The 56,853-nt window shown below is 52.7% G+C and carries 64 protein-coding genes and 1 pseudogene (2 of these 65 only partly in view); 22 read left to right on the top strand and 43 right to left on the bottom strand.

Annotated elements, in window-relative coordinates; genetic code table 11:
• The 15 genes from HV243_RS10600 to HV243_RS10530 form a co-directional block, all read right to left on the bottom strand.
• On the bottom strand, window positions 1–1,152 hold the 5' portion of the coding sequence (locus HV243_RS10600; protein ID WP_181604012.1) for a phage tail tape measure protein. Its footprint begins 1,815 nt before the window's first position; only the first 1,152 of its 2,967 coding nucleotides appear in the window; the start codon lies at window positions 1,150–1,152; its stop codon lies beyond the left edge, outside the window.
• A 229-nt stretch (window positions 1,153–1,381) separates the two neighbouring features.
• Window positions 1,382–1,729 carry a phage tail protein gene (locus HV243_RS10595; RefSeq protein ID WP_181604011.1) on the bottom strand — a complete coding sequence of 116 codons (348 nt, stop codon included), beginning with the start codon at window positions 1,727–1,729 and terminating at the stop codon, window positions 1,382–1,384.
• 66 nt (window positions 1,730–1,795) lie between these two features.
• On the bottom strand, window positions 1,796–2,257 hold the full coding sequence (locus HV243_RS10590; RefSeq protein WP_181604010.1) for a phage tail protein: 462 nt from the start codon (window positions 2,255–2,257) through the stop codon (window positions 1,796–1,798).
• A gap of 12 nt (window positions 2,258–2,269) precedes the next feature.
• Entirely contained in the window at window positions 2,270–2,680 is a 411-nt protein-coding gene (locus HV243_RS10585) for an HK97-gp10 family putative phage morphogenesis protein (RefSeq protein WP_181604009.1), read from the bottom strand.
• Complete coding sequence (locus HV243_RS10580; protein WP_181604008.1) at window positions 2,677–3,054, bottom strand: hypothetical protein; 378 nt, start codon at window positions 3,052–3,054, stop codon at window positions 2,677–2,679. The genes HV243_RS10585 and HV243_RS10580 overlap by 4 nt, the downstream gene beginning before the upstream one ends.
• Entirely contained in the window at window positions 3,044–3,385 is a 342-nt protein-coding gene (locus tag HV243_RS10575; RefSeq protein WP_181604007.1) for a phage head closure protein, read from the bottom strand. The genes HV243_RS10580 and HV243_RS10575 overlap by 11 nt, the downstream gene beginning before the upstream one ends.
• Window positions 3,385–3,711, bottom strand: coding sequence for a head-tail connector protein (locus HV243_RS10570; protein WP_181604072.1), 327 nt, complete (start codon window positions 3,709–3,711; stop codon window positions 3,385–3,387). Before HV243_RS10570 ends, HV243_RS10575 begins: the two co-directional genes overlap by 1 nt.
• Before the next feature lie 32 nt (window positions 3,712–3,743).
• Window positions 3,744–4,904, bottom strand: coding sequence for a phage major capsid protein (locus tag HV243_RS10565; RefSeq protein ID WP_181604006.1), 1,161 nt, complete (start codon window positions 4,902–4,904; stop codon window positions 3,744–3,746).
• Between the two features lie 2 nt (window positions 4,905–4,906).
• Window positions 4,907–5,587 carry an HK97 family phage prohead protease gene (locus HV243_RS10560; protein WP_181604005.1) on the bottom strand — a complete coding sequence of 227 codons (681 nt, stop codon included), beginning with the start codon at window positions 5,585–5,587 and terminating at the stop codon, window positions 4,907–4,909.
• A gap of 17 nt (window positions 5,588–5,604) precedes the next feature.
• Window positions 5,605–6,879 carry a phage portal protein gene (locus tag HV243_RS10555; protein ID WP_181604004.1) on the bottom strand — a complete coding sequence of 425 codons (1,275 nt, stop codon included), beginning with the start codon at window positions 6,877–6,879 and terminating at the stop codon, window positions 5,605–5,607.
• Window positions 6,879–8,615, bottom strand: coding sequence for a terminase TerL endonuclease subunit (locus HV243_RS10550; protein ID WP_181604003.1), 1,737 nt, complete (start codon window positions 8,613–8,615; stop codon window positions 6,879–6,881). Before HV243_RS10550 ends, HV243_RS10555 begins: the two co-directional genes overlap by 1 nt.
• Window positions 8,569–9,033, bottom strand: a complete 465-nt coding sequence (locus HV243_RS10545; RefSeq protein ID WP_181604002.1) for a phage terminase small subunit P27 family — start codon at window positions 9,031–9,033, stop codon at window positions 8,569–8,571. Before HV243_RS10545 ends, HV243_RS10550 begins: the two co-directional genes overlap by 47 nt.
• Window positions 9,034–9,163: 130 nt before the next feature.
• The gene (locus tag HV243_RS10540) at window positions 9,164–9,511 is read right to left on the bottom strand and encodes an HNH endonuclease signature motif containing protein (RefSeq protein WP_181604001.1); all 348 of its coding nucleotides are present in this window, start codon (window positions 9,509–9,511) and stop codon (window positions 9,164–9,166) included.
• Window positions 9,508–10,098 (bottom strand): hypothetical protein, encoded by a 591-nt coding sequence (locus HV243_RS10535; protein WP_181604000.1) that lies wholly within the window; start codon window positions 10,096–10,098, stop codon window positions 9,508–9,510. The genes HV243_RS10540 and HV243_RS10535 overlap by 4 nt, the downstream gene beginning before the upstream one ends.
• Entirely contained in the window at window positions 10,080–11,537 is a 1,458-nt protein-coding gene (locus HV243_RS10530) for a glycosyltransferase family 2 protein (protein ID WP_181603999.1), read from the bottom strand. Before HV243_RS10530 ends, HV243_RS10535 begins: the two co-directional genes overlap by 19 nt.
• Window positions 11,538–11,645: 108 nt before the next feature.
• Between HV243_RS10530 and HV243_RS10525 the strand changes: the two genes are divergently transcribed.
• Window positions 11,646–11,903 (top strand): hypothetical protein, encoded by a 258-nt coding sequence (locus tag HV243_RS10525; protein ID WP_181603998.1) that lies wholly within the window; start codon window positions 11,646–11,648, stop codon window positions 11,901–11,903.
• Window positions 11,904–11,939: 36 nt separating this feature from the next.
• Here the strand turns inward: HV243_RS10525 and HV243_RS10520 are convergent, their stop codons facing one another.
• From HV243_RS10520 to HV243_RS10475, 10 genes are all read right to left on the bottom strand, one after another.
• Window positions 11,940–12,437 carry a hypothetical protein gene (locus tag HV243_RS10520; RefSeq protein ID WP_181604071.1) on the bottom strand — a complete coding sequence of 166 codons (498 nt, stop codon included), beginning with the start codon at window positions 12,435–12,437 and terminating at the stop codon, window positions 11,940–11,942.
• Between the two features lie 23 nt (window positions 12,438–12,460).
• Window positions 12,461–13,009 carry a lysozyme gene (locus HV243_RS10515; RefSeq protein ID WP_181603997.1) on the bottom strand — a complete coding sequence of 183 codons (549 nt, stop codon included), beginning with the start codon at window positions 13,007–13,009 and terminating at the stop codon, window positions 12,461–12,463.
• Complete coding sequence (locus HV243_RS10510) at window positions 12,981–13,259, bottom strand: phage holin (protein ID WP_001568784.1); 279 nt, start codon at window positions 13,257–13,259, stop codon at window positions 12,981–12,983. The genes HV243_RS10515 and HV243_RS10510 overlap by 29 nt, the downstream gene beginning before the upstream one ends.
• Before the next feature lie 519 nt (window positions 13,260–13,778).
• On the bottom strand, window positions 13,779–14,594 hold the full coding sequence (locus tag HV243_RS10505) for an antitermination protein (protein WP_181603996.1): 816 nt from the start codon (window positions 14,592–14,594) through the stop codon (window positions 13,779–13,781).
• The gene (locus HV243_RS10500; protein WP_181603995.1) at window positions 14,591–14,902 is read right to left on the bottom strand and encodes a hypothetical protein; all 312 of its coding nucleotides are present in this window, start codon (window positions 14,900–14,902) and stop codon (window positions 14,591–14,593) included. Before HV243_RS10500 ends, HV243_RS10505 begins: the two co-directional genes overlap by 4 nt.
• Before the next feature lie 10 nt (window positions 14,903–14,912).
• Entirely contained in the window at window positions 14,913–16,271 is a 1,359-nt protein-coding gene (locus tag HV243_RS10495) for a replicative DNA helicase (RefSeq protein WP_181603994.1), read from the bottom strand.
• Complete coding sequence (locus HV243_RS10490) at window positions 16,268–17,149, bottom strand: ATP-binding protein (RefSeq protein ID WP_057064499.1); 882 nt, start codon at window positions 17,147–17,149, stop codon at window positions 16,268–16,270. Before HV243_RS10490 ends, HV243_RS10495 begins: the two co-directional genes overlap by 4 nt.
• 14 nt (window positions 17,150–17,163) lie before the next feature.
• Complete coding sequence (locus tag HV243_RS25525; RefSeq protein WP_233607129.1) at window positions 17,164–18,060, bottom strand: helix-turn-helix domain-containing protein; 897 nt, start codon at window positions 18,058–18,060, stop codon at window positions 17,164–17,166.
• Window positions 18,057–18,884: a BRO family protein gene (locus HV243_RS10480; RefSeq protein WP_181603993.1), complete on the bottom strand. Its 828-nt coding sequence runs from the start codon at window positions 18,882–18,884 to the stop codon at window positions 18,057–18,059. The genes HV243_RS25525 and HV243_RS10480 overlap by 4 nt, the downstream gene beginning before the upstream one ends.
• Window positions 18,885–18,914: 30 nt before the next feature.
• The gene (locus HV243_RS10475; RefSeq protein ID WP_181603992.1) at window positions 18,915–19,142 is read right to left on the bottom strand and encodes a transcriptional regulator; all 228 of its coding nucleotides are present in this window, start codon (window positions 19,140–19,142) and stop codon (window positions 18,915–18,917) included.
• Window positions 19,143–19,253: 111 nt separating this feature from the next.
• Between HV243_RS10475 and HV243_RS10470 the strand changes: the two genes are divergently transcribed.
• The 18 genes and pseudogenes from HV243_RS10470 (at window position 19,254) to cmoB (ending at window position 29,116) form a co-directional block, all read left to right on the top strand.
• Window positions 19,254–19,943 (top strand): S24 family peptidase, encoded by a 690-nt coding sequence (locus HV243_RS10470; protein ID WP_181603991.1) that lies wholly within the window; start codon window positions 19,254–19,256, stop codon window positions 19,941–19,943.
• A 197-nt stretch (window positions 19,944–20,140) separates the two neighbouring features.
• Window positions 20,141–20,353, top strand: coding sequence for a hypothetical protein (locus HV243_RS10465; RefSeq protein WP_109555137.1), 213 nt, complete (start codon window positions 20,141–20,143; stop codon window positions 20,351–20,353).
• Window positions 20,354–20,779, top strand: coding sequence for a hypothetical protein (locus HV243_RS10460; protein WP_181604086.1), 426 nt, complete (start codon window positions 20,354–20,356; stop codon window positions 20,777–20,779). It begins immediately after the preceding gene.
• 61 nt (window positions 20,780–20,840) lie between these two features.
• Entirely contained in the window at window positions 20,841–21,227 is a 387-nt protein-coding gene (locus HV243_RS10455) for a hypothetical protein (protein WP_181604085.1), read from the top strand.
• A gap of 5 nt (window positions 21,228–21,232) precedes the next feature.
• On the top strand, window positions 21,233–21,589 hold the full coding sequence (locus tag HV243_RS10450) for a hypothetical protein (RefSeq protein WP_142972744.1): 357 nt from the start codon (window positions 21,233–21,235) through the stop codon (window positions 21,587–21,589).
• Between the two features lie 69 nt (window positions 21,590–21,658).
• Window positions 21,659–21,820: a hypothetical protein gene (locus HV243_RS10445; protein ID WP_162648070.1), complete on the top strand. Its 162-nt coding sequence runs from the start codon at window positions 21,659–21,661 to the stop codon at window positions 21,818–21,820.
• Entirely contained in the window at window positions 21,813–22,235 is a 423-nt protein-coding gene (locus HV243_RS10440) for a hypothetical protein (protein WP_181603990.1), read from the top strand. Before HV243_RS10445 ends, HV243_RS10440 begins: the two co-directional genes overlap by 8 nt.
• A 56-nt stretch (window positions 22,236–22,291) precedes the next feature.
• Window positions 22,292–22,810 (top strand): hypothetical protein, encoded by a 519-nt coding sequence (locus HV243_RS10435; protein WP_249415233.1) that lies wholly within the window; start codon window positions 22,292–22,294, stop codon window positions 22,808–22,810.
• Window positions 22,811–22,820: 10 nt separating this feature from the next.
• Window positions 22,821–23,423, top strand: coding sequence for a hypothetical protein (locus HV243_RS10430; RefSeq protein WP_181603988.1), 603 nt, complete (start codon window positions 22,821–22,823; stop codon window positions 23,421–23,423).
• Window positions 23,413–23,637 carry a hypothetical protein gene (locus tag HV243_RS10425; RefSeq protein ID WP_121566988.1) on the top strand — a complete coding sequence of 75 codons (225 nt, stop codon included), beginning with the start codon at window positions 23,413–23,415 and terminating at the stop codon, window positions 23,635–23,637. The genes HV243_RS10430 and HV243_RS10425 overlap by 11 nt, the downstream gene beginning before the upstream one ends.
• A 287-nt stretch (window positions 23,638–23,924) precedes the next feature.
• A pseudogene (locus HV243_RS25520) lies at window positions 23,925–24,095 on the top strand (ATPase); the annotation flags it as partial.
• Window positions 24,095–24,406, top strand: a complete 312-nt coding sequence (locus HV243_RS10415; RefSeq protein WP_181604070.1) for a hypothetical protein — start codon at window positions 24,095–24,097, stop codon at window positions 24,404–24,406. The pseudogene HV243_RS25520 and the gene HV243_RS10415, both read left to right, overlap by 1 nt.
• A gap of 155 nt (window positions 24,407–24,561) precedes the next feature.
• A complete protein-coding gene (locus tag HV243_RS10410; RefSeq protein WP_047500088.1) occupies window positions 24,562–24,798 on the top strand; it encodes an excisionase family protein in 237 nt (78 codons plus the stop codon).
• Window positions 24,799–24,853: 55 nt separating this feature from the next.
• Window positions 24,854–26,167, top strand: coding sequence for a site-specific integrase (locus HV243_RS10405; RefSeq protein ID WP_181603987.1), 1,314 nt, complete (start codon window positions 24,854–24,856; stop codon window positions 26,165–26,167).
• Window positions 26,146–26,919, top strand: coding sequence for a DUF72 domain-containing protein (locus HV243_RS10400; RefSeq protein ID WP_181604069.1), 774 nt, complete (start codon window positions 26,146–26,148; stop codon window positions 26,917–26,919). The genes HV243_RS10405 and HV243_RS10400 overlap by 22 nt, the downstream gene beginning before the upstream one ends.
• Window positions 26,920–26,971: 52 nt before the next feature.
• Complete coding sequence (locus HV243_RS10395) at window positions 26,972–27,367, top strand: MAPEG family protein (protein ID WP_016153418.1); 396 nt, start codon at window positions 26,972–26,974, stop codon at window positions 27,365–27,367.
• Window positions 27,368–27,407: 40 nt separating this feature from the next.
• Window positions 27,408–28,151 (top strand): carboxy-S-adenosyl-L-methionine synthase CmoA, encoded by a 744-nt coding sequence (gene cmoA / locus HV243_RS10390; protein ID WP_016153419.1) that lies wholly within the window; start codon window positions 27,408–27,410, stop codon window positions 28,149–28,151.
• Entirely contained in the window at window positions 28,148–29,116 is a 969-nt protein-coding gene (gene cmoB, locus HV243_RS10385) for a tRNA 5-methoxyuridine(34)/uridine 5-oxyacetic acid(34) synthase CmoB (RefSeq protein ID WP_016153420.1), read from the top strand. Before cmoA ends, cmoB begins: the two co-directional genes overlap by 4 nt.
• A 167-nt stretch (window positions 29,117–29,283) precedes the next feature.
• Here cmoB and cutC read toward each other — a convergent pair whose 3' ends face one another.
• Together cutC and HV243_RS10375 are read right to left on the bottom strand one after the other, a co-directional pair.
• Window positions 29,284–30,030: a copper homeostasis protein CutC gene (gene cutC / locus HV243_RS10380; protein WP_053389058.1), complete on the bottom strand. Its 747-nt coding sequence runs from the start codon at window positions 30,028–30,030 to the stop codon at window positions 29,284–29,286.
• Window positions 30,031–30,032: 2 nt separating this feature from the next.
• A complete protein-coding gene (locus HV243_RS10375) occupies window positions 30,033–30,599 on the bottom strand; it encodes a VOC family protein (protein WP_053389057.1) in 567 nt (188 codons plus the stop codon).
• A gap of 238 nt (window positions 30,600–30,837) precedes the next feature.
• Between HV243_RS10375 and argS the strand changes: the two genes are divergently transcribed.
• Together argS and mrdA are read left to right on the top strand one after the other, a co-directional pair.
• Entirely contained in the window at window positions 30,838–32,571 is a 1,734-nt protein-coding gene (gene argS / locus HV243_RS10370) for an arginine--tRNA ligase (protein ID WP_016153423.1), read from the top strand.
• A 183-nt stretch (window positions 32,572–32,754) separates the two neighbouring features.
• The gene (mrdA, locus tag HV243_RS10365; protein WP_016156805.1) at window positions 32,755–34,674 is read left to right on the top strand and encodes a penicillin-binding protein 2; all 1,920 of its coding nucleotides are present in this window, start codon (window positions 32,755–32,757) and stop codon (window positions 34,672–34,674) included.
• Here the strand turns inward: mrdA and HV243_RS10360 are convergent.
• From HV243_RS10360 to tar, 14 genes are all read right to left on the bottom strand, one after another.
• Window positions 34,646–35,785, bottom strand: coding sequence for a glycoside hydrolase family 105 protein (locus HV243_RS10360; RefSeq protein WP_047358304.1), 1,140 nt, complete (start codon window positions 35,783–35,785; stop codon window positions 34,646–34,648). The genes mrdA and HV243_RS10360 overlap by 29 nt on opposite strands.
• Window positions 35,786–37,372, bottom strand: a complete 1,587-nt coding sequence (locus HV243_RS10355) for an MFS transporter (RefSeq protein ID WP_016156807.1) — start codon at window positions 37,370–37,372, stop codon at window positions 35,786–35,788.
• Window positions 37,373–37,634: 262 nt separating this feature from the next.
• Window positions 37,635–38,027, bottom strand: a complete 393-nt coding sequence (gene flhe, locus HV243_RS10350; protein WP_016153427.1) for a flagellar protein FlhE — start codon at window positions 38,025–38,027, stop codon at window positions 37,635–37,637.
• Entirely contained in the window at window positions 38,027–40,105 is a 2,079-nt protein-coding gene (gene flhA / locus HV243_RS10345; RefSeq protein WP_053389056.1) for a flagellar biosynthesis protein FlhA, read from the bottom strand. The genes flhe and flhA overlap by 1 nt, the downstream gene beginning before the upstream one ends.
• Entirely contained in the window at window positions 40,098–41,249 is a 1,152-nt protein-coding gene (gene flhB, locus HV243_RS10340; protein ID WP_016153429.1) for a flagellar biosynthesis protein FlhB, read from the bottom strand. Before flhB ends, flhA begins: the two co-directional genes overlap by 8 nt.
• 140 nt (window positions 41,250–41,389) lie before the next feature.
• On the bottom strand, window positions 41,390–44,056 hold the full coding sequence (locus HV243_RS10335) for an alpha-L-rhamnosidase (protein WP_181603986.1): 2,667 nt from the start codon (window positions 44,054–44,056) through the stop codon (window positions 41,390–41,392).
• A gap of 24 nt (window positions 44,057–44,080) precedes the next feature.
• Entirely contained in the window at window positions 44,081–45,382 is a 1,302-nt protein-coding gene (locus tag HV243_RS10330) for an MFS transporter (protein WP_016156809.1), read from the bottom strand.
• A 106-nt stretch (window positions 45,383–45,488) separates the two neighbouring features.
• Complete coding sequence (locus HV243_RS10325) at window positions 45,489–46,340, bottom strand: helix-turn-helix domain-containing protein (protein ID WP_016153432.1); 852 nt, start codon at window positions 46,338–46,340, stop codon at window positions 45,489–45,491.
• Between the two features lie 487 nt (window positions 46,341–46,827).
• Window positions 46,828–47,472 (bottom strand): protein phosphatase CheZ, encoded by a 645-nt coding sequence (cheZ, locus tag HV243_RS10320; protein WP_029139578.1) that lies wholly within the window; start codon window positions 47,470–47,472, stop codon window positions 46,828–46,830.
• Window positions 47,473–47,485: 13 nt separating this feature from the next.
• Window positions 47,486–47,875 (bottom strand): chemotaxis response regulator CheY, encoded by a 390-nt coding sequence (cheY, locus tag HV243_RS10315; RefSeq protein ID WP_016153434.1) that lies wholly within the window; start codon window positions 47,873–47,875, stop codon window positions 47,486–47,488.
• 18 nt (window positions 47,876–47,893) lie between these two features.
• Window positions 47,894–48,943 carry a chemotaxis response regulator protein-glutamate methylesterase gene (locus HV243_RS10310; protein ID WP_016153435.1) on the bottom strand — a complete coding sequence of 350 codons (1,050 nt, stop codon included), beginning with the start codon at window positions 48,941–48,943 and terminating at the stop codon, window positions 47,894–47,896.
• Window positions 48,940–49,812 carry a protein-glutamate O-methyltransferase CheR gene (cheR, locus tag HV243_RS10305; protein WP_053390056.1) on the bottom strand — a complete coding sequence of 291 codons (873 nt, stop codon included), beginning with the start codon at window positions 49,810–49,812 and terminating at the stop codon, window positions 48,940–48,942. Before cheR ends, HV243_RS10310 begins: the two co-directional genes overlap by 4 nt.
• 19 nt (window positions 49,813–49,831) lie before the next feature.
• Window positions 49,832–51,433 (bottom strand): methyl-accepting chemotaxis protein IV, encoded by a 1,602-nt coding sequence (gene tap / locus HV243_RS10300; RefSeq protein ID WP_053390057.1) that lies wholly within the window; start codon window positions 51,431–51,433, stop codon window positions 49,832–49,834.
• A 43-nt stretch (window positions 51,434–51,476) separates the two neighbouring features.
• Complete coding sequence (gene tar, locus HV243_RS10295; protein ID WP_181603985.1) at window positions 51,477–53,132, bottom strand: methyl-accepting chemotaxis protein II; 1,656 nt, start codon at window positions 53,130–53,132, stop codon at window positions 51,477–51,479.
• A 406-nt stretch (window positions 53,133–53,538) separates the two neighbouring features.
• Between tar and HV243_RS10290 the strand changes: the two genes are divergently transcribed.
• Window positions 53,539–54,798, top strand: coding sequence for a dicarboxylate/amino acid:cation symporter (locus HV243_RS10290; protein ID WP_016153439.1), 1,260 nt, complete (start codon window positions 53,539–53,541; stop codon window positions 54,796–54,798).
• A gap of 121 nt (window positions 54,799–54,919) precedes the next feature.
• Here the strand turns inward: HV243_RS10290 and cheW are convergent, their stop codons facing one another.
• Together cheW and cheA are read right to left on the bottom strand one after the other, a co-directional pair.
• Complete coding sequence (gene cheW / locus HV243_RS10285) at window positions 54,920–55,423, bottom strand: chemotaxis protein CheW (RefSeq protein WP_003034638.1); 504 nt, start codon at window positions 55,421–55,423, stop codon at window positions 54,920–54,922.
• 20 nt (window positions 55,424–55,443) lie between these two features.
• Window positions 55,444–56,853, bottom strand: the 3' portion of a protein-coding gene (gene cheA / locus HV243_RS10280; RefSeq protein WP_053390058.1) for a chemotaxis protein CheA. 645 nt of this gene lie beyond the right edge of the window; the window shows 1,410 of its 2,055 coding nt (coding positions 646–2,055); its start codon lies off the right edge, out of view — the gene reads right to left on this strand; its stop codon occupies window positions 55,444–55,446.

Genomic DNA, 56,853 nt, shown 5'->3' with positions numbered 1-56,853 from the left:
TGCCGTCAGACTATTCACCAGATCCTGAGCACTTCCGCCTGCTTCGGCGTAAGCATTTGCCAGAGTAGCAACATCCGTCAGCATTTGACCGCTGAATCCGCCCTTCGCTGCAGCCGTTACAGCATCAACCGAATTTTCAGTATCCCCAAGTTGCCCATTGAGCCGTTTCAAATCATCTGCAGAAACAAGAGAGGATGTATTCAGATCCAAAACAGCAGCATTAAGTTTTTTAGTCTGCTCTTCAGCCTTTTTGAACTCGCTGTAAAGGTACGTTCCACCAGCAGCAAGTACAGTCAGGCCAATGCCAACCGGCCCACCCAGCAGGCTCATAGCCGCACCCAGCGCCCGACTACTCGTCGCGGCAATGCGCTGTGACACTGTCAACTGGGTATTTGCTGCTGCGGCGGCTTCAGTCGCTGCTGTCAGTGCCGCTTTACCGCCTGTTTCCGCCAACTCAGCAGCGGCCACTCCAGCTTTTGCAGCCTTCAGTTTCTCCAGGCCGCTGGCTTCGAGCTTGTTGGCTTCGAGGATCGCCCGCTCATTCTTCAGGTGCTCATCCTGATAACTGACATTCAGACCGAACTGCTTATTCACTGCGGCCTGTTTGGCATAATACTCGTCAAGGGCGATCGCCTGGTCACGCTGTGCCTTTGCGGCTGCAATCGTTTTTTCGGCAATAGCCACTTTGTTGATGGCCGCCTGCCGTTCGGCCTGGGCGACGGCTATCTGACTTTGTGCCGCCGACGCCAGCTCTGCCGCAGCATTTTTGGCTGCTTCCAGCTGGGTTTTCCAGCCGCCGGCGCTGCCGTCCAGTTGCCCTTTCAGGGAGTGAACCGCGGGGATCAGCGCATTGATGATGCTGCTGCTGGCAACATTACTCCCGGCTGCCACCTCATGCAGCACGAAGTTCAGCTGCCCGGCACCGCGGGTGGCGCCAGAGAACTGATCGGCATTCGCCGCCGGGAAGCCAATAGACCGCGCTGCGCTGACCGTTTTTGAGATGGCATCCGCCAGCTCGTTTGCCTGCGCGGTCGCCTGCCCGTTGAATTTTTTGCTGGCCTGCCCAGCTTTCTGGTATGCGTCGGTGATCTGCGATTTAAACGCCGCAGAGTTCAGGTGCAGGGCAACCGACAGGCTTGCAACATCACTCATCGTCCGAGGATCCTCATTACGTCAGCGCACTGGCCTGCCATATCAGTAACAGGCGGGAGGGTTTCTGTTGGTGGTGGTGCTGGGTTGTTTTCGACGGCGTTCCCCGTCAGGGAAAGCCAGGCCTGCCAGTGAAGAAGAATTTCAGCTGGTAAGCTGGCAATTTTTCGTGGGTCCGGCTCCCCGAGGCGATCGGCAAGGCTGAAAATTGCCATCAACCAGGGGGAGTCCATCAGTTTTTTTTCGCGTCCTCCAGCGTACCCCAGCTGTGTCGGGTGATGACTTTCACCGCTTCAACCAGGGCCGCGTTGCTGCGCGATTTCAGAAGTTCATCCGGTGCGGGAAGATTTTCAGCCGGAACCGGAACCCCATTTTCGTCAACCAGCGCACTGAGGATGAACGCCGCCGTCTCGATAGCGATCCCCCGGGAATTGTTTTCGGCGCGCAGCTCCGTCTGTTTTTCGTCATACGCTTCTGCTTCAAAAGCAGTGATGCGGCGAATGAACACGTCCGCGCCCAGGATTTTCACCGGCTGAGCAGCATTCTCGGGAGCCAGCAAAAGCGATTTCAGGTCAGTCATCAAAATTCTCCATTAAAAAAGCCGCCAGAGAGGCGGCCTGAAAGGGTTGCATCAGCGAAACGGCGATCAGCTACCCGGTGTGTTATAACCCCAGGTGATGTTGTTCTGCTTGCCGTTCACAGTAACCTGAATAACTTCACTGGCCGGGGCCGTGATTTCATTCAGCTGCCAGCCGGACAGCGCCATGATCATGGTTGCCGTGCGACCGTTTGGCAGTTCGACGTAAAACTGAATCGTCTTACGCTGCTCAGCGGCATTCAGGAAGTCGGTGAAGCTGGTGTTTGACGGGTCATCAACAAAGCCAAGCGACTTTTCCGGGCCTTCTGGCAGGTCACTGATAAATTGCTTACTCTTATCGATGAGCGTGGTGCAGTCCACAAAGTTACCGGTTGCCCCGGTAGCCCCCAGAGCCTTACAGTTCACAAGCGGCTGGAAATCCGCAACATCTTCACCTGTCTGCCCCCATTTAACGACCGTACCCGCGGGGAGCATCGCGTATTCCGGTGAGCTCTTTTCAGTATCTGGCATTTTATTACCTCATTAGCGATTATTTTCGATTCCCTCACGGAGTCGGACCGCGAGAATACGCAAGACTTTTGCGCGGTTATAATCCAGCGCCGGGCGCATAAATGGATCGGCAACCTGCTTAACAGTGCCGAACTCCTGGGCCAGTGCTTTCATGGTGTGTTCTTTGGATGGGCCGACGCGAATGGTGACCACCGTCTGCCAGCGTTCGTCTTTCATGCGGTTACGGGAGCTGACTTTGATGCTGTCGCGCATGTGCGGGCCATTACTGCTTTCGTCATACCCCGCATGCTGCAGCATATCCTCCTGTACGATTTGCATCGCTTCTTTACCGGCGGCGGACATCACCTTACCTGCCACTTTTTCGCCCAGCGCCTGCAGCTGACGCTCAAGCTCCTGCAGGCCCTGCACCTCCATACGGATCATGAGGCCCCCTCCGGACAGTAGAAAATGTAATCCCGGGCGCGCCGGTATTTACCGCCATCATCATTGTCAAAGCTTTCTCTCACGCCTTCCCGCTCGACATACTGAACCGGATAACCGTCGATATAGCCGTGCCGGATAGGCTCCCAGGCATCCCACAACGCTTTGTCCATTTCTTCAGCCCTGCTGTACAGGGAAGAAACGAAGCTGATTTGATAGCGCACAGCGGCAAGCGTTGTCCGGATGGTGCCGGAGGTGATTGGCGGGTCGCTTATTAACTGAAGCGTGACAAACTCGCTTTCGGTTTGCGGGCCAATCAGGGGATAAACGTTCACTCCCAGCAACGCCTCGATAGCGCTTTTCAGGTCAGGAAACACGAGTGAAATCCTCCATACACAGAATTTCGATGTTTCGGCGGTCCCGGGTAGGAAGCGGAGCAGTTACCGTGAAAACCCGGCCTTCAGCACCCTTACGTATTTCTATCAGCCGCGTGGTGGTGGCTCTGATATCTTCCCTATACCGCATGAAAATCTTCGTGGTGACGTTCGAGCGCTCGGCATTGCCGCTGATGAAATCCCGCCCCGTGACGGAACGAATATCAGCAGAGAAGACGCCCAGACTTTTCCAGCCAATCGGCTGACCAAATTTGTCACGCTCATCTGTTTTAACTTCTATCCGGATACGGTGCCGGAGGCGGCCTGGCTCCATCAGGAACCCTCCTCTTCTTCAGCAACGCCACGCCAGTTTCGGCAGGAGAACATCAGATTTTCGGCCGCCACATTGGAATAAAGCTGTACCTCTGTCTGACTGGTGCGGTGCTCGAACAAATCACCGAAGACCAGCAGCATGGCGGAGACCACTGGCGCGGGAATATCTGCGGCCAGTTTCCAGCGTGGGTCATCACACCAGCGCAGGCAGTAATCGAGCGCCGACTGCGCGTATCGCTTAATCACCGCATCGCGATCGTCGGTATCCATCTCAACGTGCTGCCTGAGCTCTTCAATCGGCACGACGCTTAGTACATCTATGGTCATAGGCAAAAGAGCGGGTTTCCCCGCCCCCTCCATCAGCTGCCGGATTCTGCAAAGCTGCCCTTAATAAGCGCAGACGGTCGGTAGTGCGCCAGCGCCAGGCGTTCTTCGCACAGAATGGTCAGCATGTTTTTCACGAAGTTGTCGCGGTCCTCGCGGCTCACTTCAATGGTGGCATCCATGCGATCCCAGACCTGCGAGGCCATATCGAAACCGCCGACGGTGAAGGTGCCCTGCGCCTGCGCACGGGTCGGCACTACTGGCAGACCCCACATGATGTTGGTGGTGAACGCCTGCGGGCCGCCGAAGATGTAGCGACCTTCGTTATCCTTCAGCAAAGCAATGCCGTGCCAGTCTCGCGGGTTGAGGATGATGCCGGATGCACTGAACTCGGATTCGGTCACCTGGAAGATCGCATGCGCGATAATGTCCGCGCGGGTATCGCCGGTGGCATTCAGGCCGCTATCGTAGGCCGTGGCCACATGGTTGATACCTTCCAGATCATCACCAGAGCCATCACCGTTCAGCAGCTGACGCTCTTCTTCCAGCGCCAGGCCGTACAGCAGGCGGTTATTGACATAAGACTGAAGCATTGGCGCATCGTCCATTACCTGGCGGGATGCCTGGATCCAGTGGGCGATGGTTTTTACGTTGGCCGTCTGCTTGCTGAAGGTGATGTCGGATTCAGGCTTCAGCGCCTTTTCCGCCACGCTGGCGGCACTGTTGGTGAAAAGCTCTTCACGCACATACTCCAGCGAGTTACTGGAGATGCGCCCCTGCGCCAGCAGATCACGAATGGTCAGGCGGCGCAGGCCAGGCATCACAATACCCGGCACCTGCATCGGCTGAATGAGCGTACCGGCGGATTCAGCATCACTGCCGAGGGATTTGTTGAAGGATTTCGCCTCGAAACGAGATTTGCTGCCGTTCCAGGACTTGGTGAGCTCTTCAGCGGCACGTTCGGAGAAGGATTTTTTCTCACCCGGATTATCAGGGCCGGAGGAAAGTTTCTGTTCAAGATCAAACAGGCGCTGGCCGGTCTTTGTCATCTCGTCGTTAACCTTCGCCATATCATCCTGCAGCTGTTTGGAAACAGTGCCGTTCTGTTCAATTTGCTGCTTCTGTTCATCGAAGAGCCCCTTCAGTTTGGTCTGGGACTCTTCAAGGGCTTTCTGGATTTGTGCAAGTTCTGACATATTTATTTTCCTGCTGTCGGATTAAAGTCGGTGATGCTCTTTAGCAGAGCGCTGATGTCGAGTTTGGTTTGGTCGCCTTCAGACTCACTCCGAATAGCGGATTTGAAGCGGGCTATCAGCCCTACAGCCTGTGACTTACTGAGTCCGACTGAATCCCTCAGCCAGCTCTCCACATCACGAATGGTTTCGATCCCGTCGATGCTCTTCATCGAATCCACCCCCGCCAGCTCGTTCGCCGGGAAGGTGCAGACGCTGATTTCTCTCAGCCAGGAGATGTTGCTGAAAATACAGCCGCCGTTAGCGGCAATGCTGTAATCATCTTTATTCACCGAAAAACCGATGGACATGCCTTCAACGGTGCCATGAATCATGGCGGCCTTCAGGTCGGAGGCTCCGCTGTGCCCGGGCGTTAACTGGCCGCGCACCAGCAGGCCTTTGCTGTCTTCCTGGATGCTGTCCCACTTACCCACCGGGATTTCCCACTGGCGGTGATTGAAAAACATCGCCACTTTGCGGGTCTGGGTTTCCAGGGTTTTCTTGAAAGCTCCCGGCAGGATGATGTCGCCATCCGAATCGGTGTTGCCGAACACGGAGGCGTAACCCTCGAAAATGCCCTGCTTGCCGTCGCCGGCAAACTTGATTTCCGTTTCGTCGAAAGAAAGCGTTTTGATGATGTCAGGCATCGTGGCCCCCATAAAAATTAAGCCCCGTCATCGCGGGGCTCATTGTCATTACCGAGTTGAGTGATGGGCACGTACTGTGCCTGGCGCATGGCGACATCGCCGCCCGGCAATGGCGGGCAGTTATCCATTCGGCGCATTTCGTTGATTGTTCGCAGGCCCGCTTCGCCCATCGCTTTCATGAAGGCAGCGCGGGACGTTGAATCACCGCGCAGCAGACCGTCCAGATTGTGTTCTGCGTGATACACCCCAACCTGATCAGGCTTGAGTAGCCAGCGCTGGATGCTGTTTTCCCAACGGGAAATGTAGGGTTGCAGGGTGTACTGGAGAAAACCCAGATTCTGTTGCTCGATACCGGTACCCCAGCTGGTGCTCTTCTCGACATCACCAACAAGATGCGGCGGCACGCCAAAGAAGCGGGCCAGCTCACTGACCTGAAACTTGCGGGAAGCCATCGTCTCGGCGTCCTGCGGGCTGACGCCAATATCATGGGCCTGGAAGTTAGCCTCCAGGATCCAGAGGCGTTTTTTCACCGGACCGCCAGCAATCTCCTTAAAGTTCTCCTCCAGCTGTGCTCGCTGCTCTTTGGTCAGCACACGATCGCCTGTGGTGAGGATTTTGGGCGATTTGGCACCGTTGGCGTAAAATTCCCGCTGCTGGTCTTCCATCGCCACCGCTACACCCGCTGATTTACAGGCATGTGCTATGGGAGAAAGGCCGGTAAGGCCGTTAAAGCCAAACCCCTTGAGGTGGAAAATTTCACGTTGAGAAAAATTGGCGTATTCATTGTCACGCTGGTAGCGATAAACAATGCGCTTTCCTTCAAGCCGGACATCCATATTGGCGGACATCAGCGGCAGCAGGCTGACCACATCCCCAACGGAGTTTCGCTCAACCAGGGCGTACGCATTGCCGTAGAAGCACAGCTGCATCGTCATCGCCTCCCGGAACTCCTGCGCCGTCATGTACTGATTCGGGGAGTAACGCAGCAGGCGGGCCAGCGGATTACTCAGGCCAACCTTTTTCCGGTTGTCCTCTTTGTCGGTTTCAAATACGTCCAGCGGCAGGCAGGCGGTAAGAGTGGAAATCAAAGAGACACATCGCCAGACGGTTGATATCTGCAGGATGCGTTCATCCGTAATCTGAGAATCGCCCAGGGTGCCGCTGGCTGAAACAGGCCCGGTCTGGGATCCCTGTTCAGGTGTCACCAGCCGTCCCCCAACGAACCACGACGCCACCCGCGCCCACCAGCCGTTATTTGTGCGCAGATCAATGCTGTAATTTGTATCGTCCATCACATGCTCAACGGTTGTGAGAAGAAGTCGTCAATATCACCTTCGTCAGTGACATCGCCTTCAGATGCACCTATTGCCATTGCTGAAGCCACCACGCCATCAATACGACCGGTGCTTTTCTTCTTGGCAAAGATGCGGTTTTCCTTCTGATCCGCCTCAGTTACGGCAGATGCTGCGTTCCAGCGAAGGCAGGGATTGGTCTTAATAATGATTTCGCCATCATCCAGGCGCTGCTCGAACAGTTCGATCGAGTGAGGCATCCACAAGCCGGACTCCTGTGCCTTGTAATAACCCTGTCCGTGCGGGATAAGCGGTACTGAAACCGACGCTTCTTCCAGCTCAGGCTCAAGGTATTTGATACGGTACTGGTCAAACGCTATCGCCTTGATGAAAAACAGCTGCGAAAGGTCGGCGATACGCTCTGCAACAAAGCCATATTTCACAGCCTTGCCCGGCGTAGTGTGGATAAACCCTGCTCTTTCCCAGGCGTCATATGGCACACGGTCCGTTTTCGCTCTTTCCGCCAGCGTGTCTTTCGGAGTCCAGAATTCCACCAGCAATTTGCGCTTTTTGGGGAAATACAGCGCCAGCGACGTGAGGTCACGCGAACCGGACAAATCCAGACCGCCGTAACACTCTTCGCCCTGTAGTTCCTGGATATCGAAATCGTCTTCACACGCCATCCAGACATCACTGCTCATCCATGGATTATCGGCATCCACCCACTGACAGAAATTCAGGCGCCGCACGATGCTTTCTTTCGACGGCATGCCACGTGCCTGTGTCACCTGCTCACGCAGATAGCGATCGGTGAAGGTGTGTCCAAGCGAAGGATTAGCCTTTTTCCAGCAACTTTCATCCTTGAAAGGATCCTCACCCTCGTCGAGTGAGCAGATGAAGGAGAAGAAGCTGTCATCATCAATCGAGCCTTCGGCGACCTTACGACCGTACTCGTGATAGTCATAACAGACGCTGGTTTTATCGTGGCCGCTGTTGGTGATCATGAAAATCAGCGCCTGCCGCCGGCCTTTCGTCCCGGCGCGCATCATCTCAACCACCTGGTTGTTTTTGTGCTCGTGTATTTCGTCAATCAGCGCGCAGTGGGGGCGCGGGCCTGACTGACCGTCGTCAGAACTGATTGGCCTGAAGAATGATCCCGTTTGAAGGAACGCCAGGTTCCACTCTTTCCCGGCCCCGCCTGATTTGTTGATTCGCTGTGCCAGCGCCGGTGATTGATCCACCATCGCCACCGCATCACGAAACAGGATCATGGCCTGGTCTTTTTTCGTGGCGGCGGCATACACCTCTGCGCGCGGTTCTTTGTCGGCGACCAGACAATAAAGGGCGATGCCTGCGGCCAGCGGCGATTTGCCAGAACCTTTGCCGGACTCGACATACACCATGCGAAACCGTCGATAGTCGTCTGAATTTTTCCAGCCGAATATTGAGCCCACGATAAAGCACTGCCACGGCAGCAGGTTGAAGGGCTTACCTTCATGTTCCCCGCCGTTGAGCTTCAGCACTTTGGCGAAAAAGTCGATAGCACGCTGCGCCGCCGCAACATCCCACATCAGCCCGCGGGCGTGGCAGGACTCCAAATCCTTGAGGTGTCGTTTACAGGAGTTTCGAATATCAGGCCCGGCGATCTCCTTGCCTGAATCCACATCCATCGCGTACTGCGTGGCAAGGTCAACCGAAGAACTGGTTGAGCGGGTCTTCTTCTTTTTCTCCACCATCAACTTTCACCTTCGTCCTGGCGGCAGGGGTAAGGCCGAATTCAACCAGGTAACTTTTAAAGCGGCGATCCGCGTCGGCCAGCATCGATACTGCCGGGTTTGCCTTAATCAAAAATCCGCCGTCGGTCTGCACGGTATAGGTCCGGCCCTCGTCGGCGATAGTCAGACGCAACTGCAGAATATCGGCGTAAATATCGCAGAGTCGTTCGAGCGCCAGCGTATCGGCAACGGTCAAAATGCCCATGCCATCCAGCAGCACGGTGAGTTTGCCCCAGGCCATCTTTCCCCAGTCGGTAAGGTGCGCTGGCGGGCTCGGAATTTCCCGCGCCGGGGTCGGCTCTTTATCGTTGAGTTTGCGTTTGCCCGGGTTGCCGGTAACCACTTTGAGGTGGGTCGGTTTCGGGCGACGTCCTGCCATCGGAACCTCCCAGAAAAAAACTTTTCATTTCGCGGTTGTGCACAGAAAGGACGAGCGGCGGTCATTTGCGGTGGGGGAGTTGAAGTTTTACCCCCCCCCCCACCCCGTCCTTTCGTGTCAATGTTGAGAATTACTCTCGTTTGAACCAGTGCGATGAGGGATCGAGGGGCATGCCGCTCTCATCACACCCGATGAGCGTGCCACGCTTTTCGATACGTTGCTTTGTCGAGTCGTGGTGTAGCTTGCACAGCCCTTGCCAGTTACTTTGGCTCCAGAACAATTTCTGCGCCTTAGTGATGGCGTCACGATCACCAGACCGCAACGCCTCCTTCAGCTTGTGGGGGATGATGTGGTCTACGACCGTTGCCGCTGTCACCCTGCCTTGCTCCTGGCACATCACACATAATGGGTGAGCTTTAAGAAAGACCAGACGTGCGCGGTCCCATTTGCTGCCATAGATGCGTGGTTCATTATTCACGCTAACCTCCAGGCCCGGCGGTGCTCTGTACGCGGTATTCTGTCTGGATGACGCTCTACCGGTTCACCGTCGGCATGATCAACCAGTGAATAGCACGGGTAGACCACTGCACCACCGTAGGCATCACCCACGGCATAGTCTGCTGCTTTACTGCTGTCCCATCGGGCCAGCACCTTCTCTATGTGTTGCTGCGGTACGCTGTAACATACGCCATGCAGCAGGCGCGGTAGCGTGATGTAATCGGCGCGGGTCTTGTCCGCTACAATCAGCCGCTCAGCTATCTGTATTTGATACTGCGGCGGTCGGCCGGTACCGAGATAAAAGCTCAGCATGTCGTCAGGGAAGCGTATCAGCCAGTCAGTTACTTTTTCGGTGAATCCATGCACCAGCTGCGCGTCGTCTTCCAGCACTACTACCCGGCAAGGTTGTTCAGCGGCCCATTCGATGGCGCGCCGGTGATTCCAGTTCGCACCGTGATTCCCTTCATCGATAAGCAGGTGTGCGCCAAGTTCGCCAGCCAGCAATGCAGCTGAGGCAAAACGGGAGTGGTGACCAACCACAACAAACTTCACTTGTGTTTCCACCACGCGTCCTCCTTACCGATCCCGTCTGTTTTGAAAACGGTGTGTACCAGAGGCCCGGTGACCAGGCGGTCAGCGAATGACTTCGCGACAATTCCAAACGCCAGCATGTCACCCACCGCGGCACCAGCCTGCTCTTTCTTCCAGAAACGATAACTCTCGATCCGGTAGTAAAGACGGACAATGCCGTGAGCGAACGCCATTACATCAGCGCGGGTGCCACCCAGCAGTCCAGCGTTAAGCATCACATCGTTGCGGTGCTCTTCGATGAACTCCTGATAGATACGCTCCGGATGATTCTGCTTTGCCCAAGCGTCGGCGTATGTCTTCGGTTCTGAACCGACGTATATCTTACCGGGCTCCATTTCCTCCCATGGCGCGCGAAGCATTTCGACATCGGTACCATCGGTACACCAGACGTAACGATACTCAGGATGATCGCGCAGGTGCTGCCAGATATGCAGCCAGCGCCGGAAGTAAACATTCATCTTCACGTCAGGAACGCGGTACAGCTCAACGTCTGCCGGGGCCGTCTGAAGTTCATCCACCAGCGCTATACGTCCACACTGGCGAAGCGAGGCCGCCCATTTGCTCAGCATGTCAGGCGAGGCCGCCATTTTCGTACCGCGCTGCGGGTCAGGCTGACTTGTGAGCAACGTAGTGATTACCACGTCGCGCTGCTTCCGGTATTCAACGTAACCGGTGTACCCGGTATCACGCCGTTCGTTGTGGATTTTCACATTACGTTCCACCAGCGCTTTCCGGTCTGCCGTTGGCACCGAACGGTCTACGGCTTCATGTTCATCGAGCGAATGAATCAACTTTTCGGAACCAGTTACATCGGCATAAGCCCAGGTAGTCAGGCCAACGTTATGGATACGCAGGGCAAGGTCGCTGTGCTCGTACATGCCCCGACCATAAACCCAGTCGAAGCCACCAACACGCTCGATAGCACTGCGATGGTAATACAGCATTACGCCGCGCTGCCCGGTGTACGCTACGTGCTCATCGTCGCGATACAGTACCGCGAGATCGTTAAGCTTGCGCGGCCCGGCAAGGTCGAGGAACTGATACGCCAGATGCGGCTCAGATGATTCGATATACGGAATATGCCAACCATCGGCAATCGGCCATGCGTCGTCGTCCCACAAAAACAGATGCTCGCACCCGGCATCCATCAACGCGCTCAGACTGGCGTTCTTCGAGGCGACAATGCCGAGTGATGTTTCATGGCGAAGCAGCTGCACGCCGTCAGACACTACCGCTGAAGGTTTTGAACCATCATCAATGACGACCACCAGCGCGCCGGGCGGTAAATATTGCTGATGCTGCGCCAGTGCCCGCTTCAATACGTCAGGGCGATTATGCGTTGTGATTGCTATTCCTATGCGTGACACCGAATTGCAGACAGGCGCGTATGGGACACCATCGATAGTGACCTGCATAATTTCTCCAAAATAAAATGGTTCAGGACTCCTATCTGGACATCACTTTTGCTGACACCAAAATGATATAATCGCAGCTCATTTACACAAACCTTTAGAGGTAATTTCATGACAGATCTGCAGAAACGCATTGATGAACTCGAAAAAACTATTGAAGAGCTACTTTTAGATCAGCATGCAGCAAGAATTGCTATTACCACGATATCCACAGCTTGGAACTCCCTTGCCAAACAGCCTGGTATGCTTGGCGATAGCTACGATAAAGCTATTAAATCAGCGCCGCCTGTGGAGTTTGAAAACCCAGTAAATGAAGGTTATGCAGAAGAGTTACATAAAAGAGTTGTAGCCCTACTTTCTAAATCTTAATCGAATCGTTTGGGCTACCTTTAAGTGGCCCTATTTCTAATGTCTCCCTTCCTCAATATCCCTAATCCCTGCCAGTTGGTTGTTACCCTTCTCTATCTCTGCAAGTAATGATTGAATCCAGAGAACGGCCTGACAATAGGTTATTGAGCTGGCGGCAGCGGTACTATCATCGGCTGCGTCAGTGTCCCCGGTATCGGGGTGCATTGCGCTGGCACGTAAACGGTTCGCGTAGTTGAGCAGCCCACCAGCGACATCAGCAGGAACAGGAAGATCACAGGTTTTTTCATAGCGAAGAATCTCCCGGTATTCGATAACGGTCTTTTCTGTTCCGGCATCAATCAGCGAGTTCAGGCGACTGGCGTTCTCCGCTACTTGGTTAAACCGGTTGAAGTTGAACGCCTGGGTAGTTATCACCGTTGCCTGCAGTGCGTTATCGTTGCGCAGTATCCGGTTGTCACTCTCTGACGTGGTCAGCGCTGCATTGCTGCGCGCCAGTAGTACACAGAGCACCGCGATGAAGATGATTGCTGCCATCCCAACAATAACGAGGCTTCTGTTCACTGGTCTATCCCCCAGCACGTCAGCGCGCTTTCCTGGTCTCGCCGTTCTACCTGCCCATAGCAACCGTTCTTCTGGCCTTTGGTCAGACGACAATCGCGGCCACCGTCTTTAATCCACCAGCGTATCGCTTCACAGGCACCTTTACGGTCGCCAGCATTGATGCGCTTATAGAACGTAGAAGGGAAGCATTTTCCGGGTCCGATGTTGTAGGGACAAAATGACGCAATGCCTGCTTTCTGCGGTTCGGTCAGTGGCACTTTGATATTTCGGTCAACCCACGCCAGCGATTTATCGCGTTCAATGGCGTTTACCTGGGCGCATTTCTCAGCTGACAGCTTCATGCCCTGTACTACCGGCTTACCATCAACCATCGTGGCGCCACGGCAAATGGTCCAGAGTCCGCCGCCGTCGCGATATGATGTCAGGATGTTACCCTCTTTCTCATCCAGAAACTGATCGAGAATAACGGACGCGGAAGCCCCCGCAAGAATCAAACCAACGACCGCTGCGCTCAGTTTATTCTTCAGCTTTGGTGGCATAGCCATTGCGCCGATCCTCCCGTTCTTTCCAGCGGAAATACCAGTTCACTGCACAGGTGATTACAGTGCATGCGATACCGACAATAATTGCCCAGTCGCTCAGGCTTAACCCTGCAATTCTGTCGGCCAACATCCAGGACACCTCTTTTGCTGTTTTAGCTGTTTCGGCGTATGCCTTCGCTGATACACCGCAGCCGGTCAGCGTGGTGCCTGTTCCATATGAAAGTCTGCTGTAAATGGTGCTCATTCTGGTCATAGCCTCACCTCCGATTTTTCGGATGGCGCTGTGTGTATGAAAAGGGTCAGGCTTCACGGGCTGGATTTATCAACAAAGCACGTAGCGGATGATTCCCGTGAGCCTGAAATAGAAAAGCCCCGCAAAAGCGAGGCTATAAATTCTTTGCCACCTCCCGGAGTGGCCACGCTCATGCCCTTGAGGTGCTGTCGCGTCATCACCACTTATTACCAGTGCGCGTCTGGCGTTCGCGCTGCTTTACCGGAGTTTATTTTGATATATGAACCTTAACCCATCACTACACAGGCTCGCTCAATAGCGACTCAGGGCAGCATCATGAATGCTGCTTTGCCTAACGGCTGCGGTCTGTCCGTTTTACTCGTGCATTTTCTTATCCTACAGAAACACAAAAGCCCAGGGCGTTAACCTCGGGCTTGATTTCGTGCAGGCGTAATATCCCACGATGGAAAGCATACAGGACAGTTTTATGCAAAGTCAACACCAACGTGCAAAAAAGAGTCGCCATTTGCTCCGATCGCATCAATAAGTTGTTGCTTTCTCAAATTCTGATGATGCATGACGCTCTCCTTTGTGCAGCACATCAATCAGCATTTCATAGAATGGCTTCCAGTTACGAGACCATGAGGACTGATGGAGATCCGGCAGACGTTTAAGGATAGCCCGGTGAACGGTCGCAGATGACACTCTGGAATACCCCTCGCCGCTGCAACGCTCACACGTTTTGAAAACCGGTGCGCCGCAGTCTTTTGTCGCGATGCGGTCCAGTACCTTGCCCTTTCCGCCACAACGGCAGCGGGCGCTGATTGTTCCCTTGCCTTCGCAACTATCACAGACGGCCGGTACAACCTCTGTTACCTCAGTCCAGTGCTCCCAGTCAGACGGACGAACGGCACGAGAGCGGTTAGCCCAATATGGTGCTTTACCCCATGGGTACGAAACTTTGCGGGTACTCTGCTCGCGGTTTGTTCGCCCGGTACCGCAGCAGATGTGACACGTCACGCTGGTTTCTGCTGAACGGGAGTATTCAGCAAAGGCAAATTGTGCCAGCATCTGCATACACCATCCGAACTCACCACCAGCAGCTTTGCGCACGTTCTTTGGAGCTGTCTCCATCGCATGTCGCGCCAGGGCCTGAACTGCGAGCTGTTCATCGCTTTTGCTGATCCCGGTCTTACCAAAGAAGGCTGCCAGACCAAACCGCGCACGGCTGCTGGTGGTACCAATGGCAGCCATTACATCTGTTCCTGTAAGGCGGTCCGGAGAGGTGCCTTTTACGCTGTCGCTGATGAGCATCCCCTGAGGGCTGAAATGTTTGAGTGATGATTCCAGTTTCATAGAATGGTATCTCCCTTCTCAGCGGTGCCAAACCAGCCAGGGTGTGCCCACTGGATATCGATAACTTTACCGCCGTTTCCCCATAGCGATAACGCGCGCATTGCAACGTAGTGCATAAATATTTTTTCACGCTCACGCCAATCATCCTCAGGCGTAGCTCCAAGGAACTCATCAATTGCATCAGCAATAAGACCAAAGCATTCGGGATAGTCGCTATGACTGATAGCTATGTCTCGTGCGGACTCCTGTAGCTCAATGAAGCGCTTTTTGGTGAACAAATAGGACATTTCATGAATTAGACGATCCATTGTTGGCTCCTTAAGCTTTTGCATACCGACGCGGTTGTGATTTTTGCTGCGATACTGATTTTGATTTCGCTTCTTCCTGGTCAATCGGCAGAAAATGCCCGTTATAGAAACGGCGATATACGGTCCCAAGAACGCCGTTACGCTGCTTGGTGATGTTAATTTCCGCGATCCCTTTTGCCGGTGATTCGGGGTTATAAACTTCATCGCGATAGAGCATCATGATGATGTCAGCATCTGCCTCAATTTCACCTGAGTTCTTCAGATCTGAGTTCATAGGGCGTTTGTTAAGTCGGGATTCCACGCCTCTCGAAAGCTGGCTCAGCGCCAGAACGGGAGTGCGGTTTGTTTTAGCGAGGCGCTTTAACCCCTTCGACAATTCACCCACTGCGAGGTCATAGCGTGCCGTGCTCTGGATCTTAATGAGTAACAGATAATCGATAACCACCAGCGCGGTTTCTGGATGAGAAATCTGATGACTGGTTGCCGTTTGCTCGATCTGCTCAAGCGTCAGATCTGTGGCATCGACCATCCAGATATTGCGCCCGGTAAGATGCCCGATACCTGTAGATAACCTTGCCCAGTCTTCATCTTCAAACTTCGCGGCTGCTTTGAGCCTGGACACTGACATACCACCAGCAGCAGATACCATTCGCTCGCCAATCTGGATGTTGGCCATCTCCATGCTGAAAAACAGTACGCCATGCCCCTGCTCTGATACCTTATCGATAATGTCCAGTGCCAGCTCGGTTTTCCCCATCGACGGACGAGCCGCGATGAAGACCAGATCTGTCGGTTCAATGCCGCCGGTTTTAGCGTCCAGTTCTTCAATGCCGGTCATCAGCGGTTTGGCCTCTTCCAGCCCCTGATTTCTTGCATCTACCCGGTCAATTACTGCAGGTAAGATTTCATCAATATGCACAGGTTGAACGGTATCAGGAGTGAGTGAAATTGAAGCCATGGCCTCCTGCGCGGCTTTCAACGCTTCGACTGCGTTTTCACCATTGGCAGCATTGCGAATGCCAGCCAACGCTGTCTCGATTACAGCCTCGGCGTCACGAACGGCAGCATTACGTTCCAGTGTGGAAACGTAATACGTCAGAGCTGATTTAGCCCATGCGATACGGCTTGACTCGAGTATCGTTGCGCTGTGTTCTGGCATGATCTCACACAGCAACAGCGGATCTATCACTCCGGTCCCCCGAGCCTGACGACAAATGCCGGAATATATTTCACGGTACTGACGGACAGAGAATGCGCTCGCCGGCATACGGGAAAGAATGCCCAGAACCTCAGGATCGGTATTGCGCAGAAAAATCGCGCCAATTACCGCACCTTCCAGATCATTATTTTTCCATACCGGAGTCATCATGCGGTTACCCCTGCAGCAATTGCGCGATAGCTTTCCCAGCCAAATGCCAGGCGGTTTCGTCCACCATCGGTAACCCTGTCCACGATGCGCTCACCAATGGACTCTTTCAGTTGCTCAAAGGTCAGGTTGCTGATCAGGATTGTCGGAAGTACGCTCTCGTAACGGGCATTAATAACCTCCTGCAGGATGGTCATTTCCGTCGGACTACCAAATTGCACGCCCACCTCGTCGATAATCAGCAGATCCAGTGATGCGAAACGCTCGATAACGTCTTCCTCGGTACTGTCAGCACCATGGCGCCACGTGTTTTTTACGGCACGGGTCAGGCGCATAACATCGGTGATTTGCACACTGGCCAGATACTCACGAACAATGCTCTTTGCCATCGATACCGCCAGATGGTTCTTTCCTGTCCCGCAGTTCCCGGTCATCACCAGCCCCGTTCCTGCGTTAAGACGCTCCGACCAGCTGTTGACGTAGCGCTGGCAGGCTGCAAGGTTTTTTGCGGCACCCTGATTAACCGCCTGATAATTACTAAACTCACAGCCCTCAAATCGGCGGGCGATCCCGACGTTGTCCAGCAGGTCAGATACCTGCAACGCACGCAGCCCGGAATCGACTGCCGCCAGCTCATCGCGCACGCACCCCGGGCACAGGGAATGTTTAACATTTTCGGTACCACGAAACGCTTTACCAGTGAGCGACATGCGCTCATAGTCGCCATGTTTTTCGCACACTACGGTGTGGACTTCGCCTGACTCCCAACTTCCCCACTGCCACGGTTTTTTATGTTCTACAGCGAACGCCAGTTCCTCGCGAAGTCCTTCGCGTTTCGCCAGTAGTGAATCCCTTTCTTCGCGTTGTTTGATGTTCAGCATTGTGTTTCCCCTTGTCACCAGTTGCAGTCTGTTTGTCCGTAATCCTGTTCACTGAAGCCAGATACCGGAAGCACATTGCGACGCCCACCTCCGGGAGCTGATGGAGTTTGCCAGGCTTCTTCGAAATGGCGATCGGGCCCAAAGAACGTTGCCGCCTGTTTGACGTATTCAGTACCAAGCTTGCCCGTCGTGCGGATGTAGGCCGCGTAGCGCTGCACGCCCGCCAGCAGCTCTGATGCCGTAGCGCCGTCGGCGATGCGAGCCTTCCAGTGTTTGTAAGCCGTTGCTTTCGGATTGCCACCAGCGCGTTTTGGGTATGCTTGCCAGGCGGCTTCGAACTCTGGAGAGTATTCCTGTCGCGCTGCTGGTTTCGTACCACTGGTTTTTCCAGATGATTTACCACTTCCGGAAATGGCTGTCGGTGTAGCGGCGCCAGCCGATGCACCAAGAGTGTTTTTAATCTCTGTAGTAGTCTTTGTTGTAGTAACCATTAGAGAGCGGGCGTTTTTCCCCTCATCCATCGGTGCATCCTGCACTTGTCGATCAGGGCAACTTGCCCCGTTCGATGAGGGCACCTGTTCCGCATCATTAAGCAACTCGCAATCATGATTGATGGTGTAGTAATTTGTCCGGTCATGTAGGGACTTATTGAGCTGCTCAACATCGAGACATCCCTGTTTGACGAGTGATGTAAAAGCGCGTTTAACTGTATCTGCTGACCAGAACGGGAATTGTTTTACCCACGACTCATAGCTGTTGAACACCCAGCGGCGACCGGCATGGATAACTCCCTGCTCTTTGTCGTTAATCCAGTAGTTAACCTGCTGCAATACGATCGCTTCGTTCAGACCGATGCGCATAGCAAGCTCAGGGTTGATGACCAGAGGGCGAAAATTAAAAAGCATGCTCATGCTGCACCCGCTAACTCAGTATCGTGAGTAAACTTGCCATCCCAGCGTTTCTTCATCGGAAGATGACCTTTGAGATAGTGTCGGTAAATCCACACCGCCCCTTTTCGCAGCAGGATCGGCTTGAATGTGTCGCGCATATCACCGTCGTCCTGCTCTACCTGCCCAGAACGCTCACTGAGGTACAGGTCGCGCGCATAATTATTTACCCGCCAGCGCGGATACTTAGCTTTTGGCTGGTCGTCATATAGCCAGTTATGTTCGAACAAAAACGCATTGACCTGCTGTACGTTGACGCCGTTCAGTTGCTTACAGAACTGGCAAGGAGACATACCCGGCTGAAAGAGGTTTTCGAGGTGCTCGATATACTTTGCCTGGCGCTCGACGTATCCAAGTGCTCGACGGGCAGCTTCTCGTTCATCAGCCCATGCGCGGGCAGCAGCTACCTCATCTGAAAAATCAGGGAGATCGTTGGACGGAGTAATGCTGTAGGAACCTGTCATGCGGATTGATGGCAACACTTCGGAAGTTACCCAACGCTTGAATCGCTTGGCCTGCTTTTTGCGACTACCCATGATCGCAGCATACAACCCAGATTCGTTGATAACTGATTGATTTGTATAGTTACATCCAATAAGGATGGTTTGAGTATCCTTATCCTCGTCATCAATCAACTTTGTCATCGCCTGCGTCTGGCTGTAACCAAGTGCAAAGGCAATATCCGCAGCCACAAACCACGGAACGTTGTTAATCAGCACGGTCCGAACTGAAGCCAGCAGCTCACCAGCATCAGACTTGAAGTCGAATGTTTTGATAGTGGTTTTCATTTTGAGCTTCCTGTTGTTCGTTGTGACATGTCACGCCTCATGGGCGATCTTGAAAACTAATTGCTCTTTTGTAATAACTGGTTTATCTGCAAATGATTTAGACGCAGTTTCGATCGCCAAGGCCAAACGTGGAGATGCATTGCGATGGCCATATGCAATGAGGTTCAAATACCCGGAAGATGTGCCTGATTTTTGAGCAAGCTCTGCCCATTGTTCTTTCGTTGAGGACTTACGCCAAATGAGTAACTGGTTGTTCATTACGCTCTCCTATTGCAATGAACCAACTTTAGCTTTTTGCTAAATTAAATGCAATAATCATTTAGCAGTTTGTGTATTTACCATGTTGCTAAATAATGAGAGTATTTTGATATGGACATAAAAAGCATACGTAAATCAAACCTTGAGCAACTCATTGTTGAGTTCCTCATGCGCGACAGACATACGACAAAAGCAGCCTTCGCGGACCTGTGTGGGATAAGCCCCGCCCAGCTAAGTCAATTGCTTGGGAGTAATAACAGTCGAAACATAGGCGATAAGATTGCCAGAAAGATAGAGCAAGCTATGGGGCGTCCATTTGGTTGGTTAGACATCCCGCATGATGCCCCCGAAAGCACTACAAATGAGCTGGAGTATGTCGGAACCGTTAGGTCAGGAGCTGTACCAGTTGTAGGGGAAGCGATTCTTGGAATTGATGGAATGATCGATATGCTAGAGAGCCGCGCTGGCTGGTTGCAAATGTACAGCGCGGACAGGGATGCCTATGGGCTGAAAGTAAAGGGAGATAGCATGTGGCCTCGCATACAATCAGGAGAGTACGTAGTCATAGAGCCAAACACTCAAGTTCATACAGGCGATGAGGTTTTTGTACGAACAAAAGATGGTCATAACATGATAAAAATCATGAGTAAAACTCGTGATGGTGACTTTCAGTTCTCAAGTGTAAATAGTGATCATAGGCCTATCACCTTAAGTCCTGACAATATTGAGAAAATGCATTATGTATCGGCTATTGTTAAACATACACGGTATGTTGACAATGATGAAATGCCCAACATATAGCCCCCCCCTTTTTTTTCCCCACTACAACCGACCATTAGGTCGGTTTTTTTTGCCCTCATCTAAAGAATAAAATAAATTCATCTCCATATTTATCAAATACATAAACAATAAAAGTAAATAATTTAGCTTTTCACTATTGCACCGCCTTTACCATTTTGCTAAATTCAATTTCATCGAAAACCTACGGAGTTAATGAGATGAGCACAGAACAAATTCTTTCCGAAAACGGTACCATCCACAAAGTTGCGATGGATATTGACCGTGTAATCAATGCACTCGAGTACGCAGAATCTGATGCAGATGTAGCATATAAACCGGCCGCGCTTATACAGATCTGCATCAACCAACTGAAAGAAAATCTTTCCACCTTAAACCATGAGCTTGGTCATGGCTGGCGGGAGAATCAATAAATGAAAACTCCCGTCGAAATACTCGAAAGTGTCGCAGCTGATATTGTGGAAAACACCTCGTTACTTGAGGTTATTTATCGTAACTACGAGCTTCCGCCAGAAGCCGATAACGCAATTGCATGCCTGATTCGTTCGATGCAGAAAACGCTGGATGGTGTTAATGAGTACGTCACTATGCTACCCACGGAAAGCATTACCCGGAACGCTTGCGCCAATAATTCATCCGCAGAGGCAAGCAAGAGATTAACATCTGGCGTGCTTAACAACTGGGCTACAGAAGCCGGAAACTGCAAAATGGCGGTTTGTAATGCGATGGACTGCATTCCGCAGGAATTATCTGCAATAGGAACTCTGACTATCGTTTTTGAAAAGCTCGACGAGCTACAAGAAGTAATCAGCAAGAAAGCTGAAAAAATAAACTCGTAATTAGCCAATAAATAATTAACACCTTAATCGGTGGGACATCACTCACCCTGAGGAAATGCAAATGAATATTATCGTCAGAAGTGAAGTCGTGAATAAAAAAGTCCAACCAGCCAATCAGGATGACGACATTCTTTACATAAACAAATCCCACAAAACAGCAGAGTGTGCCAATAAATATGCGCATGAGCTGCGTGCTGAATTTACCCAGTTACTTATGCCAGCAATCACACGCACTGATGTGAAGGTAGCAGGAAGATTCACCTCATTACTTAATGAGCTTTGCTTCATGACCCAAATGACCATGGAGAACACCTCAAAGGGGGGGGGGGCAATAATGACGTTTCTGAAAGATAAAGCAGCACACAATACTGCAAAACTTTTTGCCTCTTATGGAAATAGTTATCTGCATATTGCAAACCTTTTTCTGCGCAAGGCTTACGGGCGGTAATGACAATGAAAAACAATACCATTGAAATTTATCGCCGCCGCGTTGCTATTGCGACATTAAACCGAATGAAGCGCAAGACAGGAGGTTATTGCCTCTCCGTAAATATGCCCGATAACAATATCCAGGTTATCGAGATTAACGAAGAATCAATGATGAAACTTTTGCTGCGCTTCGAAAAACAGGCTCGGACTGAATTCAACACAGAAGCGGAAACATTTCTTCGCCAGACGTATATGAAAAGCGTCGATATCAATGGACACACCGAATATCTGACCGAAACCGGAAAGATGATTGTTGACGAGATTTTTGCGGAATTAATTAAACACGCGAAAGAGAAATACGTATGTGGAGGAATTAACTGATGGCCTCACAACAAACAATTATTCACGGAATGCAGATCCCCCCCCCCAGTCCTCAACGTGGATCTGCATGTGCTTCCGGATTTCACCGGACGCGTGGTTCTTTACATCGAAAAAGGGCGTGTGACATGCGACCGCCGTCTGCTCGACGACGAACATATTTGCGCACTGGACACTTTTATCGAAATGGCTCGCGAAATGGAGCTACGTCTTGAGGAAATATCGAATGACTGACAACCGTACCGTAAGCGCGATTGACCTCGCGTTACAGAAACACGATACGCCAGTTGGCCCTTTGTTCGTGGCAGTACGACACGGGCGCACTAAAAAATGTTTCACCCTCAACACTGCAATCCGTTATCTGGCGTTCTTCATGACTACCGAAGCTTTCAGTCGTTCCGGCTTCGAGCAGCGCTACCCGGATGTGCAGGCCGTCCACCCTCTCAATCCAGAACTGAATTGTTGGCAACGAGGAGGCACAACAGTTGAGTACATCGGAGCCCACCAGCGCTGTATTCGACGTCTTCGCCGCATTCTGGCCATTAAGCGTGACATGCAGAAGTGGTGTGAGAAGTGGGACGCCATGCATGACCGCTTCGTTAAAGAGGTTGACGCACTACAGGCCAGTAAACCGGAGGGTATTCGATGAGCAGCAATAACGAAGCGCCAGAAACTACGCCAAATGGGATCAAAATCGGAAGCCGCATAATTGGCTGGTCTGGTGCGGTTAAACAGTTTGATGGTTCACGCTTTGACTCCCGTAACTCAGAAGGACTGCGTTGGTTAGCCTGCATTATGGAAGCAGTGGCAGCTGGTTGGATTTCTTTAGGCGCAGAGAAAGAACTCATTCTGTGGCGCTGGCTGGTAGCAACGGTATTTATCAATGAAGAGAAGGATAAGAACGGCACTATCGAAATCCCGAACGAAGACGGCGGCGTTGATATCGCGGTCATTTACTCGGGTAAGAAAGGCGACCTGAGCATCTACCCCGGCCCGCTGCGCTTTTCTCTTGCTAACCATGTTGAAGGTATCGCGATCGAGAAATACGGCGCTGAGGAAGGTCCAGCGCTGGCGCTGCGCATGTACAAGGACATGGTGATTGCAGATCCCAGGTATGGATTCAGGATGTCCCCTTTTGGGCGCGAGGGGCTTGAGATGCTTCACGATGACTACATCGGAATGATCAACACCAACGGTATGCCAGAAGCTTCCGTGATTCACTAAGGAGAAAGCCATGTTTATTTATACCGATTTGCTACGTGCCGCTCTGTGCTGCGTTGCCAACTTGGAAGACAAACGAAAAATCATGAGAGGTGTACACATCACACCAACTCATATACAGGCAACGAATGGTATTGCGGCTGTTTCGATGAAGCATGACGGCAAACCTGAAATGGAGGGCGTATTTATCCTGCACGGTGATATCCCGACTAACGCAGAAGGAACCGTATTCCAGCAAATTGGTAGCCAGTGGATTGCTGCTCATATGGACGACTACGAGCGCCCGGTTGGGCATAACGAGCTTGAACTGGTTGAAGGCAAGTTTCCAGATCTTAGCAAGCTGCTGCCGACAGAGGAAGAACCGTGTGCTGAGTTCCCTCCGTTCGCTGCTGAATTGCTGGCTTTGCCTTATCGCATGTTTGGTAAGGAGTTCGCATCAACGCCCATTAAATTCAAATTCTTTGGGCCAGAACTGCCATGTCAGATCCTACTTGCCGACGCTATTAGCGGTTTCTTCGGAAATCCGGTGTTGGTAATCATGCCGATGAAATCGACCGTGTTCGAACTGCACCGTAAAGTGATGCAATCTAAGGGAGAGCCCACTGATGAAGCTTGAAATTCACGACAAAGGTGCGGTGGCCACACTAACCATTATTAGTACCGTCTTCGAGTTTCGAAAACACGTCCGGATAGTCGATACCGTCCTGATGCGTAATCCTGGTGTGGTAGCCAACCGCCGCGGTTTCTTCCTGATGAAAACAGTCATTTCTGGCCGTTCGAAGGAAATGCTTAGAGCCAATAAAACAGCGGTTCGGGAGGCGACACGATGAGCAAAATTCAGAACCCTGTCGTGCTTATCCATAAGCGCGAAAACTGTGATGCCTACGCCGTTGCGATCACCAGCGGCAGCCAGGACTATCACGACGCCATTCTGATGGCGACCATGGAACCGGATATGACCGGCGATGATGTGGATACCTGGAGCAAAACAGGTTACTACATGGCGGCAGAGATTGAGCGTTTACGTCAGCAACTTATCGCGCCTCTGAGCATTGGCGAATTATTGCAGCGACTGGAATCACAGACTGGAGAGAAATGGACGAATGAGGTTAACGATGTCACCAATGGTAAGCCGTTGACCATCACCCTGCCGGATATCAGCTCGAAGGCATTCTGGAGCGGTACGGGCAAAAACGAAGTATTCCATCCGGAAAGCTATAAGTGCTGGGTGAAAGAAGCTATCGAGCGAGCCTGTGTTATCGCCGGAATCGGCGTGGAGGTTAAGTGATGACCACCATTACGCCAATAATGACCGCCTCCGGATGTGTTCAGTTTCGCCACTACATGGTGACTGTTCACGCTATTGAACGCTATATCGAACGCATTGGTGGTGATGTGGGAAATTTGATCCTCGACCTCAAAAACGCCTGGGTATTTGATGCCAGCAAGAAAGGTATTCCCCGCTCTTTGTGTGCTTCTGTCGCGCGCTGTGAACGTGAAGGTGGATACGGTCTGAGGCATGAAAAGGCTGTTTTCCTGATAAAACCCAATGCGCGCCAGCATGTAATTGTAACGACGTTATCTGCGGAGGTGAAGTAATGCACAAGGCATTCGAAATATGGGTGCGCCAACGGTACGGGAGCCGTTACGACCTTACGCGGGATTGCGACGGTTTCTACTGTCGGGAAGTAGTAAAGCGGATGTTTGATGTGTGGCGCCACTGCCGTGGCCTTGACGTGGTGTGAGGCGGGTATATGAGCAATGTTATTCAGTTAGCTCCTAACGAGTGGGTTTGTGAAAGTGTTCTGATCGCGGTTACTGGGCTCAAGCCCGGCACCATCCTTCGGGCCAGAAAAGAGTGCTGGATGGTTGGTCGGGAATATATCCACGTTTCACCTGACGGTAACCCGAAGCCATCCAGTGAATGCATGTACAACCGGAAGGCGGTCGATGCATGGGTGGCTTCAATGAAAAACAAACAGCCAGGGTGATTTGATGCCATGAAAAAGGTAAGCTCATATCGCTCTTGGGCGTCTGGAGGTATCAATGGATAAAGTCACATATCCAACAGGCGTCGAAAACCACGGTGGCACTTTACGCATCTGGTTTAATTTTAAAGGTAAGCGTGTCAGGGAAAGCCTCGGTGTCCCTGACACCGCTAAGAACAGAAAGATAGCGGGAGAACTGCGGACATCGGTATGTTTTGCCATCCGCACAGGAACATTTGATTATGCAGCACAGTTTCCTGACTCCCCTAACCTCAAGGCTTTTGGTGTAAGTAAAAAAGAAATTACAGTGAAAGAACTTGAAGAGAAATGGCTGGATCTGAAACGGATGGAAATCTGTGCGAACGCATTCAATCGCTATGAATCTGTCGCACGGAATGTAGTTCCAAGGATCGGAGGTAACCGACTGGTGTCAACGGTAACCAAAGAGGAATTGCTGTACATCAGGAAGGAGTTGCTGACCGGTTATCAAAATCCGGGGAACGGCAAAAAGCCAGCAAAGGGGCGAAGCGTTGTTACTGTGAATTATTACATGACGACAATAGCCGGAATGTTTCAGTTTGCTGCGGATCACGGTTACTTAGAGGTGAACCCATTCGAAGGAATTAAGCCTCTGAAAAAAGCCAGGGCAGAACCAGATCCGCTGACTCGTGATGAATTTATTCGCCTGATAGATGCATGCCGGCATCAGCAGACGAAAAACCTGTGGTCATTAGCAGTGTACACAGGAATGCGTCACGGGGAACTGGTCTCCCTGGCCTGGGAAGATATCGACCTGAAGGCGGGAACAATTACCGTCAGGCGTAATTATACGAAACTTGGTGAGTTCACTCTACCGAAAACCGAGGCAAGCACAGATCGGGTGGTGCATCTTATCCAGCCCGCAATCAGCATCCTGAAAAATCAGGCTGAGATGACAAGGCTGGGCAGGCAACATCACATTGAAGTTCAGTTACGTGAGTACGGCCGTTCGGTGAACCATGAGTGTACATTCGTCTTTAACCCGCATGTGGTCAGACGCAGTAAGCAGGTCGGATTTATCTACCGGGTCGATTCAGTAGGCGACTCATGGGAAGCGGCACTTAAGCGCGCGGGGATCAGACACAGAAAGGCATACCAGTCACGACATACCTATGCGTGCTGGTCATTATCTGCTGGTGCAAACCCGAGTTTTATTGCCAGTCAGATGGGGCATGCGAGCGCGCAGATGGTGTTCAATGTTTACGGTGCATGGATGGCTGACAGCAGCGCAGAGCAGATCGCAATGCTGAATCAGAAGCTGGCAGATTTTGCCCCATTGATGCCCCATAGCCACGAGAGCAGTACGGGAGGATTATTAAAATCAGTAAGTTAACCCCTAACGCCCGTCATGTTAACTGTGTGGAGGGCAATACCACGCTGTACGCGCTGCCAAAAGCCGACATTGTGACCCGCTGGCATGCGCAGACTACCGATGCGTTTCGATTTTGTTTTAAGTTTCCGGCCACCATTTCGCATCAGGCCGCGCTGCGTAATTGCGATGACCTGGTGCATGAGTTTTTCACGCGCATGTCGCCACTTGAATCACGCATTGGACAATACTGGCTGCAATTACCCGCGACTTTTGGCCCGCACGACCTGCCTGCCTTGTGGCAGTTTCTTGATGCGCTCCCCAAATCCTTTACCTACGGTGTGGAAGTTCGCCATCCGGACTTTTTTGCCAAAGGCGAAACAGAGCAGCTATTCAATCGTGGCCTACATGAGCGCGGGGTAAATCGGGTGATTCTGGACAGTCGACCGGTACATGCCGCCATACCACATACTGAAGCGATACGCGACGCCCAGCGCAAGAAGCCAAAGGTTCCGGTGCATGCGGTGGTGACGGCAAACCATCCGATGGTACGCTTTATCGGCAGCGATAATATGGCACAAAACAGCGCGCTTTTTGCCGTCTGGCTGACCAAGCTGTCGCAATGGCAACAAACCACAACGCCGTATCTGTTTTTACATACCCCGGATATCGCGCAAGCCCCGGAGCTTGTCGATACGCTATGGGCAAATTTACGCAGCGCCCTGCCAGAGATCGGATCAGCTCCGTCTATTCCACAGCAATCTTCTCTTTTCTGAAAATGCCACCTATCATAGTCAATGCCATCAGCCATTTTAAAAGGGAGTTTGTATGGTAAGCGCGCTTTATGCCGTATTGGGTGCGTTATTGTTAATTAAGTTCTCCTTTGACGTCGTTCGCCTGCGCATGCAATACCGCGTTGCATATGGTGACGGAGGTTTTAGCGAACTACAAAGCGCTATCCGCATTCACGGTAATGCGGTGGAATATATTCCCGTCGCATTGGTGCTGCTGTTATTTATGGAAATGAACGGCGCAGAAACGTGGATGGTGCATATTTGCGGGCTGATTTTGATTGCCGGACGATTGATGCATTATTACGGATTCCATCACCGGCTTTTCCGCTGGCGCCGTTCAGGCATGAGCGCGACCTGGTGTTCGCTGTTGCTAATGGTGCTGGCGAATCTTTGGTATATGCCCTGGGAGTTGGTTTTCTCCCTGCATTAGCGCACAATACGCCACTTTATTTTTCCCGGATTTTTACGTTATGTCTCACCGCGACACGCTTTTTTCTGCGCCTATCGCCAGTCTGGGTGACTGGACCTTTGATGAACGGGTAGCTGAAGTCTTCCCGGATATGATCCAACGATCCGTTCCTGGCTATTCCAATATCATTTCTATGATTGGGATGTTGGCCGAACGTTTCGTACAGCCCAACACACAGGTCTACGATCTGGGCTGTTCTCTGGGCGCGGCGACGCTCTCGGTGCGTCGCAATATTCATCACGAGAATTGCAAAATTATTGCCGTTGATAACTCCCCGGCCATGGTTGAGCGCTGCCGCCGTCATATTGACGCCTATAAAGCGCCGACACCGGTTGACGTTGTCGAAGGCGATATTCGCAACATTACTATCGAAAACGCCTCGATGGTGGTGCTGAATTTTACCCTGCAATTCCTTGAGCCACCTGAGCGCCAGGCATTGTTGGATAAGATTTATCAGGGGCTGAACCCCGGCGGCGCGCTGGTACTGTCTGAAAAATTCAGTTTCGAAGACGCTAACGTTGGCGAACTGCTGTTCAACATGCACCACGATTTCAAACGGGCAAATGGCTATAGCGAGCTGGAAATCAGCCAAAAGCGCAGCATGCTGGAGAACGTGATGCTGACCGACTCGGTCGAAACGCACAAAGCGAGACTGCATCAGGCGGGCTTTGAACACAGCGAATTGTGGTTCCAGTGCTTTAACTTTGGTTCTCTGGTGGCACTGAAAGCTGAGGTTAGCGCATGATCGACTTTGGTAACTTTTATCAACTGATTGCCAAAAATCACCTTTCCCATTGGCTGGAAACGCTCCCGGCGCAAATCGCGACCTGGCAGCGCGATCAGCACGGCTTGTTTAAGCAGTGGTCAAATGCCGTCGAGTTTCTGCCCGAGCTAACGCCGCATCGCCTGGACTTACTGCATAGCGTTACCGCCGAAAGCGATGAGCCGCTCAGCGACGGTCAGCTCAAACGTATCGACACCCTGATGCGTAACCTGATGCCATGGCGTAAAGGGCCGTACTCGTTGTACGGCGTCAATATAGATACCGAGTGGCGCTCGGACTGGAAATGGGATCGCGTTCTGCCGCACTTGTCTGACCTCACCGGGCGCACCATTCTTGATGTCGGCTGCGGGAGTGGATATCACATGTGGCGCATGATTGGCGCGGGGGCGCATCTGGCGGTTGGCATCGATCCTACCCAGCTGTTTCTGTGCCAGTTCGAGGCAGTGCGTAAACTGCTGGGCAATGACCAACGCGCTCACCTGCTGCCGCTGGGTATTGAGCAGCTTCCGGCGCTCAACGCCTTTGATACCGTATTCTCCATGGGAGTGCTTTATCACCGCCGTTCACCGCTGGAACACCTGTGGCAGTTGAAGGATCAGTTGGTGAAAGATGGCGAACTGGTACTGGAAACGCTGGTCGTCGAAGGTGATGAAAATACCGTACTGGTGCCGGGCGATCGCTACGCGCAGATGCGTAACGTTTACTTTATTCCTTCTGCGCTGGCGTTAAAAAACTGGCTGGAAAAATGTGGGTTTGTTGATGTGCGCATTGCTGATGTCTGCGTCACCACCACCGAAGAGCAGCGCCGCACCGAGTGGATGATAACCGAATCACTGGCCGACTTCCTCGACCCGAACGATCACAGCAAAACGGTGGAAGGCTACCCGGCCCCATTACGCGCGGTATTGATTGCACGTAAGCCGTAATCATTTTTGCCTGATAGCACTCTTTCTGCAAAATAGTTCAACTTGCAGCAAGGCAGACAGCTCCGTTGCGGCTTGAAATATGCAGGATAAAAAAAGGCCCCTGTTGAAATTGCAGGGGCCTGGTACGAGCAAGCATCATATTGGGCGACATGATGCAACGGTAAAAATCAGCTGGCCTGGTGGTGTGCAATGATTGCTTTCATTTCCGCAACCGCCGCCCCGTCTACTGCATAGCGTGAATACTCATCCGCCTGTGCATCCGAAGACATCGACAACCCCGAATTGCGATAACGCATGGGGGAAGCCAGCCATACTCCGGCAGAACTGTGGACTTCCTGCACTCCAGCATCAAGGAACAGGGACAAATTCGAGGCGCGAACCCCCGCTCCGGCCATAATGATTGGAGCATCCCCCTGCGCAATAAGTTCCATAATTTTTGTTAAACCTTGCGCCGCATCTGATTTTTGCCCGGAAGTCAGCACTCTGGCGATGCCCAAATCAGCTAATTTTTTTAGCGCATTGAGTGGGTTAGCGCACATGTCAAAGGCCCGATGAAAAGTGACGTGCAGCGGTCCCGCCGCGATCATTATTTTCTCCATGCGCGGCATATCGACATCACCCTCTGCATCTAAAATGCCGGTTACCAACCCTGAGAACCCCAGATCTCTTACCATTGCAATATCATCCAGCATTGCAGCGAATTCACCGTCGGTGTAACAAAAGTCGCCCCCGCGCGGGCGAATAATGGGATTGACCGGAATCGAGATATACTGGCGAACCGAACGCAAGACGCCCAAGGACGGCGTTAAGCCCCCTTCTTTGGGCGCCGAGCAAAGCTCAATGCGATCCGCGCCGTTTTGCTGCGCCGTGCGCGCGCACTCCATGCTGTAACAGCAGATTTCCAGTAATGCCATACTCACTCCTGACGTTCGCTTGCCACAATGGCCTCAATCGACCACGGATGGAATTTTATCGTCACACTGCCATCGCTGACCGCCAGCGTTGGATTCGGTAAACGCTCGCGCTCGCCTTTTGGCGAACTGGTTTTTACAAATATGCCCGGCTGGCTCAGCCCGTGATCTGAAAGCAGCGCCAGCGCTCGTGCATTCAGCGTCTCCACCTCACCCGGCAGAACAATTTCAACATGCTCCCAACCTTCATGCGGATAACGCTTTTCGCCTGGCCACGGCAGTTCTACGATAGTAAATTGCCAGTGTTGCACACAAACTGGCTCATCGAGTTTGAACAAGCAAATCGGTCGGCCATTGATGATATTTTCTGACATCAATTCGCCGCACTGTTCAAACCCACGACGCCAGCGCTCTGCGGTGGTATTTTGATGACAACGCAGAGAAATGTGATCGGCTTCAAGCGATGAGATATCCAGCCCAAGGCGAGTGGAAAGATCCGTTAACGCCTGAATGAAATGCGGTAAATCTGCGGAAATATCATGCAGTTCTGCAACTGTTTGCCAGTTCGCCATAATGAAAGCTCATATCCATATTCAAAGCCGCTAATTTACCCTGTTGCGCAGCCCCAACCAACTGCTGATTTTCTTAAGCGCAATATGAATAATTATACGTAATGACAATGTTTATATTTCAGGCTGCTGGCGATACTCGCAATGCTGACGGCAACGGGCATTTGCAGTATACTCCCGCCCTTAATTCTTAAACTGGTGCGGTGCATTTTAAGCCGCTTCATAAATGTAAGGTATTCCGGTGAATATTCAGGCTCTTCTCTCAGAAAAAGTCAGTCAGGCCATGATTGCTGCAGGCGCGCCTGCAGATTGCGAACCGCAGGTTCGTCAGTCAGCAAAAGTACAGTTCGGCGACTATCAGGCTAACGGCATGATGGCTGTCGCTAAAAAACTGGGTATGGCGCCGCGACAACTGGCTGAGCAGGTGCTGACTCATTTGGATCTCAACGGGATCGCCAGCAAAGTTGAAATTGCAGGCCCGGGCTTTATCAATATTTTTCTCGATCCGGCATTTCTGGCGCAGCACGTTCAGCAGGCGCTGGCTTCCGATCGTCTGGGCGTCACCCAACCGGCTAAACAAACCGTTGTGGTTGATTACTCCGCACCTAACGTAGCGAAAGAGATGCACGTTGGTCACCTGCGTTCCACCATCATCGGTGACGCTGCGGTGCGTACGCTGGAGTTCCTCGGTCACAATGTTATCCGCGCCAACCACGTCGGCGACTGGGGTACTCAGTTCGGTATGCTCATCGCATGGCTGGAAAAACAGCAGCAGGAAAATGCTGGCGAGATGGCGCTGGCTGACCTTGAAGGTTTCTACCGTGATGCGAAAAAACATTACGACGAAGATGAAGCCTTCGCGGAACGTGCCCGGAGTTATGTCGTGAAGCTGCAAGGCGGCGACGAGTACTTCCGTGAGATGTGGCGCAAACTGGTCGACATCACCATGTCGCAAAACCAGTTAACCTACGATCGCCTGAACGTCACCCTGACCCGTGACGACGTCATGGGTGAAAGCCTGTACAACCCGATGCTGCCTGGCATCGTGGCCGATCTCAAAGCTAAAGGCCTGGCTGTTGAAAGCGAAGGCGCTACCGTCGTATTCCTTGATGAGTATAAGAACAAGGAAGGTGAACCGATGGGCGTAATCATTCAGAAGAAAGATGGCGGCTATCTCTACACCACGACCGATATCGCCTGCGCCAAGTACCGTTATGAAACGCTGCATGCCGACCGCGTACTTTATTACATCGACTCCCGTCAGCATCAGCACTTAATGCAGGCCTGGACCATCGTGCGTAAAGCCGGTTATGTGCCGGACTCTGTGCCGCTGGAACACCACATGTTCGGTATGATGCTGGGTAAAGACGGCAAGCCGTTCAAAACCCGTGCGGGTGGCACGGTTAAACTGGCCGATCTGCTGGATGAAGCGCTGGAACGCGCACGCCGTCTGGTAGCGGAGAAGAACCCGGACATGCCTGCCGACGAACTGGAAAAACTGGCTAATGCGGTCGGTATCGGCGCGGTGAAATATGCCGATCTGTCCAAAAACCGTACCACCGACTACATCTTCGACTGGGACAATATGCTGGCGTTCGAAGGGAACACTGCGCCGTATATGCAGTACGCCTACACCCGCGTACTGTCCGTGTTCCGTAAAGCGGATATCGACGAAAGCGCGCTGGCAAATGCGCAGGTGATTATCAGTGAAGATCGCGAGGCTCAGCTGGCAGCGCGTCTGCTGCAGTTTGAAGAAACGCTGACCGTTGTTGCACGTGAAGGTACGCCGCACGTGATGTGTGCTTACCTGTACGACGTTGCCGGTCTGTTCTCCGGCTTCTACGAGCACTGCCCAATCCTCAGCGCTGAAAACGAAGAGATTCGTAACAGCCGCCTGAAACTGGCACAGTTGACGGCGAAAACCCTGAAGCTGGGTCTGGATACGCTGGGTATCGAAACCGTAGAACGTATGTAAATCAGCTCACCTATCAGGCCTGACTCCGAAATTCGGACTCAGGCCTTTTTTATTTCTGTAACAGGCCATCTGTAACAACTCACAAGGAATGACACATTTCCGTAGAGATATGGAACATTTTTTGCCTGTCATCCCGTTTAAGCCTCCGTATCATGAGGCGGCGAATTAATCGGGTACGGGTCAATGACATTCAGAGATTTTGAGGCGGAGGAAAAACTCTTCCAGCGGCGTGTATTGGTGGCCTTTGGCCTGGTGGTCATCTGCTTTGGCATCCTGATTTACAATCTCTACAACTTACAAATCTGCCAGCACCAGTATTACACCACCCGCTCGAATGCAAACGACATCAAAATGCTGCCCGTGGCCCCGACGCGTGGCATGATTTACGATCGCAACGGCATCCCGCTGGTGCGCAACGTAACCTGGTACGACATTTCCGTTACACCTTATAAAATCAGTGATATGAATGCCCTGATCAGGCAGCTCACGCCTATCATTGACCTCACTCCTGATGACATTGACCAGTTTCGCCATGCGCTGAAAGCCAGCAGCCGCTATCGCCCGGTCGTGCTAAAAAATGCGCTGACCGATGTGGAAATCGCCCGCTTCTCGGTTAACCAGTTTCATTTCAGCGGCGTCAATATCAATAGCTATGAAGACCGCCAGTACCCTTATGGCGCAGCGCTGGCGCATGTCCTTGGCTATGTGTCAAAAATCAATGACAACGACCTGAAAGCGCTGGATCAAAAAGGCCTGACAGAGAACTACGCCGCCGATCACAATATCGGTAAGCAGGGTATCGAGCACTACTATGAAAATGAACTGCATGGGAAAACCGGTTATCAGGAGGTCGAAGTTGATAACCACGGACGCATCGTACGCCTGATCAAAGATGTGCCGCCCGTTGCCGGAAAAGATATCCATCTGACGCTGGACCTCCATTTACAGCAATATATTGAGAGTCTGTTGGTGGGCCAGCGGGCCGCCGTTTTGGTTGAGGATCCGCATGACGGTTCCGTGCTGGCAATGGTTTCGAACCCCAGCTATGACCCCAACCCGTTTGTCAAAGGTATCAGCTATCAGGACTATAACAAGCTGCTTCAGGATAAGGACCTGCCGTTAATCAACCGCGTCACGCAGGGGTTGTATCCTCCCGCCTCCACGGTCAAACCGTATATGGCGATGTCAGCATTACTGGACGGCGTGATCACGCCGCAGACCCGTTTCTTCGGCGCCCCCACCTGGACGCTCCCCGGCACGGAGCGACATTACCGTGACTGGAAAAAAACGGGCCACGGTATGCTGGATGTCACCAAAGCAATTGAAGAATCTGCCGACACGTTCTTTTATCAGGTGGCGTATATGATGGGGATCGACCGTATTAACAGCATGCTCAGCCAGTTTGGCTATGGCAAACCGACCGGCATCGATCTTGGTGAGGAGTATAACGGCCTGCTCCCGAGCCGCGAATGGAAGCAGAAAGTGCATAAAAAAGCCTGGTATCAGGGAGATACCATTTCGGTTGGCATCGGCCAGGGATACTGGATTGCCACGCCGATCCAGATGGTTAAAGCCATGGTCGCGCTGATTAACAACGGCAAGGTTATCGCCCCTCACCTGCTACGTGATGAAGAGAGCGGAAAAGTCATCACGCCGTATCAGGCTCCCGAAGCACCGTCACAAATTGCCTCTGCTTCGTCCCCTTACTGGGGACTGGTGCGTCAAGCGATGTTCGGCATGGCGAATGAGCCAAATGGTACCGGTTATAAGTTCTTTCACACCGCGCCTTACGGCATTGCAGCGAAAAGTGGCACATCACAGGTCTTTAGCCTGAAAGAAAATCAGACCTACGATGCGAAAATGATCCCCGTGCGTCTGCGCGACCACGTGTTCTATACCGCATTTGCGCCATATAAGAACCCAAAAGTCGCCATAGCGTTAATTCTGGAAAACGGCGGCAGCGATGGCGTCACCGCCGCACCAGTCATGCGTCAAATCATGGATCATCTGTTTGCTGCGCAGGACGACGACGCACAAGCGGGTCCGATAGCCGCAACGCCATCAGACACCGATATCAAAAATACTTACGCAAGTATTCGGTAAGGCACAGCATCGCCATCGCCTGACCGTAAGGCATGGAGGTCCGGGGGATGTTGCGGTAGAAATCGAGATTGTGGCCCATCCCGGTACCAAACGAGGTATGCAGCAATTCACCTTCCGGCGAAATATGTTGCACAATGCCTCTGATGGCTTTTTCAGCTACAGCCGCATAGTCTTGTCCGACATAGCGTTTACGTACCGCTTTGAGGATCCCATAGGCAAATCCGGCGGTTGCCGAGGCTTCCAGATACGACTGCGGGTCGTCCAGCAAGGTGTGCCACAGTCCGCTTTCATCCTGGCACTTCGCCAGCGCCGCGATTTGCGCGTTCAAAACTTGCACCAGATAGCGGTGCACTGCATTGCTTTCCGGCAAATCAAGTAATTCGAGGAAATCCGGGATGACTATAGTTAACCAGCTGTTGCCACGCGCCCAGCGAGCGTTGGCGAAGTTATGCTGTCCTTCATAGCTCCAGCCGTGGAACCACAGCCCCGTCTCTTTATCCATCAGGTTTTGCACGTGCAGCAGGAACTGATAGGTTGCCTCTTCAATATACTCGGGACGGTTGAGCAACTTGCCAATCTTCGCCAGCGGTAAGACCGTCATCATCAACGTGTCATCCCACATCTGCTGGTGATTTTCTTCCGCCAGCGTAATGTGTTGCATACCGCCGAATTGGGTACGCGGCATATCATGCATTGCCCACTCAGCCCAGCTGTCGAGCCACGGCAGATACGCGGGATTACGCGTCTCTTCATAGCGATATGCCAGCGTTAAAAACGGTGCCATGGTGTTAACGTTTTTGGTCGTTGCACCTTCCGCAAAGCGATCGGCAAACCAGTTGTCGATAATATCGCGCATCGTAGCATCGCCGGTTTGCTGATAATACTGATACATCCCGTACAAGCCGATGCCGTGCGTCCACTCCCATCCCGCCCAGCCTTTGGTATCAATAACGCGTCCGTCATCCAGACGTAGCAAGAACTCGCCGGTCTCGTCATGAATATTGACCAGGTTATGCGTCACCTTTTTGATCAACGCTTTTAATTCATCCCTGGCAATAAAATGTTCTGGCTGGCGCAACAATGGGCTGTGTTTAACCGGATAAACAATCATTTACTTAACCTCTGTCAATGTCGAATTCAATACAGCACCCTTTTCCAGTTTCGGTGCCGCTGGTTTATTACGATTCAGGTAACCAATATTGTTGTTACCCCAAAGTGATTCATAAGGCATGCCCGATAGCATCTCTACGGTCGCGCGTCCTTTAGCGGAAAGTCCTTCCAGCACGGGTTGCCCGGACTCGCGCATTTTTGCTGTCTCTTCGCGCAGGGTGCTGTGCGTTTGCAGGTTCAGTTTGAAGCGCAAGGAAACCAGAAAACCCATCGCCAGAACAATCAGCGTTCCGCAGCTCAGAATTAACAGGATGGTATGACTGACCGCCGCGGGCTGTGCGCTCTGACCGGAGACAAAACCAGACAACTGCATCACAATCCCCACCAGCATCACCGCTCCCGCCTGCGACGCTTTACGCGTTAACGTCATAATGCCGGCGAAGATCCCTTCCCGACGCTGACCGGTAATCACTTCGTCAACGTCGGCAATATAGGTGTAGATATTCCAGGGAACGTAGTTGATACCACCGCGTCCTAAACCCGCAACGGCGGAAACCAATAGCAACAGAGAATAAACATCGCTTAATCCGGCGTAATACAGCCCCGCATAGGAGAGTGAACTGAGGCCAAACAGGACGACCACCATGCGATAAGACGGCGCAGGTCCGAAACGGATGCACAATGGGATCATGGCGATAACAGCAATAAACTGGAAGATAGCCATCGTACCCAGCAGGTTTGACGCCATCGATGCTTCCTGCATCAGCACAAACACCACATAGTAAGTAAAGACGGCGTTAAAGACGTCCTGGGCAATATAGCCGCCAAGATACATTCCTAAATGCTGGCGAAAGATACGGATGCGCAGTGTTGAACTCAGTTCCACAAATAAACGGTTCATACTCTGACTCAAGGTCAGGCTTTTCTTCTCTTCTTCGGCTCGCAGCGCCGCCTCAGTCCACTCTTCCCGTGGGCGTTCCCAGGTAAAGAACCAGACGAAGGTCAGCATCAGTGCACACAGCACAGAAAACACCAGGCTGGCGTAGAAAAAAGAGACGGGGTTGTCCTTGCCAAACAGCGTCAGCAGAACGCCGGGTAAGAATGAGGCCAGAATGGCAGACATTTGCGCCATCGAAATGCGCGCGCCGGAGAATTTGGTTTTCTGTTTAAAGTCATCGGTCATTTCGGGTACCAGCGTTTCGTATGGCACCAGAATCATGGTGTAGACCACGTCAAAAATCAGATAGGTGAGCAGGTAGTACCAGAACCCCATATCACCCACCCACATTAGTGAGTAGCTAAAGACACAGGGTATCCCCAACAGAATAAAAAACTTGCGTCGCCCAAAGCGTTTTCCGAGCCAGGTGGAGCCAAAGTTATCGGTTAAAAAACCCATTAATGGGCTAACAACGGCATCCAACACCCTGGCGGTAGCGAAGATAAAGGTTGCTTCGATTGGCGTCAGGCCACAGAACGTCGTGTAAAAATAGAGTAGCCAGGCCGCGGTTAACGCCGTGGTGCCTGCGCCTAAAAAATCCCCCGAACCGTAGGCAAAATAGTTAACCAACCCAATTTTACGTGTATTCATTGCCGTTACCCCTGCACATTATTGGGAGGCCCCGCAATCCTCGCTTTGACATTGGGCCTCCTTACAGGGCCACAGTAAAAGCTAACAGCAAGTGAAACCTTTCTATTTTTGCCAGGGGTATTCGTGAAATGGCAACAGCACAAAGAGTCCGGCAACGTATGTCACCTATTTTATAAAACAGTGTTTCTATTTAATCAAAGAGGCGGACTAGAATTGCGAAGCAGCCAGCAGTTTCTGCTGCTGGCCGGAATGAAGGGAGGCGTTAACGATAGTTCACAATCACCTGATTGCTCTGAACTTGCAAGGCGGGGATCAGGCGACCGCCACCGGGTACTTCCCAGACAAAATGCATCGGTTCGATGGCGGGAACATTATTGAATCCGTTGGTGGTCCCGCTTTGCCCGTCCAGCTCAACACAGCGGGACTGGGAACATAAACGTACCCGTAAACCCGCAGGCGTTGGGCCATTGAGCTCATAGCGCCAGGCCACCAGCGTCATCAACCCCGAGACCGGCTGGCTGGGCGTCAGAGGTGAAGACGAGGCTGACTGGCCGCGGTGATTTAAAGTAATCCCCATACCGCTGGCCTGCCAGGCGCCTTCTCCGGCAGCCTGCGCTACCAGAGGAAAAAACAACAACCACAGTAATTTACGCATTACTTACCTCCAATAGTCGCCGTCATACGGATATGGCGGTTGTCAGACAGCTCCATGTTCGATAACACCACCAGTTGCGGAATGCTGCGACGTAAAAAGCGTGCCAGTAACGGACGCAACGCGTGGTTGACCAGCAAGACCGGCGGCGCACCCAACATTTCCTGACGGGACAGCGCTTCCTGAGTCTGGGCCAGCAGTCGGTCTGCAAGACCCGGTTCCAGACCGCCGCCGCCCTGCAGCGCCTGCAGAAGCAAACGTTCGAGCGGGGTATCAAGGCCGATAACCTGAACCTCTTCATTACCCGGGAACCACTGCTGAGTGATGGCGCGTCCCAACGCAACACGTACCACCGCGGTAAGCTCATGCGGATCGTTTTGCAGCGGTGCATGTTCAGCCAGCGTTTCGAGAATGGTGCGCATATCGCGAATCGGTACTTTCTCATCCAGTAAGTTCTGCAGTACTTTATGCAGCGTAGTGAGCGTCACGACGCCCGGGACCAGGTCTTCTGTCAGTTTTGGCATCTCCTGCGAGACGCGGTCCAGTAGCTGTTGCGCCTCCTGACGGCCAAACAGCTCAGCAGCGAACTGCCCAATCAGGTGATTAAGGTGCGTGGCGACAACGGTACTGGCTTCAACAACCGTAAAGCCCTGAATCTGCGCCTGTTCCTTCAATGCGCTTTCAATCCAGATAGCGTCCAGACCGAAAGCCGGATCGACCGTTTTCTCGCCCGGCAGTGACCCGGCGGCAGTACCAGGGTTAATGGCCAGCCAGCGTCCCGGATAGGCGTCACCGCTGCCAATTTCCACCCCTTTCATCAAAATACGATAGCGGGCCGGCTGCAGATCCATATTGTCGCGGATATGTACCACCGGCGGCAGAAAACCCATATCCTGGGCAAATTTCTTACGAATACTGCGAATTCGCCCCAGCAACTCGCCATCTTGCTGAAAGTCCACCATTGGGATCAGGCGGTAGCCTACCTCCATCCCCAGGGAATCCTCCAGCTGTACGTCATTCCATGTTGCTTCCACCACGGAGTTGTTTTCCGGCATTTTCACCGGCTGCGGCTCATCGGGAGCTTTTTGATCACGACCACGCATCCACCAGGCCAGACCCAGTAACGCGGCGGTAAACATCAAAAACACCAGGTTCGGCATGCCCGGAACCAGACCCAAAAGACCAAGCACCGCCGCACTAAGCAGCATGACACTAGGATTACTGAACAGTTGGGTCACCATCTGTTCGCCTACATCCTGGTCGGTACTCACGCGGGTCACGATAACCCCCGCCGCGGTGGAGATTACCAGCGCAGGAATTTGCGCCACCAGCCCGTCACCGATGGTCAGCAGGGTATAACTTTCCGCTGCGCTACCCATGCTCATACCATGCTGCAACACCCCGACTAACAGACCGCCGACCACGTTGATCACCATGATCAAAATACCGGCGATGGCATCTCCACGAACGAATTTACTCGCACCGTCCATAGAGCCGTAGAAATCCGCTTCCTGCGTCACCTCCGAGCGCCGTTTTTTGGCTTCATCTTCGCCAATCAGACCCGCATTCAAATCCGCATCAATCGCCATTTGCTTGCCGGGCATACCATCCAGCACGAAGCGCGCGCCAACCTCGGCGATACGTCCGGCACCTTTGGTGATAACCATAAAGTTGATAATGACGAGAATAACGAAGACCACGATACCGATCGCAAAGTTACCGCCCACCAGGAAGTGACCAAAAGCTTCAACCACCTTTCCCGCCGCCGCCGCGCCGGTATGTCCTTCCATTAAAATGATACGCGTCGACGCGACGTTCAGGGCGAGGCGTAATAATGTGGTAAACAACAAAATCGTCGGGAATGCGGCAAACTCCAGCGTACGCTGGGTGAACATCGCCACCAGCAGCACCATGATCGACAGCGCAATGTTAAACGTGAACAGCAAATCGAGGACGAAAGCCGGCAACGGCAATACCATCATCGACAGGATCAGCAGGATAAGGATCGGTCCGGCAAGGATTTGCAGTTGCGTGGATTTCAGGTTGCTGGGCAAACGCAACATCGCGACCAGATTAGCCATCAGTATTCTTCTCGTTCATGAAATCCAGTGCTTCAGGCACCGGAAGGTTTTCAGGTTGTGGTGGACGCTTGCCGCCGGCGAGACGCCAGCGTTTTAGCTGCCATACCCATGCCAGCACTTCGGCAACGGCGGCATATAATTGACCCGGTATTTGTTGCCCAATCTCAGCATGACGGTATAGCGCACGCGCCAGCGGCGGCGCTTCTAACGTAGGGACTCGATGTTCAGCGCCAATCTCACGAATGCGCAGCGCCACCAGCCCCGCGCCTTTGGCAACAACTTTCGGCGCGCTCATTTTGTTCTCGTCATACTTCAACGCCACCGAATAGTGCGTGGGGTTGGTAACAATCACGTCCGCTTTCGGCACATCCGCCATCATGCGACGCTGCGCGGCCGCGCGCTGCATTTGGCGTATTTTGCCCTTAACGTGCGGGTCGCCTTCGCTTTGCTTAAATTCGTCACGAATATCCTGACGCGACATGCGCAGCTTTTTCAGATGGCTGTAAATCTGGAAAAAAACGTCGAACCCCACCATCGGAATAACGCCAAGCACCACCAACAGTGCGCACATGCCAACTAAATCCAGGGCGTTGCCCATCGCCGTAATCGGAGATTCCGCCATCAAACGCATCATCGCCGGCCAGTTATGCCAGAGATAAAATCCGGCCACGCTCCCCACCAGCGTGGACTTCAGTATCGCTTTGAGCAGTTCCGCTCCGGTTTGCGCTGAAAACATGCGTTTAATGCCCGGCAACGGATTCAGCTTAGAGAACTTGGGCTGCAGAGATTTACCGCTGAAAATCAAGCCGCCAAGCATCACCGGGGAGATTAATGCCACCAGAACGACGCCGGTAATCAACGGTAACAGCGCAATCATCGCGTCTTTAATCAGCAGGATGATTTGGCTGAGGATCAGGTTAGGGTCATTGACCATACTGTGGTCAAAACGTAATCCGGCCGACAGCATACCGGCCAGTCTGCGGGCAAGCGACTCCCCGCCAATCCAGATAATGCACACACCCACCAGCAAAATAAGCAGTGAGGTCAGCTCTTTGGATCGGGGGACTTGCCCTTCTTCCCGTGCTTTTTCAAGTCGGTGGGGTGTGGGGGCTTCTGTTTTGTCGTCGTCGCTTTCTTCTGCCACGGCATTACTCTCGTCGTCACGGTCACGAGTATTATCGCGACCGCAACCATTGCCAATGCGTCGAATAGCGAAACGAAAACAGAGGAATTCGAGCGTTCGTTTGCCACGACAGCGCGAACGCTGCCGTGACAACCACGCGGTTAGCGCTGCCAGATAACGCGATAATGGCCCGATCCCACCTGCGCGCTATAGCCGCCGTCTACTGGCGCGAAGTCGAGGCCATCGGTATCGAGCAGCGTTTGTGCGCCATCAAGGATCACCATTGAGTGAGTATTCGGCGGAATATCTACCTCAAGGGTGATGGACTGTAAGCCATCGCGCGCCGGTTCCTGCGTCCAGTGGACGGCAATATCACCATATACCGAGCCGTATCGCGCTTTCAGCCATGTCAGGCCACCGCCCGGAATAGGCCGCAGTACCGAAGATTTAAATCCCGGCGCGTGTTCTTCGGTATTTATTCCCGCCGCCACGCGATACAGCCATTCACCGATCGCCCCGTAGGCATAATGGTTGAAGGAGTTCATGTCCGGGCTCCACATTGTGCCGTCCGGTTTCACGCCATCCCAGTGTTCCCAAATCGTCGTTGCCCCGGCTTTGACCTGATACAACCAGCTTGGGAAGTCCTCTTTCATCAGCAATTGCCACGCCGCGTCGGCCTGTCCGTTTTCGCTCAATGCGTGACAGAAATAGGGGGTGCCGACAAACCCCGTCACCAGATGACCGTCATTTTCCGCCAGCAGTTCCAGCAGCGTTTGCACGGTGCGCTCGCGGTGCGCGTCCGGCACTAACTGGAAGTAGAGCGCCAGAATATGCGCCGTTTGCGTGCGTGCCGCCAGCCGCCCGGTGGCGGTAAAAAACTCATTGCGGAAGCTTTCGACAATCGCGATATGCAGCGCCTGATAATGGGTGTGATCAACGTCATTTCCCAGTGCTTTGGCTGATTTCGCCAGCAGCAGCGTGGACAACGCATAGTAGGCCATGCAGGTCAGTTCATTCGGCGTTGCGCCAAAATAGCTGCCCTCTTTGGCATCCAGCGCAACCCAATCGCCAAACTGCAGTTTCCACGACCACTGGTTCTCAACAGCGTTGTCATGCATAAACTCCACCCAGGCTTTCATGCTGTCGTACTGGCGGGCCAGCGTCTGTTTATCGCCGTACATCAGGTACAGCGTCCACGGGTTAATCACCGCCGCATCGGCCCAGGCTGCGGCGGAATGGGTGCGCCCGTGGGATAAAAAGCGGTCGTTGTCGCATTTGCCGGTGAGGATATCGGGGATGACGTGCGGCACACCGCCCTCCGGCGTTTGGTCATGCTGAAGATCGGTCAGCCATTTGGCAAAAAAAGTGCGCGTCTGCATCAGATAACTGGCGGTGCGGCAGAAAATTTGCGCATCGCCCGTCCATCCCAGACGTTCATCGCGCTGCGGGCAGTCGGTTGGGATATCGACGAAATTGCCCTTAAGCCCCCACATGATGTTGTGATGCAGTTGGTTGAGATCCGCGTTTGAGGTTTCAATGTGACCCGTCGGCATCATCGCGGAATGCAGCACGACCGCGACAAAGTCATCCCGCGTCGGCGTGCCAGGCCAACGTTCAATCAGCACATAACGGAAACCCTGAAAGGTAAAATGCGGGTGAAAACATTCTTCGCCATCGCCGCGTAAGGTGTAATCAATGCACTGTTTGGCGGTGCGCAGGTTCGCCAGATAAACATTGCCTTCGGCATCCAGCACTTCAAAATGGCGCAGCACCACGCGCTCACCTGCCGCACCGCGCACCCGAAACTCCACCCAGCCGCTGAGGTTCTGGCCAAAATCAAGCACCGTCTCGCCTTTTGGCGTCGTGATGATTGAACACGGCGCAAGCCGTTCTATTTCTTGTACCGGGCAGGCCGTTTGCGGTTGCAGCACCGACGTCTCTGCCGCAAGCGTCGTCACCGCACGCCAATGCCCGGCGCTAAACGCAGGCTCGCTCCAGCCGCGCTGCTCCCGACGTGCGTCATACACTTCGCCATCATAAATTTCAGCAAACAAAATAGCGTCATCGCAGCCCTGCCAGTGTGCATCCGTGGCGATTATCCGCTGGCTACCATCGCGGAGCGTCACCACCATATGGCAAATAAACCCCGTCTGCTGGCCGTAATAGTTGCGATAGCGGTTGAAGCTCATATCCCCTTTATACCAACCCGCCCCCACCATCGCGCCAATCACGTTTTCGCCTTCTCGCAGGTGCTCGGTCACATCCCAGGTTTGATACAACAGATGGTGGTGGTAGCTCGTCCAGCCGGGCGATAACTCATCACGCCCGACTTTTTCGCCGTTGATCCACAGTTGGTACAGCCCCAGCGCGCTGGCATGTACCACCGCCGAAACAATGTCATCACCATCGGACAAACTGAACGCATGGCGCAACAACGTGCCTTTTGAGTTGTCTTTATCCTGCGGCGTTTCAGCCGAGATAAACACCCCTTGCCACGCTTGCGCTGGCAGGCCAGTAATAAACGTTGCCGCCGGGCTCCAGCCGCTCTCTTCACCGTGGTTGTCGGTAATATGCACCCGCACAAAATAGCGCGTCGAGTGCTGGCAGGCGACGTCGGGCAATTCGATATTACTGGAGCGGTCATCGTGCATTTCGCCGCTGTCAAACAGGCATTGGGCAAAATCTTCTTGCGCCGACAGCTGCAAACGCCAGCTACGCTGCTGTACATCGCGCAAGGAACTGGTGATTATCCAGCCGAAAACCGGCAGCGTTTCGCAGCCCGTCAGCGTGGTTTCATAGTTGAGCGTAATCTTTTCTACTGCCAACATAATTTTTCCCTCAGTGGCTCATATTCAGGCTTTGGCCCGCAAAGTATCGTGCGATGCCTGTCCGTTATCAGGCGTCGCCACCATTTCTGTTTCTGCATTAAATTCATTACGTTGCTTGCCGTGGAAGCACAGCCAGCCGATAACCATGCCTATCGCCACAATCGCCGTCAGCAGGCAATAAAGAACCACCGGCCCCGCGCTCAACAGCACAGGAGTGACGAACGCCAACAAGCCGCAGGTCAGACGGGCGACACCGACAATCACTCCTTGCGCGGTGGCGCGTAGCATGGTGGGGAATGACTCTTGCGCCCACACTTTCATGATGCCTTCGAAGGCAAATCCTGTGCCGATATTGGTAAACAGCAGGCAGCAGAACCAGGAGAGTGGCGAGAAATTAAACAGTACCGGCACGAAATAACCACCGGACATCATCACCGCGCCAAAAATAAAGAATGGAACCCGTTTTGAGGTATCAACGACGCGCATAAACATCAACCCAGACGCCACGCTCACTGGCAGAATCAACAGCCCCCACAGCGAGTGCGTGCTGACCGAAATGCCCACCACATTTACCGCTACATAAGCCCCAAACTGCCCGCCGGTATTGGCCGCCAGATTGGTGAAGGTATAAAAGATACACAGCGAGATAAACGGCCACAGGTATTTGCCTTCGAGCAGATCGCGCCAGCCGGTTTTCTGCGCCCGCACGGTGGCGATGCCACGACGCAGTTCATCCTTTGCCGCCAACCACAGCGGCGACTCAGGGATAGACCAACGCAGGATCATCAGCACAACCGCCACCAGCCCAACGTGCATATACATGATTTGCGCGCCAATCAGCCCCCAGTCGCCGACGATAGCGGAGATCCCCATCGTGGCGCCAATTCCCACCAGCCAGAGTAAATTGGACAAGCCGATAATCTTGCCGCGGTTTTCATCGTTCGCCGCTTCGGAGATAGTCGCCAGAGAGACGGGTAAATCAGCCCCTGTCGCCAGCCCCACCAAGAGTGTGCCCAGCACCAGGAACGGGAAGTTCAAACCAAAGGCCAGCGCCAGCGTGCCGATAAAAATCATCGCCATCGTAATAATAAAAACATTACGACGACCAATACGGTCTCCAAGACGACCGCCACCAAAAGCCCCAGCGGCAATACTCAGCGTTAATAATCCAGATAAAATGCCAATTTGTAGTGCAGTAATACCCATTGTTTTTTGATAAATGACTAAGGCTGTACCACTGGAAACAATAGCCGCCGAATCAATATATGATGCCATTCCAGACACCACCCCAATATACCAGGGGTTAGGTGTTTTATTTTTTGACATAACGATTCCCTTAAATTTACAGACAGTAAGGCGAGAAATAAGCGTATGGCCTACCCCCGTCATGATGGATAGTAGTAATAATTTTTTATTGTTATTAACCTAACAATTAAATCGCTATTAAAACTCGTGAATGAAGTTCACGTTCATGGCTTGGAGGATAATGAAAATACCGTCGATACGATTCAGTCAACCTGATCGCATTCATAAAACCACAACGTGCCGCAATTTCACTGATGGTTTTATCCGTAGTGCGCAGTAATTCTTGAGCTTTTAATACACGATACAACATCTGGAATTTAACCGGAGTATAACCGGTCACTCGCTTAATTAAGCGATACATCGTGCGCCTGGCGACACCGTTATCATCACTCAACACATTCCAGTCCAAATGACGCAAGCTACTGGTCTTGAGCATACGGATCAGGTTGGCTCGCCCTCGCTCATCAGGGCTAAGCGCCTCAGTTTGGCGGTCGCACTGGCAAAGCGTGTTGATGATGTTCAGCAAAGCGACTTCACACAATGAAAAATAGAGCACGTCATAGTTACTCTCGTTACGTGAGATTATCTCCTGGCTCAATACCTCAATACGCGCCAGCGCTCCCTGAGTTAGCGCCAGCGCGGTAGGCTGTAGAAGTTTTTCTTTTATACAATCGAGCAAATTATCAATGTGCTGTAAAAAATGAAAACTGCGCGGGCGACGAATCAATATATTAATAACCGACAGATTATTAGTTGAAACATAACTATGGGTATCGTTAGCGGTCACTAAAAAAAAGTCACCCTGGCAGATAAAACGAACCAGGTCATTAATAATATGAAACCCGCTACCGCTACGGACAATCACCAGTTCATCAAAATCATGCCCGTGCACACCTTCCATTAATTGGTTATTCATCGAAAAAAGACAAAACGCATGTTGCTCTGAATGAAAAAAATCATTCTCACGTAAAATTCGCATATCTCCCCCGCCGCTATTCGAGTAAAAACACTCGGGATATCGATAAATAACCTACTGACATAATATATTGCCTTGCACCGATAACCATTTAACTGCAATTATTATGACAAGTCTATATATCGCACTGTCACTCAGGCGTAACCTGCTGTGACCTCAGCATCATTTCGGCAAATAACCGCCAAGTTATGGCATAAAAAAGAGGATATACGCCGTGCAGATGAACCCACTTCATCCAGGCATTCAACCGGGTACGAATCATAGTGCAGGGCACATTGTCCCGACTGGCGGCCCAATAACCCTGCGGGATCCACAAAAGCGCAGCGCTCGGTATGCAGCGTTCGAACCCGTTCTGGCAACGTCACCGTAAAAATGGATAGTAAGTAAAGAGAACGATAGGTATCTGTAGGCCGGATAACGCGCAAGCCGTTATCGGTTAGAATGCCCGGCGGCGAGCGCCTGCCGGGCCAGCAAATAAAAACGCTACGGATCAGAACCCGAGGCTATCCAGCAGGTCGTCAACCTGATCCTGACTTGCCACCACGCCGGCTTTTGAGGTGTCAACCTGCGGGCCGTTAAGCAAGCTTTCGTTTTCACGTTTTGGACGAGCGCCCTGCTCTGGAATGTTTTCCAGCAGAACCATCAGCAACTGACGTTCAATCTCCTGGATAACATCCATCATGCGCTTGATGACCTGACCGGTGAGGTCCTGGAAATCCTGCGCCATCATGATGTCCAGCAGTTGAGCGTTAGTAAAGCTGGTATGCCCTGGCACATCACCCAGGAACTGGCGGGTATCGGTGACCAGTTCACGGGCGTCAGACAGCTCGATCGGATTTTCGAACCATTCATCCCAGCGTTTGGTCAGGTCTTTGGCCCCTTTTTCCATCGCGTCCTGGTGCGGCTGCGAAGCTTCCACACTGTTCAGCGCGCGCTCTGCCGCCTGTGCGGTCATCTGCACAACGTAATCGAGACGATCGCGGGCATCGGGAATCGCTTCTGCCGCTTCGGCAATAGCCTGATCCAGCCCCAGTTCACGCAGGCTGTCGCGCAGCATTCGGGTCAAACTGCCGATGCGCGCGATGATGTCCCCGGCTGAATGTTCGTCAGCAGGTTTAATTTGTGGTTGCATCATCATTATCACACCCTCACATGCCCAGTTTCTCAAAGATTTTATTGAGTTTCTCTTCTAGCGTCGCCGCCGTGAACGGTTTCACGACATAACCACTGGCGCCAGCCTGTGCCGCCGCAATGATATTCTCTTTCTTCGCTTCTGCCGTAACCATCAGCACCGGCAGGGCGGACATTCCGCCATCAGCACGAATGGTTTTCAGCAGTTCCAGGCCATCCATGTTCGGCATATTCCAGTCGGAAATGACAAAACCAAATCCCCCAGCCTGCAGCTTATTCAGCGCGTCCACGCCGTCTTCAGCCTCTTCAACATTGTTGAAACCCAGTTCTTTGAGCAGATTACGCACGATGCGACGCATGGTGGAAAAGTCATCCACAACCAAAAACTTAAGCTCTTTATCCGCCATAAAAAATAAACTCCTGATTCAAATACGTATTGCCTGTCCGGCACTGATTTTCGCCAGCATTTGCTGGCTTACCTGGCTAAGATCGACCACTTCGCTTACGCCACCCATATTGATGGCCTCGCGCGGCATGCCGAACACCACACAACTTGCTTCGTTTTGCGCAATGGTCCAGGCACCCGCCTGGTTCATCGCTAACATTCCGGCGGCGCCATCGTTGCCCATACCCGTCAGGATCACTCCCACGGCATTACGCCCCGCATGTTTTGCCACCGAATGGAACAGCACATCCACTGAAGGTCGATGCCGGTTAACCGGTGGACCATCATGAATTTTGATCTGGTAGTTCGCCCCGCTGCGCGCCAGTTCCATATGCTTGTCACCAGGGGCGATATACGCATGCCCTGGAAGCACGCGCTCCCCGTCTTCAGCCTCTTTCACGGTGATCTGACACAGTTTGTTCAGACGCTCGGCGAATGAGCGGGTAAATCCTGGCGGCATATGCTGGGTAATAAGAATACCGGGACTTGAAAGCGGCAATGGCTGGAGTACATGGCGAATTGCCTCTGTTCCTCCGGTTGAGGCGCCAATCGCCAGCAGTTTTTCAGAACTGAGTAACGGCCCCGCTTTCAAGGTCACCTGTGCCGTCATGGGTTTGTGGGCCGCCAGTTTTGCCCGCGACGCGGTGCGGATCTTCTCAGCGATCATTTCGCTGTAGGCCAACATCCCTTCACGGATCCCCAACTGTGGTTTGGTGACAAAATCAATCGCTCCCAACTCCAGCGCCCGCAGCGTGACCTCAGAACCTTTACCGGTCAGCGAAGAGACCATAACCACTGGCATCGGACGCAGACGCATCAGTTTCTCAAGAAAGTCGAGGCCGTCCATGCGCGGCATTTCCACATCCAGCGTCAGGACGTCGGGATTGAATTTTTTGATTAAATCCCGGGCAACCAACGGATCCGGCGCCGTCGCCACCATTTCCATATCACTGTGGCTGTTAATAATTTCGGTCATGATTTGACGCATCAGTGCAGAATCATCAACCGATAAAACCCTGATTTTACTCATGCTTTATCCTTACCTGGCGCATGCGCATACACCGTCTGTCCACGCAAGCTAAACTCGCGCACGAGGTTGCTAAAGTTTTCTGAATGACCTGCAAACAGCAGCCCATCTGGTTTAAGAAGTGGAACAAAACGCTGCAAAATGTCCTGCTGCGTCGTTTTATCAAAATAGATCATCACGTTACGGCAAAATATGGCATCGAAGGGGCCTGGCACGTTGTACTGCTTATCCAGTAAATTCACGCTGGAAAATTCAACATGCCCCGCCAGTTCCTGCCGAACGCGTACCAGTCCTTCATGCGGTCCGGTGCCACGCATGAAATAACGCTGTAGCTGCTGCGGTGACAGCGTCTTTAGCTCATCAAGGCGGTAGATGCCGCTTCTGGCTTTTTCCAGAACTTCGGTATCAATGTCGCTGGCAAAAACACGCCAGCGGCCCGGAGCCATACCTAAGGTATCGGCGAGCGTAATCGCAATGCTGTACGGCTCTTCTCCGGTTGACGCCGCCGCGCTCCAGACACGGTATTCACCGCTGCGCCGACGAGCATGATCTGACAGCACTGGAAAATGATGCCCTTCGCGAAAAAACGCGGTCAGATTGGTAGTCAGGGAGTTAATAAAAGCCTGCCACTCAGCACTGTTCTGGTTAGCTTCCAGCATGCTGAGATAGCGACCAAAGTCATCCAGTCCCAGGGTTCGCAGACGGCGGACCAGGCGGTTATAAACCATGTCCCGCTTATGGTCGGCCAGTACGATCCCCGCGCGCTGGTAGATTAATTGACATATCCGACGAAAATGCGCGTCAGACAGCGCGAGGCGCTGTGTCATCTGTAACAATAATGACGTTTGCCCAGGGGGCAGAGATGATGTCATAGCGCCTTCTCAATCACATTCAGGATACAACGGGCACAACCTGCGGCTGCGCCAATTCTTGTTTTGCTACGGTTTGCTCTTCAAGCTTAAAAAATGCGACACAGGCAGAAAGATTATCGGCCTGCATGGCAAGTTGTCCGGTGGCGGATGCGGCTTCTTCCACCAGCCCGGCGTTTTGCTGCGTCACGGAGTCCATCTGGCTGACGGCCTGCGCCACCTGCTCGATGCCTTTGCGCTGTTCATCAGACGCAGAGGCAATCTCGCCCATGATGTCGTTAACCCGGGTAACCGAGCTGACAATTTCCGTCATGGTGCGCGCTGCCATATCAACCAACTGCGAGCCCTGATGCACTCGGGTGACAGACTCCTCAATGAGACCCTTAATTTCTTTCGCCGCCTGTGCGCTACGGCTTGCCAGATTGCGCACTTCACCTGCAACCACGGCAAAACCACGCCCCTGCTCACCCGCGCGAGCGGCCTCAACCGCAGCATTCAGCGCGAGGATATTGGTCTGAAAGGCAATGCTGTCAATCACGCCGATGATGTCGCCAATTTTCTGCGAGCTCGCGGAAATCTCATGCATTGTGCTGGCGACCCGGGACGTCTGTTCGCCGCCTTTATGCGCTGTATCTGCCGCACTTTTGGCAATTCCTGACGCCTGGCGCGCGTTATCCGCATTCTGTCCTACGGTGGCGGTCAGTTGTTCCATGCTGGCTGCCGTTTGCGCCAGCGCGGCCGCCTGCTGTTCAGTGCGCGAAGACAAATCGTTATTGCCCATCGCGATTTCTGAAATACCGCTATGCATGGCTGAGCTGCCCTGGCGTACTTCGCTTACCGTTTCACGCAGTGCCTGCTGCATCTTCTTCAGACTGGCAAAAATGGCTGAGATCTCATTGCGCCCATAAACCGCTACCGGCCGGGCCAGATTACCCGCGGCAATGCTGTCGAAATGACTGCCCACGATAGCCAGCGGCTGGACAATCATCTTGCGCGACCAGTACAGCGCACCGCTGGTGAGCAGTGCCGCCAGTACCACCATGGTGGCGAAAATCACCCCCGACATATGGTAATTTCGCTGGCTCTGCTCTCCTGCCGTTTGCAACACGCGATCGATGTTGCTCTGCCACGCATTCACATTTGCATCAAAAGCATCCTGAGCAGCCTGCACCGGCGCGGTCAGAAAATCTGACAACTGATTGTTTTCAAGCCAGGTGGCCTGATGCGCGAGAGCGCTGTGCCATTGGCTGAAAGTTTTCTCCGTTGCGCCAAACAGCGCCTTTCCTTGTGCCGTCGTATCCGATGTCGCCATAAAGCGTTTAAACATCAATTCAGACTGCGCCAGGCTATCACGTGCGAGGGTCATCAGCGTGTTGATATCCTCTGGCGGATAGCTCAGGGCGGTCAGCGTCCCTGCCTTATTAAGGGCCGTACTGGCCTGTAATAACACAGCGCGGGTTTGGGCCAGCGCAGCGCGTTGCTGATTACTTCGTTCGACCTGATTCAGGTTCTGAAAACCGTCCCGAAATGCCCAGAAGGACAAGCCATTACTGCCAATCTGCAAAACACCGCAGAGGATTAAAATCAAAAACAGCGTGGTCGAAATTCGAATACGATTAAACATCAACGCTCCCATTGGGCGGCACTGGCCGCGGTTTAACTATCAGTCAAAATGTTTCCCAATTCGTATCTTGCTCATTGTTCTGGCGCGGATAGGATGCGGCCGCCGTTGCAGGTAATCGTGTATCGCGCGGCTTAGCCGACGCCGGACGTGACGCAAGGCGGAAAGTCGACACCGACTGCGTCAGGCGGCTGGCCTGTTCTTCAAGAGCAGCGGCAGCGGCAGCCGATTCCTGTACCAACGAGGCGTTCTGCTGCGTAACGCGATCCATCTCGGATACCGCGAGCGCCACCTGATCAATCCCCCGGCTTTGCTCGTCGGAGGCCGAGGCAATCTCGCCCATAATGTCGGTCACCCGCGTTACGGCATTTACGATGTCGTTCATCGTTTCGCCTGCGCTTTCTACCAATACGGACCCGGTATCCACTCGGGAAACCGAATCCTCAATCAACGCTTTGATCTCTTTCGCTGCCTGCGCACTGCGACTTGCCAGATTACGCACTTCGCCCGCCACCACGGCAAAGCCACGGCCTTGTTCACCGGCACGCGCCGCTTCAACCGCCGCGTTCAGTGCGAGAATGTTGGTCTGGAAAGCAATACCATCAATAACACTGATGATGTCGGCGATTTTCTTCGAGCTATCGGCGATTTCGTGCATGGTGTTCACCACGCTATCAACTACTTTGCCGCCATGCTGTGCGGTATCGGAGGCGCTTTTCGCCAGTTGCGAGGCCTGACGCGCGTTGTCCGCATTTTGCTTCACGGTTGCGGTCAACTGTTCCATGCTGGCTGCGGTCTCTTCCAGCGCAGAGGCCTGCTGTTCAGTACGAGATGAAAGGTCGGTGTTCCCGCTGGCAATTTCGCTGGTCCCGGAATAAATCGCATCAGAACCTTCACGCACCAAGGTGACGGTTTCCGTCAGCGAGCGCTGCATATGATCAACCGTACTGGCCAGCTCGCCGATTTCATTACGACCGCTGACGGCCAGGGTCGCGGTCAGGTTACCGCTGGCGATTTCCCGAATATGGGCAATGACGCGAGACAGAGGATTAAGCAGGGTATGGCGGATGCCGTACCACACCACCACCAGAATCAGCACCAGCACTACGGCCAGCACGCCAAGCTGCCATTGGGCGAAATGGTAATCCCGCGCGCTTTGATCGAATGCCTGAGCGTAAAGCTTTTCGCTAACGCTGGCGTACTTGCCCAGCGCCTCACCAAGCGCGTTTTGCATTCCCTGAGTCGGTTGCGCGAAATAGGCATCCATATTGCCGTTCTCCAGAAACTGAACCAGTTCTGTTAAGGCCGCATGGTACTGCTGATATTTCTCCTCAACGTTGCCGCTGGCTTCTGCCATCGCGGGTAACGGTGTGATGTTTTTAAATTTTGCGTAATGTGTTTCGGCCTGCGCCAACGATGCTTTCGCATTCTTCAGCAGATCGTTTTTCGCGCTGCTTTGCTGGTTGGACGCGTCCATCATCATGCGCGCAGAAGAACGGCTTAAATTGATACGTGTTTGCAGCATCAGATCCCATGTTGAGGTGAGTTCACTTTGCTGCTGTCGAAGATCGTTAGAAATAACAAAACTTTGCTGATTCTGCTGCAATGAAGAAAACAACAGACCACCGGAAACAAGCTGTAGCAGTGCGAAAACCCCCAGCACCATCATCAGCATTGTGACAACGCGGATACGGTTAAACATAAGGCACCTTCCTGAAAACGAGTTATCAACGTTATCGGCAGTCGCTGAGATAACTTTACGTTTGCGAAAAGGAAATCCTGAAGGGACGTGAAGCCTCGCGGAAGGAGGGGAAAACGGGTGTACGGCAACCACAAATCATTCACATAAAAACGTCACAATTATCATGTGAATAACATTCAAATTTATCTGTGGGCGCGGTCATATTGGATGAAATAGTCATTATTTCGTGACCAGGATCACAAATACATATCCTCTGCACCACAACAAAATGGATAAAAAATTAAAAAAAGTTGTATCAGCTGGCGCTTTAATTCAATTTATATGATGAATACTTAGTTACCAATTAATAAATATAAAAAATGAGTAACCGAACAATAAATGTTAAATCCTTACTGAGGGCTTTTTAGTGGCAAATGCAAACAAACTCACGTTGTTTATCGTGATCTTCATGTTGGCGGGGATCCTGTCAGGGGCGGTGATCCACTCGTATGCCGCCCCCGGCGTAGTGACCGCCTGGGCCGATAATATTACGCTTCTCACCGACATCTTTTTGCGCCTGATTAAAATGGTGATCGCACCTTTAGTATTCAGCACCCTGACCGTCGGTATTATGCGCCTGGGGGAAACGTCTACCATCGGGCGCGTAGGCGGCAAAGCGATGATCTGGTTTATTAGCTCTTCCATACTGTCTATTCTGGTCGGTCTGTTTGTGGTTTCTCTTGAGCAACCCGGCAGCGGCCTGAACCTGGCGATCCCGCTGGAAGCCACTGATACCGGCCTGGCCGTGAGCGGCATGAGCCTGAAAGGTTTCCTGACTCACACCATCCCAACCAGCATAGCCGAGGCGATGGCCAACAATGAGATCCTGCAAATTGTGGTGTTCTCGATGTTCTTCGGTATTGGTGGCGCATCCCTTGGTGAGAAGTTCAATGCCCCGCTGGTTGCCGCGCTGGATGTGGTCTCCCACATTATGCTTAAGGTGACTGGCTACGTGATGTACGTTGCGCCGCTGGCCATTTTCGCCGCCATTTCCTCCGTTATCTCCACCCAGGGTCTGGGGATCCTGCTTAACTATGCATCGTTCATCGGCGGCTACTATGTGGCTATTTTGCTGACCTGCCTGGTTCTGCTGGCGGTCGGTTATGTCATGCTGAAAAAAGAGGTTTTTCGTCTGGTAAGCATGCTGAAAGATCCGGTTCTGGTCGCATTTACTACCAGCAGCTCGGAAGCCGCCTATCCAAAAACGCTGGAGCAATTAACCAAATTTGGTTGCTCGCCTAACATCGTGTCATTTGTATTGCCTATCGGTTATTCATTTAACCTGGTCGGCTCGATGGTTTACTGTTCATTTGCCTCGATGTTTATCGCGCAGGCCTATAACATTCACCTCTCCTTTGCAGAAATCACCGTCCTGATGCTGACGCTGATGCTGGCGTCAAAAGGGATTGCCGGCGTGCCGCGTTCTGCGCTGGTGGTGCTGGCAGCAACCATTCCGAGCTTTAATATTCCGGTTGCCGGGATTCTGTTACTGATGGGTATTGACCACTTCCTGGATATGGGACGTTCAGCAATCAACGTATTAGGTAACGGGATTGCAACGGCGATGCTGGCACAAGATGAGGGTTTACTGGAAGAAGAACCGGAGCTGGTTGAGCGGGAAGCGTAAGGGGAAATCTGCCGGATGTGCTACGCGTATCCGGCCTACAACAGCAATCATTGTAGGCCGGATGTGCTACGCGTATCCGGCCTACAACAGCAATCATTGTAGGCCGGATACGATATGGCGGTTACGCGACGTGACTGGCGGCAATATCCAGCAGCGCCATTTCTTCGCTATTGAGCAGCTTCTCAATGTTAACCAGGATCAGCATCCGGTCACCCAGAGCCCCCAGTCCCGTCAAGTATTCCGTCGACAGCGTTACGGCAAATTCCGGTGCCGGACGGATTTGATCCGTTGTCAGCGACAGCACATCCGAGACGCCATCGACCACAATCCCGACCACCCGCTGGCCCAGATTCAGCACAATCACCACGGTGTTTTCGTTGTAATCCACATCGCTCTGGCTAAACTTCACGCGCAGGTCAACAATCGGCACAATCACACCGCGCAGATTGGTGACACCTTTGATAAACGCAGGCGTGTTAGCAATACGCGTCACCTGATCGTACCCTCGGATTTCCTGCACTTTCAGGATATCGATACCGTACTCTTCATCCCCCAGCGTAAACACGAGGAATTCCTGACCTGACGGTTCGCCGGCCAGTTTAGTTACATTACTCATACCGGTCATATTATTCCCTTCTCACTCAATCAGGCGGCTGTGATCGCCACACGTTGTTCGCGGTTTAATCCCTGCAATGCAGAGACATCGACAATCAGCGCGACGCTGCCGTCGCCGAGGATCGTTGCTGCAGAAATACCTGGCACTTTGCGGTAGTTGCTTTCCAGGTTTTTGACGACCACCTGGTGTTGACCAATTAACTGATCGACCAGCAGCGCGTAGCGACGCCCTGCACTTTGCAAAATCACCACAATACCTTGAGTCGCTTCGGTTTTTGCGCCTTCAACCTCAAAGACTTTCCACAGCTCAACCAGCGGTAAATATTCGCCACGCACTTCCAGCACGCGCTCTCCTCCGGCCAGCGGATGGAGATCTTCTTCGCGCGGTTGCAGTGATTCCATAACGGCATTCAGCGGCAGAATAAAGACTTCGTCGGCCACGCGCACGGACATGCCGTCGAGGATCGCCAGCGTCAGCGGCAGCAGAATTCGGATAGTCGTCCCCTGTCCCTGTTTGGACTGGATCTCAACATGGCCCCCCATCTCCTGGATATTTCGCTTCACCACATCCATACCCACGCCGCGGCCAGAGACATCCGTCACCTGTTCAGCGGTCGAGAAGCCCGGGGCGAAGATCAGCATACCGACTTCGTCATCGCTCATGTTTTCGTGGATCGGCATCCCCTGGGAGATAGCTTTGGCGAGGATTCGTTCACGGTTCAGACCGGCGCCATCATCGGTGACTTCAATACAGATATTCCCGCCCTGGTGCTCCGCGGAAAGCGTCAGATTACCGATTGGGCTTTTCCCGGCTTCAAGGCGTTTTTCCGGCAGTTCAATACCGTGATCGAGGCTGTTACGCACCAGGTGCGTCAACGGATCGATGATGCGTTCAATCAGGCTCTTGTCGAGTTCGGTTGAGCTTCCCACCTGTGTCAGTTCGACCTGTTTACCCAGCTTACCGGCTAGGTCACGCACCAGACGCGGAAAACGGCTGAACACATACTCCATGGGCATCATACGAATCGACATCACCGACTCTTGCAAGTCGCGGGCGTTACGTTGTAACTGACCCATACTGGTGATGAGATCGCCATGATTGACGGGATCCAGTTCGTTAGAACGTTGTGCCAGCATAGACTGGGTGATGACCAACTCACCGACCAGGTTAATGAGCTGATCGACCTTCTCAACCGCTACGCGGATGCTGGTCGACTCGCTGGCGCGGGCGGGTTTGTCGCGTTCCGCGCGTCCGTTTGGCGCTTCACTGGCGGCGGCTTTTGCCGCTGGCGCAACGGCAACCGGCTGCGGCTTCGAGACAACGGCTACCGTTTCTGCTTCAGCTTCTGCTTCAGTTTCAACGGCTACAGGCGCTGCGCTGACGGTTTCGAATTCAATCTGATCAGCTTCAATCACAAAGCACAGCACCGCGATGATGTC

This window comes from Citrobacter sp. RHBSTW-00599, from assembly GCF_013784065.1.
Classification (GTDB): Bacteria; Pseudomonadota; Gammaproteobacteria; order Enterobacterales; family Enterobacteriaceae; genus Citrobacter; species Citrobacter braakii.
This window is presented reverse-complemented; position numbering and strand designations above follow the sequence as displayed.

Coding starts and splice junctions, on each gene's coding strand:
- HV243_RS10595 (WP_181604011.1), bottom strand. CDS start 1,729: ATGACTGACCTGAAATCGCTTTTGCTGGCTCCCGAGAATGCTGCTCAG.
- HV243_RS10590 (WP_181604010.1), bottom strand. CDS start 2,257: ATGCCAGATACTGAAAAGAGCTCACCGGAATACGCGATGCTCCCCGCG.
- HV243_RS10585 (WP_181604009.1), bottom strand. CDS start 2,680: ATGATCCGTATGGAGGTGCAGGGCCTGCAGGAGCTTGAGCGTCAGCTG.
- HV243_RS10575 (WP_181604007.1), bottom strand. CDS start 3,385: ATGGAGCCAGGCCGCCTCCGGCACCGTATCCGGATAGAAGTTAAAACA.
- HV243_RS10570 (WP_181604072.1), bottom strand. CDS start 3,711: ATGACCATAGATGTACTAAGCGTCGTGCCGATTGAAGAGCTCAGGCAG.
- HV243_RS10565 (WP_181604006.1), bottom strand. CDS start 4,904: ATGTCAGAACTTGCACAAATCCAGAAAGCCCTTGAAGAGTCCCAGACC.
- HV243_RS10560 (WP_181604005.1), bottom strand. CDS start 5,587: ATGCCTGACATCATCAAAACGCTTTCTTTCGACGAAACGGAAATCAAG.
- HV243_RS10555 (WP_181604004.1), bottom strand. CDS start 6,879: ATGGACGATACAAATTACAGCATTGATCTGCGCACAAATAACGGCTGG.
- HV243_RS10550 (WP_181604003.1), bottom strand. CDS start 8,615: ATGGTGGAGAAAAAGAAGAAGACCCGCTCAACCAGTTCTTCGGTTGAC.
- HV243_RS10545 (WP_181604002.1), bottom strand. CDS start 9,033: ATGGCAGGACGTCGCCCGAAACCGACCCACCTCAAAGTGGTTACCGGC.
- HV243_RS10530 (WP_181603999.1), bottom strand. CDS start 11,537: ATGCAGGTCACTATCGATGGTGTCCCATACGCGCCTGTCTGCAATTCG.
- HV243_RS10525 (WP_181603998.1), top strand. CDS start 11,646: ATGACAGATCTGCAGAAACGCATTGATGAACTCGAAAAAACTATTGAA.
- HV243_RS10520 (WP_181604071.1), bottom strand. CDS start 12,437: ATGGCAGCAATCATCTTCATCGCGGTGCTCTGTGTACTACTGGCGCGC.
- HV243_RS10515 (WP_181603997.1), bottom strand. CDS start 13,009: ATGGCTATGCCACCAAAGCTGAAGAATAAACTGAGCGCAGCGGTCGTT.
- HV243_RS10510 (WP_001568784.1), bottom strand. CDS start 13,259: ATGACCAGAATGAGCACCATTTACAGCAGACTTTCATATGGAACAGGC.
- HV243_RS10505 (WP_181603996.1), bottom strand. CDS start 14,594: ATGAAACTGGAATCATCACTCAAACATTTCAGCCCTCAGGGGATGCTC.
- HV243_RS10500 (WP_181603995.1), bottom strand. CDS start 14,902: ATGGATCGTCTAATTCATGAAATGTCCTATTTGTTCACCAAAAAGCGC.
- HV243_RS10495 (WP_181603994.1), bottom strand. CDS start 16,271: ATGATGACTCCGGTATGGAAAAATAATGATCTGGAAGGTGCGGTAATT.
- HV243_RS10490 (WP_057064499.1), bottom strand. CDS start 17,149: ATGCTGAACATCAAACAACGCGAAGAAAGGGATTCACTACTGGCGAAA.
- HV243_RS25525 (WP_233607129.1), bottom strand. CDS start 18,060: ATGAGCATGCTTTTTAATTTTCGCCCTCTGGTCATCAACCCTGAGCTT.
- HV243_RS10480 (WP_181603993.1), bottom strand. CDS start 18,884: ATGAAAACCACTATCAAAACATTCGACTTCAAGTCTGATGCTGGTGAG.
- HV243_RS10475 (WP_181603992.1), bottom strand. CDS start 19,142: ATGAACAACCAGTTACTCATTTGGCGTAAGTCCTCAACGAAAGAACAA.
- HV243_RS10470 (WP_181603991.1), top strand. CDS start 19,254: ATGGACATAAAAAGCATACGTAAATCAAACCTTGAGCAACTCATTGTT.
- HV243_RS10465 (WP_109555137.1), top strand. CDS start 20,141: ATGAGCACAGAACAAATTCTTTCCGAAAACGGTACCATCCACAAAGTT.
- HV243_RS10460 (WP_181604086.1), top strand. CDS start 20,354: ATGAAAACTCCCGTCGAAATACTCGAAAGTGTCGCAGCTGATATTGTG.
- HV243_RS10455 (WP_181604085.1), top strand. CDS start 20,841: ATGAATATTATCGTCAGAAGTGAAGTCGTGAATAAAAAAGTCCAACCA.
- HV243_RS10450 (WP_142972744.1), top strand. CDS start 21,233: ATGAAAAACAATACCATTGAAATTTATCGCCGCCGCGTTGCTATTGCG.
- HV243_RS10440 (WP_181603990.1), top strand. CDS start 21,813: ATGACTGACAACCGTACCGTAAGCGCGATTGACCTCGCGTTACAGAAA.
- HV243_RS10430 (WP_181603988.1), top strand. CDS start 22,821: ATGTTTATTTATACCGATTTGCTACGTGCCGCTCTGTGCTGCGTTGCC.
- HV243_RS10425 (WP_121566988.1), top strand. CDS start 23,413: ATGAAGCTTGAAATTCACGACAAAGGTGCGGTGGCCACACTAACCATT.
- HV243_RS10415 (WP_181604070.1), top strand. CDS start 24,095: ATGACCACCATTACGCCAATAATGACCGCCTCCGGATGTGTTCAGTTT.
- HV243_RS10410 (WP_047500088.1), top strand. CDS start 24,562: ATGAGCAATGTTATTCAGTTAGCTCCTAACGAGTGGGTTTGTGAAAGT.
- HV243_RS10405 (WP_181603987.1), top strand. CDS start 24,854: ATGGATAAAGTCACATATCCAACAGGCGTCGAAAACCACGGTGGCACT.
- HV243_RS10395 (WP_016153418.1), top strand. CDS start 26,972: ATGGTAAGCGCGCTTTATGCCGTATTGGGTGCGTTATTGTTAATTAAG.
- cmoA (WP_016153419.1), top strand. CDS start 27,408: ATGTCTCACCGCGACACGCTTTTTTCTGCGCCTATCGCCAGTCTGGGT.
- cmoB (WP_016153420.1), top strand. CDS start 28,148: ATGATCGACTTTGGTAACTTTTATCAACTGATTGCCAAAAATCACCTT.
- cutC (WP_053389058.1), bottom strand. CDS start 30,030: ATGGCATTACTGGAAATCTGCTGTTACAGCATGGAGTGCGCGCGCACG.
- HV243_RS10375 (WP_053389057.1), bottom strand. CDS start 30,599: ATGGCGAACTGGCAAACAGTTGCAGAACTGCATGATATTTCCGCAGAT.
- mrdA (WP_016156805.1), top strand. CDS start 32,755: ATGACATTCAGAGATTTTGAGGCGGAGGAAAAACTCTTCCAGCGGCGT.
- HV243_RS10360 (WP_047358304.1), bottom strand. CDS start 35,785: ATGATTGTTTATCCGGTTAAACACAGCCCATTGTTGCGCCAGCCAGAA.
- HV243_RS10355 (WP_016156807.1), bottom strand. CDS start 37,372: ATGAATACACGTAAAATTGGGTTGGTTAACTATTTTGCCTACGGTTCG.
- flhe (WP_016153427.1), bottom strand. CDS start 38,027: ATGCGTAAATTACTGTGGTTGTTGTTTTTTCCTCTGGTAGCGCAGGCT.
- flhA (WP_053389056.1), bottom strand. CDS start 40,105: ATGGCTAATCTGGTCGCGATGTTGCGTTTGCCCAGCAACCTGAAATCC.
- HV243_RS10335 (WP_181603986.1), bottom strand. CDS start 44,056: ATGTTGGCAGTAGAAAAGATTACGCTCAACTATGAAACCACGCTGACG.
- HV243_RS10330 (WP_016156809.1), bottom strand. CDS start 45,382: ATGTCAAAAAATAAAACACCTAACCCCTGGTATATTGGGGTGGTGTCT.
- HV243_RS10325 (WP_016153432.1), bottom strand. CDS start 46,340: ATGCGAATTTTACGTGAGAATGATTTTTTTCATTCAGAGCAACATGCG.
- cheZ (WP_029139578.1), bottom strand. CDS start 47,472: ATGATGCAACCACAAATTAAACCTGCTGACGAACATTCAGCCGGGGAC.
- cheY (WP_016153434.1), bottom strand. CDS start 47,875: ATGGCGGATAAAGAGCTTAAGTTTTTGGTTGTGGATGACTTTTCCACC.
- HV243_RS10310 (WP_016153435.1), bottom strand. CDS start 48,943: ATGAGTAAAATCAGGGTTTTATCGGTTGATGATTCTGCACTGATGCGT.
- cheR (WP_053390056.1), bottom strand. CDS start 49,812: ATGACATCATCTCTGCCCCCTGGGCAAACGTCATTATTGTTACAGATG.
- tap (WP_053390057.1), bottom strand. CDS start 51,433: ATGTTTAATCGTATTCGAATTTCGACCACGCTGTTTTTGATTTTAATC.
- tar (WP_181603985.1), bottom strand. CDS start 53,132: ATGTTTAACCGTATCCGCGTTGTCACAATGCTGATGATGGTGCTGGGG.
- cheW (WP_003034638.1), bottom strand. CDS start 55,423: ATGACCGGTATGAGTAATGTAACTAAACTGGCCGGCGAACCGTCAGGT.